The 56,718-nt window shown below is 70.2% G+C and carries 50 protein-coding genes (2 of these 50 cut by a window edge); 16 read left to right on the top strand and 34 right to left on the bottom strand.

The annotated features are described in order from the left end of the window. From ACIBK0_RS18985 to ACIBK0_RS19000, 4 genes are all read right to left on the bottom strand, one after another. Positions 1-762: the 5' end (the start) of a [protein-PII] uridylyltransferase gene (locus ACIBK0_RS18985; protein WP_399081067.1), read on the bottom strand. Its footprint begins 1,686 nt before the window's first position; only the first 762 of its 2,448 coding nucleotides appear in the window; it begins with the start codon at positions 760-762; its stop codon lies beyond the left edge, outside the window. Between the two features lie 40 nt (positions 763-802). Beyond that, on the bottom strand, positions 803-1,141 hold the full coding sequence (locus ACIBK0_RS18990) for a P-II family nitrogen regulator (RefSeq protein WP_054235369.1): 339 nt from the start codon (positions 1,139-1,141) through the stop codon (positions 803-805). Next, on the bottom strand, positions 1,138-2,475 hold the full coding sequence (locus ACIBK0_RS18995; protein WP_399081070.1) for an ammonium transporter: 1,338 nt from the start codon (positions 2,473-2,475) through the stop codon (positions 1,138-1,140). The genes ACIBK0_RS18990 and ACIBK0_RS18995 overlap by 4 nt, the downstream gene beginning before the upstream one ends. A gap of 334 nt (positions 2,476-2,809) precedes the next feature. Next, positions 2,810-4,285, bottom strand: a complete 1,476-nt coding sequence (locus ACIBK0_RS19000; protein WP_399081072.1) for a hypothetical protein — start codon at positions 4,283-4,285, stop codon at positions 2,810-2,812. A 448-nt stretch (positions 4,286-4,733) separates the two neighbouring features. On the opposite strand from ACIBK0_RS19000, the gene ACIBK0_RS19005 reads away from it, so the two are divergent. Beyond that, on the top strand, positions 4,734-5,396 hold the full coding sequence (locus tag ACIBK0_RS19005) for a bifunctional DNA primase/polymerase (RefSeq protein ID WP_399081074.1): 663 nt from the start codon (positions 4,734-4,736) through the stop codon (positions 5,394-5,396). 107 nt (positions 5,397-5,503) lie between these two features. Here the strand turns inward: ACIBK0_RS19005 and ftsY are convergent, their stop codons facing one another. Beyond that, on the bottom strand, positions 5,504-6,715 hold the full coding sequence (ftsY, locus tag ACIBK0_RS19010; RefSeq protein WP_399081076.1) for a signal recognition particle-docking protein FtsY: 1,212 nt from the start codon (positions 6,713-6,715) through the stop codon (positions 5,504-5,506). Between the two features lie 130 nt (positions 6,716-6,845). Here ftsY and ACIBK0_RS19015 point away from each other — a divergent pair, with 130 nt between their 5' ends. Both ACIBK0_RS19015 and ACIBK0_RS19020 read left to right on the top strand, forming a co-directional pair. Then, positions 6,846-8,315 (top strand): cytosine permease, encoded by a 1,470-nt coding sequence (locus ACIBK0_RS19015; RefSeq protein WP_399081078.1) that lies wholly within the window; start codon positions 6,846-6,848, stop codon positions 8,313-8,315. Between the two features lie 47 nt (positions 8,316-8,362). After that, positions 8,363-9,352, top strand: coding sequence for an LLM class flavin-dependent oxidoreductase (locus tag ACIBK0_RS19020; protein WP_399081080.1), 990 nt, complete (start codon positions 8,363-8,365; stop codon positions 9,350-9,352). A gap of 92 nt (positions 9,353-9,444) precedes the next feature. Here the strand turns inward: ACIBK0_RS19020 and ACIBK0_RS19025 are convergent, their stop codons facing one another. The 4 genes from ACIBK0_RS19025 to ACIBK0_RS19040 all read right to left on the bottom strand — a co-directional run bounded on the left by ACIBK0_RS19025 (position 9,445) and on the right by ACIBK0_RS19040 (position 16,171). Continuing rightward, complete coding sequence (locus ACIBK0_RS19025) at positions 9,445-10,863, bottom strand: sugar porter family MFS transporter (protein ID WP_399081082.1); 1,419 nt, start codon at positions 10,861-10,863, stop codon at positions 9,445-9,447. A gap of 250 nt (positions 10,864-11,113) precedes the next feature. After that, entirely contained in the window at positions 11,114-15,097 is a 3,984-nt protein-coding gene (locus ACIBK0_RS19030; protein WP_399081084.1) for an AAA family ATPase, read from the bottom strand. Positions 15,098-15,305: 208 nt separating this feature from the next. Continuing rightward, on the bottom strand, positions 15,306-15,509 hold the full coding sequence (locus ACIBK0_RS19035) for a hypothetical protein (RefSeq protein WP_028802434.1): 204 nt from the start codon (positions 15,507-15,509) through the stop codon (positions 15,306-15,308). A gap of 380 nt (positions 15,510-15,889) precedes the next feature. After that, complete coding sequence (locus ACIBK0_RS19040) at positions 15,890-16,171, bottom strand: acylphosphatase (protein WP_399081086.1); 282 nt, start codon at positions 16,169-16,171, stop codon at positions 15,890-15,892. A 154-nt stretch (positions 16,172-16,325) separates the two neighbouring features. Between ACIBK0_RS19040 and ACIBK0_RS19045 the strand changes: the two genes are divergently transcribed. After that, on the top strand, positions 16,326-17,291 hold the full coding sequence (locus ACIBK0_RS19045; RefSeq protein WP_399081088.1) for a CAP domain-containing protein: 966 nt from the start codon (positions 16,326-16,328) through the stop codon (positions 17,289-17,291). 103 nt (positions 17,292-17,394) lie between these two features. Here the strand turns inward: ACIBK0_RS19045 and ACIBK0_RS19050 are convergent, their stop codons facing one another. The 6 genes from ACIBK0_RS19050 to ACIBK0_RS19075 all read right to left on the bottom strand — a co-directional run bounded on the left by ACIBK0_RS19050 (position 17,395) and on the right by ACIBK0_RS19075 (position 23,622). Beyond that, on the bottom strand, positions 17,395-18,297 hold the full coding sequence (locus ACIBK0_RS19050; protein ID WP_399081091.1) for a YncE family protein: 903 nt from the start codon (positions 18,295-18,297) through the stop codon (positions 17,395-17,397). Beyond that, on the bottom strand, positions 18,294-19,280 hold the full coding sequence (locus tag ACIBK0_RS19055; RefSeq protein WP_399081093.1) for a 3-hydroxyacyl-CoA dehydrogenase NAD-binding domain-containing protein: 987 nt from the start codon (positions 19,278-19,280) through the stop codon (positions 18,294-18,296). The genes ACIBK0_RS19050 and ACIBK0_RS19055 overlap by 4 nt, the downstream gene beginning before the upstream one ends. Positions 19,281-19,348: 68 nt before the next feature. Then, on the bottom strand, positions 19,349-20,131 hold the full coding sequence (locus tag ACIBK0_RS19060) for a crotonase/enoyl-CoA hydratase family protein (protein ID WP_399081095.1): 783 nt from the start codon (positions 20,129-20,131) through the stop codon (positions 19,349-19,351). After that, positions 20,128-21,360: a CaiB/BaiF CoA transferase family protein gene (locus ACIBK0_RS19065; RefSeq protein ID WP_399081097.1), complete on the bottom strand. Its 1,233-nt coding sequence runs from the start codon at positions 21,358-21,360 to the stop codon at positions 20,128-20,130. Before ACIBK0_RS19065 ends, ACIBK0_RS19060 begins: the two co-directional genes overlap by 4 nt. A 5-nt stretch (positions 21,361-21,365) precedes the next feature. Then, positions 21,366-22,592 carry an acyl-CoA dehydrogenase family protein gene (locus ACIBK0_RS19070; protein ID WP_399081099.1) on the bottom strand — a complete coding sequence of 409 codons (1,227 nt, stop codon included), beginning with the start codon at positions 22,590-22,592 and terminating at the stop codon, positions 21,366-21,368. 430 nt (positions 22,593-23,022) lie between these two features. Continuing rightward, positions 23,023-23,622, bottom strand: coding sequence for a flavodoxin family protein (locus ACIBK0_RS19075; RefSeq protein ID WP_399081101.1), 600 nt, complete (start codon positions 23,620-23,622; stop codon positions 23,023-23,025). A 133-nt stretch (positions 23,623-23,755) separates the two neighbouring features. Between ACIBK0_RS19075 and ACIBK0_RS19080 the strand changes: the two genes are divergently transcribed. Beyond that, positions 23,756-24,157 carry a winged helix-turn-helix transcriptional regulator gene (locus ACIBK0_RS19080; RefSeq protein ID WP_399081103.1) on the top strand — a complete coding sequence of 134 codons (402 nt, stop codon included), beginning with the start codon at positions 23,756-23,758 and terminating at the stop codon, positions 24,155-24,157. On the opposite strand, the gene mutM is transcribed toward ACIBK0_RS19080, so the two are convergent. The 8 genes from mutM to recG all read right to left on the bottom strand — a co-directional run bounded on the left by mutM (position 24,130) and on the right by recG (position 31,695). Next, positions 24,130-24,990, bottom strand: coding sequence for a bifunctional DNA-formamidopyrimidine glycosylase/DNA-(apurinic or apyrimidinic site) lyase (gene mutM, locus ACIBK0_RS19085; protein WP_399081105.1), 861 nt, complete (start codon positions 24,988-24,990; stop codon positions 24,130-24,132). The two genes, ACIBK0_RS19080 and mutM, sit on opposite strands and share 28 nt — an antisense overlap. Positions 24,991-25,156: 166 nt before the next feature. Beyond that, a complete protein-coding gene (gene rnc / locus ACIBK0_RS19090; protein WP_399081107.1) occupies positions 25,157-26,014 on the bottom strand; it encodes a ribonuclease III in 858 nt (285 codons plus the stop codon). A gap of 19 nt (positions 26,015-26,033) precedes the next feature. Next, on the bottom strand, positions 26,034-26,207 hold the full coding sequence (rpmF, locus tag ACIBK0_RS19095) for a 50S ribosomal protein L32 (protein ID WP_028802425.1): 174 nt from the start codon (positions 26,205-26,207) through the stop codon (positions 26,034-26,036). Between the two features lie 2 nt (positions 26,208-26,209). After that, a complete protein-coding gene (locus ACIBK0_RS19100; protein ID WP_399081109.1) occupies positions 26,210-26,854 on the bottom strand; it encodes a YceD family protein in 645 nt (214 codons plus the stop codon). Between the two features lie 233 nt (positions 26,855-27,087). Then, positions 27,088-28,152, bottom strand: a complete 1,065-nt coding sequence (locus ACIBK0_RS19105; RefSeq protein WP_399081111.1) for a cell division initiation protein — start codon at positions 28,150-28,152, stop codon at positions 27,088-27,090. A gap of 99 nt (positions 28,153-28,251) precedes the next feature. Next, positions 28,252-28,731, bottom strand: coding sequence for a pantetheine-phosphate adenylyltransferase (coaD, locus tag ACIBK0_RS19110; protein WP_399081411.1), 480 nt, complete (start codon positions 28,729-28,731; stop codon positions 28,252-28,254). Between the two features lie 26 nt (positions 28,732-28,757). Next, entirely contained in the window at positions 28,758-29,378 is a 621-nt protein-coding gene (gene rsmD / locus ACIBK0_RS19115; RefSeq protein ID WP_399081413.1) for a 16S rRNA (guanine(966)-N(2))-methyltransferase RsmD, read from the bottom strand. Positions 29,379-29,481: 103 nt separating this feature from the next. Continuing rightward, positions 29,482-31,695 carry an ATP-dependent DNA helicase RecG gene (recG, locus tag ACIBK0_RS19120; protein ID WP_399081113.1) on the bottom strand — a complete coding sequence of 738 codons (2,214 nt, stop codon included), beginning with the start codon at positions 31,693-31,695 and terminating at the stop codon, positions 29,482-29,484. Between the two features lie 167 nt (positions 31,696-31,862). Here recG and ACIBK0_RS19125 point away from each other — a divergent pair, with 167 nt between their 5' ends. Both ACIBK0_RS19125 and ACIBK0_RS19130 read left to right on the top strand, forming a co-directional pair. Next, on the top strand, positions 31,863-33,701 hold the full coding sequence (locus tag ACIBK0_RS19125; protein WP_399081115.1) for an HSP90 family protein: 1,839 nt from the start codon (positions 31,863-31,865) through the stop codon (positions 33,699-33,701). Beyond that, positions 33,698-36,685 (top strand): tetratricopeptide repeat protein, encoded by a 2,988-nt coding sequence (locus ACIBK0_RS19130; protein WP_399081117.1) that lies wholly within the window; start codon positions 33,698-33,700, stop codon positions 36,683-36,685. The genes ACIBK0_RS19125 and ACIBK0_RS19130 overlap by 4 nt, the downstream gene beginning before the upstream one ends. A gap of 276 nt (positions 36,686-36,961) precedes the next feature. On the opposite strand, the gene ACIBK0_RS19135 is transcribed toward ACIBK0_RS19130, so the two are convergent. Then, positions 36,962-38,698, bottom strand: a complete 1,737-nt coding sequence (locus ACIBK0_RS19135) for a DAK2 domain-containing protein (protein ID WP_399081119.1) — start codon at positions 38,696-38,698, stop codon at positions 36,962-36,964. A gap of 258 nt (positions 38,699-38,956) precedes the next feature. Here ACIBK0_RS19135 and rpmB point away from each other — a divergent pair, with 258 nt between their 5' ends. The 3 genes from rpmB to ACIBK0_RS19150 all read left to right on the top strand — a co-directional run bounded on the left by rpmB (position 38,957) and on the right by ACIBK0_RS19150 (position 43,918). Then, positions 38,957-39,142 carry a 50S ribosomal protein L28 gene (rpmB, locus tag ACIBK0_RS19140; protein WP_003993230.1) on the top strand — a complete coding sequence of 62 codons (186 nt, stop codon included), beginning with the start codon at positions 38,957-38,959 and terminating at the stop codon, positions 39,140-39,142. A 307-nt stretch (positions 39,143-39,449) separates the two neighbouring features. Continuing rightward, entirely contained in the window at positions 39,450-42,650 is a 3,201-nt protein-coding gene (locus ACIBK0_RS19145) for a BTAD domain-containing putative transcriptional regulator (protein WP_399081121.1), read from the top strand. 35 nt (positions 42,651-42,685) lie between these two features. Continuing rightward, the gene (locus ACIBK0_RS19150) at positions 42,686-43,918 is read left to right on the top strand and encodes an FAD-dependent monooxygenase (protein WP_399081123.1); all 1,233 of its coding nucleotides are present in this window, start codon (positions 42,686-42,688) and stop codon (positions 43,916-43,918) included. A gap of 158 nt (positions 43,919-44,076) precedes the next feature. On the opposite strand, the gene thiD is transcribed toward ACIBK0_RS19150, so the two are convergent. Further along, on the bottom strand, positions 44,077-44,874 hold the full coding sequence (gene thiD, locus ACIBK0_RS19155; RefSeq protein WP_399081125.1) for a bifunctional hydroxymethylpyrimidine kinase/phosphomethylpyrimidine kinase: 798 nt from the start codon (positions 44,872-44,874) through the stop codon (positions 44,077-44,079). After that, the gene (locus ACIBK0_RS19160; RefSeq protein WP_189188951.1) at positions 44,871-45,836 is read right to left on the bottom strand and encodes a thiamine-phosphate kinase; all 966 of its coding nucleotides are present in this window, start codon (positions 45,834-45,836) and stop codon (positions 44,871-44,873) included. The genes thiD and ACIBK0_RS19160 overlap by 4 nt, the downstream gene beginning before the upstream one ends. A gap of 206 nt (positions 45,837-46,042) precedes the next feature. On the opposite strand from ACIBK0_RS19160, the gene ACIBK0_RS19165 reads away from it, so the two are divergent. Next, positions 46,043-46,276, top strand: a complete 234-nt coding sequence (locus ACIBK0_RS19165; protein ID WP_028802415.1) for an Lrp/AsnC family transcriptional regulator — start codon at positions 46,043-46,045, stop codon at positions 46,274-46,276. A gap of 20 nt (positions 46,277-46,296) precedes the next feature. Continuing rightward, positions 46,297-46,806 (top strand): DUF3515 domain-containing protein, encoded by a 510-nt coding sequence (locus ACIBK0_RS19170; RefSeq protein ID WP_399081129.1) that lies wholly within the window; start codon positions 46,297-46,299, stop codon positions 46,804-46,806. Positions 46,807-46,827: 21 nt separating this feature from the next. On the opposite strand, the gene ACIBK0_RS19175 is transcribed toward ACIBK0_RS19170, so the two are convergent. The 3 genes from ACIBK0_RS19175 to ACIBK0_RS19185 form a co-directional block, all read right to left on the bottom strand. Then, positions 46,828-47,985, bottom strand: coding sequence for a D-alanine--D-alanine ligase family protein (locus ACIBK0_RS19175; protein WP_399081131.1), 1,158 nt, complete (start codon positions 47,983-47,985; stop codon positions 46,828-46,830). 244 nt (positions 47,986-48,229) lie between these two features. Beyond that, a complete protein-coding gene (locus ACIBK0_RS19180) occupies positions 48,230-49,240 on the bottom strand; it encodes an NAD(P)H-dependent glycerol-3-phosphate dehydrogenase (RefSeq protein ID WP_399081133.1) in 1,011 nt (336 codons plus the stop codon). Beyond that, a complete protein-coding gene (locus tag ACIBK0_RS19185; RefSeq protein ID WP_399081135.1) occupies positions 49,237-50,013 on the bottom strand; it encodes a lysophospholipid acyltransferase family protein in 777 nt (258 codons plus the stop codon). The genes ACIBK0_RS19180 and ACIBK0_RS19185 overlap by 4 nt, the downstream gene beginning before the upstream one ends. Positions 50,014-50,157: 144 nt before the next feature. On the opposite strand from ACIBK0_RS19185, the gene cofC reads away from it, so the two are divergent. Beyond that, entirely contained in the window at positions 50,158-50,796 is a 639-nt protein-coding gene (cofC, locus tag ACIBK0_RS19190) for a 2-phospho-L-lactate guanylyltransferase (RefSeq protein ID WP_399081137.1), read from the top strand. Positions 50,797-50,895: 99 nt separating this feature from the next. Next, positions 50,896-51,099 carry a hypothetical protein gene (locus ACIBK0_RS19195; RefSeq protein ID WP_189188945.1) on the top strand — a complete coding sequence of 68 codons (204 nt, stop codon included), beginning with the start codon at positions 50,896-50,898 and terminating at the stop codon, positions 51,097-51,099. A 78-nt stretch (positions 51,100-51,177) separates the two neighbouring features. Here ACIBK0_RS19195 and ACIBK0_RS19200 read toward each other — a convergent pair whose 3' ends face one another. The 4 genes from ACIBK0_RS19200 to leuC all read right to left on the bottom strand — a co-directional run bounded on the left by ACIBK0_RS19200 (position 51,178) and on the right by leuC (position 54,513). Beyond that, positions 51,178-51,819: an HU family DNA-binding protein gene (locus tag ACIBK0_RS19200; RefSeq protein WP_399081140.1), complete on the bottom strand. Its 642-nt coding sequence runs from the start codon at positions 51,817-51,819 to the stop codon at positions 51,178-51,180. Between the two features lie 138 nt (positions 51,820-51,957). After that, the gene (locus ACIBK0_RS19205; protein ID WP_189188943.1) at positions 51,958-52,188 is read right to left on the bottom strand and encodes a hypothetical protein; all 231 of its coding nucleotides are present in this window, start codon (positions 52,186-52,188) and stop codon (positions 51,958-51,960) included. Positions 52,189-52,489: 301 nt separating this feature from the next. Further along, positions 52,490-53,083 carry a 3-isopropylmalate dehydratase small subunit gene (leuD, locus tag ACIBK0_RS19210; RefSeq protein WP_399081142.1) on the bottom strand — a complete coding sequence of 198 codons (594 nt, stop codon included), beginning with the start codon at positions 53,081-53,083 and terminating at the stop codon, positions 52,490-52,492. A gap of 5 nt (positions 53,084-53,088) precedes the next feature. Next, a complete protein-coding gene (leuC, locus tag ACIBK0_RS19215) occupies positions 53,089-54,513 on the bottom strand; it encodes a 3-isopropylmalate dehydratase large subunit (protein ID WP_399081144.1) in 1,425 nt (474 codons plus the stop codon). 191 nt (positions 54,514-54,704) lie between these two features. On the opposite strand from leuC, the gene ndgR reads away from it, so the two are divergent. Further along, positions 54,705-55,421, top strand: a complete 717-nt coding sequence (gene ndgR / locus ACIBK0_RS19220; RefSeq protein WP_007384919.1) for an IclR family transcriptional regulator NdgR — start codon at positions 54,705-54,707, stop codon at positions 55,419-55,421. A gap of 69 nt (positions 55,422-55,490) precedes the next feature. Here the strand turns inward: ndgR and ACIBK0_RS19225 are convergent, their stop codons facing one another. Then, positions 55,491-56,009, bottom strand: coding sequence for a DUF4188 domain-containing protein (locus ACIBK0_RS19225; RefSeq protein ID WP_399081147.1), 519 nt, complete (start codon positions 56,007-56,009; stop codon positions 55,491-55,493). A 109-nt stretch (positions 56,010-56,118) separates the two neighbouring features. Here ACIBK0_RS19225 and ACIBK0_RS19230 point away from each other — a divergent pair, with 109 nt between their 5' ends. Further along, a protein-coding gene (locus tag ACIBK0_RS19230; RefSeq protein WP_399081149.1) for a MerR family transcriptional regulator crosses the window boundary here: on the top strand, positions 56,119-56,718 show its 5' portion. Its footprint extends 45 nt past the window's final position; the window shows 600 of its 645 coding nt (coding positions 1-600); it begins with the start codon at positions 56,119-56,121; its stop codon lies beyond the right edge, outside the window.

Here is a 56,718-nt window from a genome sequence, read left to right on the forward strand (position 1 = left end):
GTCCTGCTCCTGGAGCGAGAGGCGGTCGGTGGCTCGTCCGGTGGTGAGGTGCAGCGCGTCGCGTACGTCGAGGAGCCTGCGCCGAGCGTCGGAGAGGCCCTCGCGGGGCGCGTCAGCGAGCCAGGAGGCGGCGACGGCGCGCAGGGCGGTGGCGTCGCGCAGCCCGCCGCGCGCTTCCTTCAGGTCCGGTTCGAGGAGGTACTGCAGCTCTCCTTGGCGCTCGGCCCGTTCGGCGCACAGCTCCTGGAGTTCGGGGAGACGTTTCGGCGCCTGATTGCGCCAGTCGGCGAGCACGGCCGTACGCAATCCGGCGGTGAGGGCGAGGTCGCCCGCGAGATGCCGGGCTTCCAGCAGCCCCAGCTGCACCTTGAGGTCGTCGCCCGCGGTCTTGCGGGCCTCGGCGGGCGTACGGACGGAGTGGTCCAGGGCGAGGCCCAGGTCCCAGACGGGGTACCAGATGCGGTCGGCGAGGGCGGCGACCGCGCCGGAGTCGCTGCCGTCGTGCAGGAGCAGCAGATCGAGGTCGCTGCGGGGAGAGAGTTCGCCGCGTCCGTAGCCGCCGACGGCGACCAGCGACGCCCCGCGCAGTCCTTCGGAGCCCGCGGTGAACAGGCCGGTCAGCCAGTCGTCGGTGAGTTCCGCGAGGGCGGCACGGCGCGGCGGCCCGGACCGCGCCCCCTCCTGGAGGAGGCGCAGCCGGGCCGCCGCGTAGCCGCTGGGTCCCGAGTCCTCTGCTTCCGTACGCATGTCCGTACTCGTCACCCAGCGACTCCTGTCTTTCTGCCTCTTCGAGCGGGTCCGGTTAGAGCGCGTCCGGGCCGCGCTCGCCGGTCCGGACCCGGACGGCTGTCTCGACCGGGATGGACCAGACCTTGCCGTCACCGATCTTGCCGGTGCGGGCCGCCTTCACGACGACGTCGATGAGCTGTTCGGCGTCGTCGTCCTCGGCCAGCACCTCGATGCGGATCTTGGGGACCAGGTCGACCGTGTACTCGGCGCCACGGTAGACCTCGGTGTGGCCCCTCTGCCGACCGTAGCCGCTGGCCTCGGTGACCGTCAGACCGTGCACCCCGAAGGCCTGCAGGGCCTCCTTGATCTCGTCGAGCCGGTGGGGCTTCACGACGGCGGTGATGAGCTTCATGCGTCCACCTTCTTGGTCGCCGCGTCCGCGAGGGCCGGGACGGCGGTGCGAGCAGCGCCGCCGCCGGCGCCGCTGAAGTCGTATGCGGTCTCGGCGTGCTCGGCCTGGTCGATGCCCGCGATCTCCTCATCCTCGGTGACCCGCATGCCCATCGTCTTGTCGATGAGGAAGGCGAGGATCGCGGAGGCGACGAGGGAGTAGCCGAGGACGGCGAAGACACCGGCGCACTGCTTCCAGAACTGAGTGAGACCGCCGCCGTAGAAGAGGCCTTCGACGGTGGACTGACCCTTGCCGCTGGCGAAGAAGCCGATCAGCAGGGAGCCGATGACACCGCCGACGAGGTGCACGCCGACCACGTCGAGTGAGTCGTCGTAGCCGAACTTGTACTTCAGGCCGACGGCCATGGCGCACACGACACCGGCGATGGCACCGACGGCGATGGCGCCGAGCGGGGAGACCGCACCACCGGACGGGGTGATGGCGACCAGACCGGCGACCGCGCCGGAGGCGGCACCCAGCGTGGTGAACGCGCCGTGGCGGATCTTCTCGTAGATGAGCCAGGCCAGCATGGCGGCCGCGGTGGCGACCTGCGTGTTGACGAACATCAGCGCGCCGACGCCGTCGTCGTTGCCGAGCCACGAACCGGCGTTGAATCCGAACCAGCCGAACCACAGCAGACCGGAGCCGAGCATGACCAGCGGGAGGCTGTGCGGACGCATCGGGTCCTTCTTGAAGCCGACGCGCTTACCGATGACGAGGATCACGCCGAGCGCCGCGGCACCCGCGTTGATGTGGACGGCCGTACCACCGGCGAAGTCGATCACGCCCAGGTCGAAGGCCCAGCCGCCGGTGCCCCAGACCCAGTGTGCGACCGGGAAGTAGACGACCGTGGCCCACAGTGCGATGAACAGCGACCACGCCGTGAACTTCACGCGGTCCGCGAGAGCGCCGCTTATCAGTGCGGGCGTGATGATCGCGAACATCAGCTGGAAGACCATGAAGACGAAGATCGGGATGGTGTAGCCGGGCCACAGCTCGGTCAGACCGACGTTGCTGAGGCCGACCCAGTCCGAGGTCCAGCCGATGAACGAGCCCTTGTCGGTGCCGAAGGCGAGGGAGAAGCCGTACAGGACCCACAGGATGGTGATGATCCCCATGCTGATGAAGCTCATCATCAGCATGTTGAGGGTGCTCTTGACGCGGACCATGCCTCCATAGAAGAAGGCCAGGCCGGGCGTCATGATCAGCACCAGGGCGGAACAGATGAGCATGAACCCTGTGTTGGCGGCAGACAGCTTGGGTGCCTCTGCGGCAAGGGTGATGGCTGGTGCCATCGGCGTCTCCTCGTCGTTGGTACGGCCCCGTGCGGGCGAAGCCTGAGTGGGCGTGAGGGGTGGGCCGGTTATGCGCCATGAGATTGGCGCAGCGCCGTTTCCGTCGAAGCCCCTCGATGTTTCGCGCCAGTGACGAAGAGGTCCTGTGTGTTACGTGTCCATGAACTGCCTGATACCGGCCCGAGCGATCGTTATCGTGGCGCAACCTTCTTGGAAGGCGGGAAACCGGCCACGGTCGGCCGTCCGATGACCTGGCATGGGGGAGCCGAGTCGGGCAGTTCGGGACAGCCGGCCGTGGCCGGAGTACTGGGCCGGGGCCGCTCAGGCGGCCCGGTCAGACCGCCTCGGCCGTCTCGGGCAGGTCGATGGCGAGCTGGTCGGTGAGATCGATGACCTCGCCGAGGTCCCCGAAGTCGCGGGCCGCCGTGTCGACCGTCTTTCGGATACGAGTGTTGACCCGCTCGGAGCGCACCTTCTTGGCGACCGTCATCGCCTCCTTGGCCAGCACCGCGCTCTGCGCGGGCTCGCGCTGCAGGAGGTGCACGGTGGCCATGCCGATGAGGTTGAGGGCGTACGAACGCTGGTGCTCCTGGTCCTTGCCGAAGCGGTCGACGGCCTGCTGCATCAGGGGCTCGGCCATGGACGCGTACGTGGGGCTGCGCCCGGCGACGTAGGCGAGATCACGGTAGGAGTGCGAGTTCTCGCCGTACAGCTCGGCCTTCGAGAAGAAACGGATCCAGTCGGGGTCCGGGTCGTCCCACTCATGGACGTCGGCGAAGGTGTCCTCGGCCATCCGGACGGCCCGCTTGCACTTTCCGGGCTGGCCCATGTTGGCGTAGGCGCGGGCCTCCATCGCATACAGCATCGACTGGGTGCGCGGGCTCGCGCAGTCACGGCTTCCGTACTGCGCGAGATGGATGAGTTCGAGGGCGTCGTCGGGCCGGCCGAGGTGGATCATCTGGCGGCTCATGCTGGAGAGGATGTACGAGCCGAGCGGCTTGTCGCCCGCTTCCTTGGCGGCGTGCAGGGCGAGCACGAAGTACTTCTGCGCGGTGGGCTGGAGCCCCACGTCGTAACTCATCCAGCCCGCCAGCTCGGCCAGCTCCGCGGCCACCTTGAACAGGCGTTTGTTGGTCGCGGCGGCCTGGGGCTCCTGCAGCAGGTCGGTCACCTCGTGCAGCTGGCCGACGACCGCCTTGCGGCGCAGGCCGCCACCGCACTGGGCGTCCCACTGCCGGAACATGACGGTGGTGGACTCCAGCAGGTCCAGCTCGGGCTTGGAGAGCCGGCCGCCTCGGCGGGTCGAGGCCGGGGGCTCGGGCTCCTGGTACAGCGGTGTGGGCGCGGGCACGAGCCAGCGCTGCATGGGCTCGATGAGCGCCGGGCCGGCGGAGAGGGCCAGCGAGCTGCCGAGGAAGCCGCGGCGCGCCAGCATCAGGTCGCTGCGCGAGTACTCGCTGATCAGCGCCACGGTCTGCGGACCCGTCCAGGGCAGGTCGACGCCGGACACGGACGGTGACTGGTGCGCGGCGCGCAGACCGAGGTCCTCGACGGCGACGACACAGCCGAACCGCTCGGAGAACAGCTCGGACAGGATCCGCGGGATCGGCTCCCGCGGGTTCTCCCCGTCGAGCCAGCGGCGTACCCGCGAGGTGTCCGTGGAGATGTGATTGGCCCCCAACTGGCGAGCCCTGCGGTTCACTTGACGTGCGAGCTCGCCCTTGGACCAGCCGCTGCGCACGAACCACGAGCCGAGCAGCTCATTGGGGCGCTTGTCAGCGTTCGTCCCGCTTCCGCCGTTGCCGCCCACTGGAACGCCCCCATCCCTGAGACCACTTGCACGCTGCGTGCGCCCAAGCCCTATCAGAATGCCGGTAAATACGGCCGCGCGTCCGGCAGTTCTCACCCTTCGAACGGGAAGCCGACTTGCCCTTGGCATACCCACGAGTGCATACGTCCCCAGGACTCGTGCACTCAAAGTAATCCTACGATCACCCGTCCAGCCATGGCGATCCCGCAAACGCCACCATTCGCCACCCCTTCGAATGAACTCCGCGTGGCCTGTGCGCGATTCACTTGACACATGACGGCCGGGAGTGGGCGGAGCGGTGTACGCCGGGGCGCACGCAGCCAAGCGCACCACCCGGGGCACCACTAAGCGCCGCCTGGACCGCGCGGCACGGGGAAGTCGGGATACAGAGGGTTACATTCCGCTTCCCTGACGTAACCACCGGTGCGTCGGACCCGTTGGAGGGGGCATGGGCTTCACGATCGGCAGTAGTCGGGGGATGCGCGAAATCCGGCCCGGCTCGCGGCGCCGCGGCCGCTCGTCGGAGTGCACCGCCGTGGCCGAGTTCACCGGGCTGTGGGGCTGGGACGTGGTCCCGGGCTCCCGGGCCGCCGCCGGGGCATGCTCGTGCGGCAAGACCGCCTGCCCCGCACCGGGTGCGCACCCGCTGGACTTCGCGCCGACCATCCCGGCCGGCGCCACACTCGACGAGGCGACCGAGGCCTGGGCCGAGTTCCCGGGGGCCGCGGTGATGCTGCCGGTCGGCGGCGCCTTCGACGTGATCGAGGTCGCCGAAGCCGCCGGGCGCCGCGCGCTCGTCCGCCTCGAACGCATGGGGCTCCCCCTTGGACCGGTCACGGCCACCCCGGACGGCCGCGCCCACTTCTTCGTCGCCCCCGGTGCGGCGGCCGAGCTCCCCGAGCTGCTCTACCGGATGGGCTGGGACGACGCGTCCCTCGACCTGCACGGTCTGGGCCCCGGTACGTATGTCACGGCCCCGCCCTCCGACCGAGGCGGCCTCGGCCCGGTCCAGTGGCTGCGCTCCCCCGCCCTGGACTCGGCGACGAAGCCACCGCAGGCACGGCTGCTGCTCGGCACGTTGGCGTACGTGGCGCATCGGTCGCGCGTGTAGCTCCCGGCCCACAGGTCGCGCGCCCGGCTCCTGCCGGGGGACAACAGCGAAGGGCCCCGCCTCATCTGCACCATGCGGCGGGGCCCTTCTTCTTCGCTAAGCCGGGACTACTCACCAATGAGCGCGTCCACGAACGCCTCCGGCTCGAACGGCGCCAAGTCGTCCGCGCCCTCGCCCAGACCCACCAGCTTGACCGGCACACCCAGCTCGCGCTGCACCGCGACGACGATGCCACCCTTGGCGGTGCCGTCCAGCTTGGTCAGCACGATGCCGGTGATGTCGACGACCTCGGCGAAGACGCGGGCCTGCACGAGCCCGTTCTGCCCGGTCGTGGCGTCGAGCACCAGCAGAATCTCGTCCAGCGGCGCGTGCTTCTCGACGACGCGCTTGACCTTGCCGAGCTCGTCCATGAGGCCGGTCTTGGTGTGGAGCCGGCCCGCGGTGTCGATGAGCACGACGTCGTAGCCCATCTCCTTGCCTTCCTTGACCGCGTCGAAGGCGACGGAAGCGGGATCGCCGCCCTCGGGCCCGCGCACGGTGTAGGCGCCGACCCGGTCACCCCAGGTCTGCAGCTGCTCGGTGGCGGCGGCACGGAAGGTGTCGGCGGCACCCAGGACGACGGTGCGGCCGTCGGCCACCAGGACGCGGGCGAGCTTGCCGGTGGTGGTGGTCTTGCCGGTGCCGTTGACGCCGACGACCATCACGATGCCGGGCTTACTGGCCTCGGGCTCGGTCCTGACGGTGCGGTCGAAGTCGGTGCCGATCAGGTTGAGGAGCTCCTCGCGCAGCAGGCTGCGCAGCTCCTGGGGGGTACGCGTGCCGAGCACCTTGACGCGCTCGCGCAGCCGCTCGACCAGCTCCTGGGTGGGCTGCACGCCGACATCGGCGGTGAGCAGCGTGTCCTCGATCTCTTCCCAGGTGTCCTCGTCGAGGTGCTCGCGGGAGAGCAGCGTGAGCAGCCCCTTGCCGAGCGCGTTCTGCGAGCGGGACAGGCGGGCGCGCAGGCGCACGAGACGCCCGGCGGTCGGCTCCGGGATCTCGATCTCGGGAACTTCGACAACGGGTGGGGGCTCCTCGACGGCGACGGACGTGGCCGCCGAGCCCTCGGGAAGATCCACCTCCTCGATCGTGCGGCGCGGTTCTTCGCGCGGCGTCTCGGCCTCGTCGCCGACGTGCGGCTCGGCCGGAGGGGCGGTGATGTCGGGGGCGGCGGGGGGCGGCGGGGGCAGCTGCTTCCGCTTGCGACTGCCGATGACGAGCCCGCCGAGCGCGCCGATCACGACCACGGCGATGACTACAGCAAGGATGACGATTTCCATAACGTCCCCCAGTATCGGCCATCCCTCCCGCAGGAGGCGGTTTCTCCTTCCCGGGCGAGATTCCGTGGCTTCCTCCAAAGGACATAGGTCACAAGAAGGCAGCACTCTCACCAAAGTATGATGATTCGCCATGAGCACCACCGAGCCCTCCGATGGCGCCCTCGAAAGTCATGCCCGCGAAGCCCTCGAAACCCGTGGCATAGAGCCGGTCCCCCACTCCGAACGCACCGCGAGAACCCGCGACCTGTTCCCCACCTGGGTCGCCGCCAACATCAGCGTCCTGCTGCTGACCATGGGCGCGACCCTGGCCGTCACCTACGGACTCAACTTCTGGCAGGCCCTGGTCGTCGGCATCGCGGCGCCGATCGTGTCGTACGGCCTGGTCGGACTGATCGGCATCGCGGGCAAGCGCGGCGGCGCTCCCGGCATGGCCCTGTCCCGCGCGGTTTTCGGCCAGCGCGGGAATCTCCTGCCCGGCTCCCTGATCTGGATCGCCCGCTGGGGCTGGGAGACGATCAACGCGGTGACCGGCGCCTACGCGCTGCTCACCGTCCTCGACATCCTCTTCGGCATCAAGAGCAACACGTTCCTGATCATCGTGACGCTGCTGCTCTTCGTCATCACGACGTTCGCGATCTCGGGACTCGGCATCAAGGCCGTCCAGAAGTGCAACAAGTGGGCGACCTACCTCTTCGGCGGCTTCTCGGTGCTCGTCCTCGGCTATCTGATCGTGGACACGGACTGGAGCAAGGTCTTCGGACAGGCGGCGGGCCAGACGTCTTCGATGATCACGGGCGTCGGCCTCATCGCCGCGGGCGGCATCAGCTGGGTGCCCTCCTCCCCCGACTTCACGCGCTATCTGCCGCGCACCGCGTCGTCCGCGGCGATCGTGCGCAACTCCATCGGCGGCGCCGGCATCGTCGTACTGCCCATGGTCCTGATGGGCGCCGTCATGGCGGTCTCCACGCCGGATCTGGCCTCGGCCGCCGACCCGGTCTCCTTCCTCGGCGCGATCCTGCCGCTGTGGATCGCGGTGCCGTATCTTCTGATCGCCCTGGTCGGCATGCTGCTGATCAACGCGATGTCCATGTACTCGGCGGGATTCACCGCGCAGACGCTCGGCTTCAAGGTGCCGCGGCACTGGGCCGTCTCGGTCAACGCCGTCATCTCGCTGGTCTTCGGCGGCGTCCTGATGCTGGTCGCGACGAGCTTCATGGGCTCGTTCATCGCGTTCCTGTCGCTGCTCGCCGTCGCCTTCTCCGCATGGGTGGGCGTGTTCGGAGCGGACATGCTGCGCCGCAAGGAGTACGACGCCGAGGCCCTGCTCGACACCACGCGGACCAGCGCCTACTGGTACCGGGGCGGCTTCAGTCCCGCCGCGGTCGCCGCGTGGGCGTTGGGTCTGGGCAGCGGACTGCTGTTCACGAGGTCCGACTGGTTCACGGGCCCGCTGGCCTCCGGCAACCCCATCGGCGAGTACGGCCTGGGCTGGGTGGCGACGATCATGGTCTCCTTCCTCCTGTACGCCGCCCTGCCGAAGCCCGCAGTGGTCGCACCCGGGACCGAACCTGCCGAAGAGCCCGCCGCTATGGCCGTCTGACGCACCGTCAGCTACCGTCCCCCTTCACACACGAAGGGGGACTCCCCATGCCCGTAACCGTCGTACGCTTCAACCTCGTTGACCCCGACGCCACGCCCGCGTCGCTGAGTGCCCGCTACAAGGCGGCGGTCGAGATGGCCGCGTACGCCGACGACCGCGGGATCACCACCGTGCAGACCGAGGAACACCACGGTGTCGCCAACAACTGGCTGCCCTCGCCGTTCGCGTTCGCCGGCGCGGTCTTCGGCGCGACCCGGCACATCGCGGTCACCGTCTCCGCGGTCATCGGTCCGCTGCACGACCCGCTGCGCCTCGCCGAGGACATCGCCGTACTCGATCTGCTCAGCGGCGGACGGCTCGTCACAGTGGCCGGGATCGGCTACCGGCCCGAGGAGTACGCCCTCTTCGACGTCGACTGGAAGCGGCGCGGCGCGCTCCAGGACGAGTTGCTGGAGACGGTGCTGAAGGCGTGGACCGGCGAGGAGTTCGCGTACCGGGGCCGTACGGTACGGGTCACCCCGCGCCCCTTCTCGGATCCGCACCCCCTGCTGCTGGTCGGCGGTTCGTCCAAGGCCGCGGCTCGGCGCGCCGCCCGGCTCGGGCTGCCGTTCTTCCCCAGCGCGCACCTTCCCGAGCTGGAGGCGTACTACAAGGAGCGGCTCATCGAGTACGGCACCGAGGGCTGGACCATGATGCCCGCCGCCGAGACCCCGCTGCTGCACATCGCCGAGGACCCGGACCGGGCGTGGGCCGAGTACGGCGGGCACTTCCTGCACGAGGCGCGGACGTACGCCTCCTGGCAGTCCGGCGACATCCGCTCGGCGGTGAAGTCGGCGGCCACCACGGTCGACGAGCTGCGCGCCGAGGGCGTCTACCGGATCCTCACGCCCGGTGCGTGCGTGGAGGAGGGCCTGGACAACTTCGTGCTGCATCCGCTGTCAGGCGGGATGCCGATCGACGAGGGCTGGCGCAGCCTGCACCTGTTCTGCGAAAACGTACTGCCCCGGCTCAAGGACCTCGAAGGAGTCGAGGGCTGAGCCGGGGCAGTACGTCTTTTACGAGTACGAGGAGAGGGGCAGCGGGGACTTGGCCCTTCTCCCCGAGTTTCGGGGAGCCTTTGTCAGGAGGCTCAGCCCATCTCCTCCAGGGCCTTGCCCTTCGTCTCCTTCACGTACTTGAGCACGAAGGGGATGGAGAGCGCGGCGAAGATCGTGTAGATCACGTAGGTCGCGGAGAGGTTCCAGTCGGCCAGCGACGGGAAGCTCGCGGTGATGGCCCAGTTGGCGATCCACTGCGCGGAGGCGGCGACGCCCAGCGCGGCGGCGCGGATCCGGTTCGGGAACATCTCGCCGAGGAAGACCCAGACCACGACACCCCAGGAGAGGGCGAAGAAGAGGACGAAGATGTGCGCGGCGATCAAGGCGGTCCAGCCCTGGGCGGCCGGCAGCTTGCCGTCGACGAGGTCGAAGGAGAAGGCCCAGGCCTCGAGGCCGAGACCGATGACCATGCCCACGGAACCGATGAGCGCGAGCGGCTTACGGCCGATCCGGTCGACGAAGATCATGGCGATCACGGTGCCGATGATGTTGATGATCGACGTCGTGAACGAGTAGAAGAACGAGTCCGTCGGGTCGACACCGACCGACTGCCACAGCGTCGAGGAGTAGTAGAACGCGACGTTGATGCCGACGAACTGCTGGAAGACCGAGAGGCCGATACCGACCCAGACGATCGGCTTGAAGAAGAAGCTGCCGCCGAGCAGGTCCTTGAAGGTCGACTTGTGCTCGCTCTTCATGGCGTGCTCGATCTCGGCGACGCGGGCGTTCAGGTCGACCTTGTCGCCCTCGACCTCCTTGAGCACCTCACGGGCGCGCTCGTCCTTGCCTGCGGAGATCAGGAAGCGCGGCGACTCGGGGATCGCGAAGGAGAGAAGACCGTAGAGGACAGCCGGGACGACCATGACGCCGAGCATGACCTGCCAGGCCTCGAGGCCGAGGAGCTTGCCGCGCTGGTCGCCGCCGGCGGCGTTGAGGATGCCCCAGTTCACCAGCTGCGAGATGGCGATGCCGATGACGATCGCGGCCTGCTGGAAGGATCCGAGGCGTCCGCGGTACGCGGCCGGGGCGACCTCGGCGATGTAGGCGGGGCCGATCACGGAGGCCATACCGATGGCGAAACCGCCGATGATGCGCCAGAAGGCGAGGTCCCACAGCGCGAAGGGCAGTGCCGAACCGACGGCGCTGACCGTGAAGAGGACGGCGGATATCTGCATGCAACGGATGCGGCCGATGCGGTCGGCTATGCGACCCGCGGTCGCCGCGCCGATGGCGCAGCCGATCAGCGCGATGGCGATGACCTGCGCCAGCGCCGCGGAGCCGATGTCGTAACGGCTTCGGATGGCTTCGACGGCGCCGTTGATCACGGCACTGTCGTAGCCGAAGAGGAAGCCGCCCATCGCGGCCGCCGCCGCGATGAAGATGACATGCCCGAGATGTTCGGGGTGAGCCGTCCTGGCTCTTGATTGCGGTGCCTGCGCAGTGCTGGTCACGTGAAACTCCTCGGGCCACCGGCCTCGCTGCCGGGGGGTGGGGGTAAGCCCTCCAGGGGTGGTTCCGGGGCGCACAAGTTCGCGCCACCCACCACCTGAAGGTAAAAGCAACGTTGCAGAGACTATGCCTTCAAGTTTCGAAGTCAACAGTTCCCTAGCTGTGAATTTTCGACACAGGAGTCGTGCACTTGTGTTCAACACTTGAACTCAGAAGGAAGGCCAGGTCATAACCGGTGTGGCCTACACGCATCTAGCGGAGCCGCTGGCTGATGACCTTCGACACACCGTCGCCCTGCATGGAGACGCCGTACAGCGCGTCAGCGACCTCCATCGTGCGCTTCTGATGTGTGATCACGATCAGCTGCGAGGCCTCCTGCAGCTCCTGCATGATGCGGATCAGTCGCTGCAGGTTGGTGTCGTCGAGCGCCGCCTCGACCTCGTCCATCACATAGAACGGGCTGGGCCGCGCCTTGAAGATCGACACGAGCATCGCGACGGCGGTCAGCGACCGCTCACCGCCGGAGAGCAGGGACAGCCGCTTGACCTTCTTGCCCGGGGGCCGCGCCTCGACGTCCACACCCGTGGTGAGCATGTTGTCGGGGTCGGTCAGGATCAGCCGCCCCTCCCCTCCCGGGAACAGCCGGCTGAAGACCCCTTCGAACTCCCGGGCCGTGTCCCGGTACGCCTCGGTGAAGACCTGTTCGACGCGCTCGTCGACCTCCTTCACCACCTGAAGCAGATCGGCACGCGTCTTCTTGAGGTCCTCGAGCTGCTCGCTGAGGAACTTGTGGCGTTCCTCCAGCGCGGCGAACTCCTCCAGGGCGAGCGGATTGACCTTGCCCAGCTGCTGGTAGGCCCGTTCGGCCGACTTGAGCCGTCGCTCCTGCTCGGCGCGGTGGAACTGCCGGGGCTGGTTGCGCGGATGCTCCGGGTCCTCGGGCAGTTCCTCGCCCTCGGCGGGGAGCGAGGGCGGCACGAGCTGGTCGGGACCGTAGTCCGCGACAAGCCCCGCCGGTTCGACACCGAGCTCCTCCAGCGCCTTCGACTCCAGCTGCTCTATGCGCAGCCGCTTCTCGGCGCCGAGTACCTCGCCGCGGTGAACCGAATCCGTGAGTTTGTCGAGCTCCGCCTTGAGGTCGCGGCCCGCGTTGCGGGCGACGCCGAGCGCCTGCTCCCTGTGCGTCTTGGCGCTCTCCGCGGCGGCCCGCTCCTCCTCGGCCCGGGTGAGCGAGACCTCTACGTGCGCGAGCAGCTGGCGCGCACCGAAGGCGACGGCCTCGGCGACCGCCGCCTCGTGCCGCAGCCGGGCCCGGCGCTGCTCGGCACGCGCGCGTGCCTCGCGTTCGGCACGCGCGGCCCGGTCGAGTCCGTCGGCCCGCCCTGCGAGCCCCTTGACCCGCTCCTCGTGCGTACGCACCTGGAGCCGGGCCTCCATCTCGGTCTGCCGCGCGTTGGCGCCGTCGGCGGCGAGCCGGTCGCGCACGGAGGTGTCCGGCTCCTCCTCGACGGGCATCTCCTCGGCGACGGCGAGCCGCTCGGCCAGCTCCTCGGCCTCCTCCACGGCCCGCTCCAGCGCCTCCTGCGCCCGCGCGGCGGCGGCCGTACTCCGCTCGGCCTCCCCGGCAGCTCCCCGCGCCTGTCCGGCCAGCCGCCCGAGCTGTTGCGCCACGGACGATTTCTCCCGCTCGGCGGCCCGTCGCCGCTCACCCAACTCCTCGACGAGCGCCGCCCGTTCTTTCCTCTGCTCGGTGGCGAGGTGCTGGGCCTCGGTCAACTCCTCGCAGCGGACGGCGAGTTCTTCGAGTTCGGCCGCCGCCTCGTCGACCGATGCCTGCACTTCGAGCAGGCTGGGCGCCCCGGCGGAGCCGCCGTGCGCGAAGTGCGCCCCGAGCAGGTCGCCCTCAGCGGTGACGGCGGTGAGTTCGGGCCGCGCGTAGATCAGGTCCTCGGCATCTTCGAGGGTGCCCACGACGACGATCCCCCGCAGCAGTCGCCGTACGGCGGGCATGAGTTCGGCGGGGCCCCGGACGAGATCGGCGGCGTACGGAGGCCCGTCGGCCCGGTGATCGGCGCGGGATACGCCCTCGGGTGTGCCGTACGCGTCGACGCGCCGCTCCGCACCGCCCGCGACATCCGGCGCCCGGTGCTCACCGGCCTCGGACCCGGTTCCCGTACCGCTCCCGGCGCCGTGGCGTACGCCATCGGTGGCGCCGTACACATCGTCGCGCCCGGCCGCGAGCATCCCGCCGGGAGCACCACCCGCGGTACCCGGCGCCCGGTGCTCCCCGATCCCCGCCCCACCGCGTACGTCATCGGTGGTGCCGTGGGCCATCGGCGGGACCGCGGGCTGCGCCGCTGCGGGAGCGTGCGAACCGTCTGCGGGCCGCCCCGCCTGGCCGGACACCGTCTGCCCTGCTGCAGGGGAGCCCGGTCCCGCCGGAACGTCCCTGCGTACGCCTCCGGTCGCCGGGCCGGAGCCGTCGCGCCGCGCCGCGCCCGCTGCGGGCTCCTCCGGTGCGCCCGCCAGCAGCAACGCCGCCCGCCCGGCGTCCTGCTTGCGCAGCAGGCGGATGGCCTCCGCGGCGGAGGCGGGGGTGGTGACCGCGATCGCGTCCGCTGCCGCGCCGAAGGCCGCGGCCAGGGGAACTTCGAAGCCGGGTGTCACCGACAGCAGCTCGGCCGCCGGCCCGAGCAGCCCCGTCAGCCGGTCCTTCGCCCCGAGCAGCGCTCCCGTGCCGTCCTTGCGGCGCAGCCCGAGGGCGAGGGTCTCGTGACGGGCCTGGGTGGCGGCACGCCTGCGTTCCGCCACCGTGGCCGCCTCGCGGGCCGCCGTCAGCGTGGCCTCCGCCTCGGCGAGTGCCCGCTTGGCCGCCTCGTGCCGCTCCGTCAGCTCCGCGTCGCCCGCGTCGAGGCCGTCGACCTCGGCCTTCAGCTGCTCGTACTCCTCCTGGGCCGCGACCGCGCGCTCCTGTGCCTCGTCGCGGGCGGAGGCGAGCCGGTCGATCTCTGCCTGCGCGGAGGCGGCGCGTGAACGGGCGGCGTTGACCTGGCCGTTGAGGCGGGCGAGGCCCTCGCGGCGGTCGGCGATGGCGCGGGCCACATCCTTCAGGCGACGCTCCTCGACGGCGAGCTCGCGCTCCAGTTCGGCGCGGTGCGCGACGGTGTCCTCCAGGGCGCGCTCGGCTGCCTCCAGAGCCGCTTCGAGCTCGGCCTCCTGCTCGCGGATCCGCGCGGCCTCGCGCTCCATGTCCTCGGGGTCGCGGCCGCGCCGCTCCTCGGCGGGCACGGACGTGGCGCTCTTCACGCGCGCGTCGGCCAGCGAGATCGTGCCACGTACCCGCTCGGCGAGCTGCGAGAGTTCGTACCAGGTCTGCTGGGCGCGCTGGAGACGCGGCGTCAGCTGCCGTACCTCGTCCTCCAGAAGAGCTTCCCGCTGGAGCGCCTTCTTCAGCTCCGCCTCGGCGGTTTCCTTGCGTTCCTTGAGCGCGGCCTCGTCGGCGATCTCGGTCTGCAGCGCCTGGCGGAGTCGTACGAGATCGTCGGCCAGCAGGCGCAGGCGCGCGTCCCGGAGGTCTGCCTGGATGACGGCGGCGCGGCGGGCGACGGCCGCCTGGCGGCCGAGCGGCTTCAACTGCCGCCGCAGCTCGTCCGTCAGGTCCTGCACTCGCGCGAGGTTCGCCTGCATCGCGTCCAGCTTCCGCAGCGCCTTCTCCTTGCGCTTGCGGTGCTTGAGGACGCCCGCCGCCTCCTCGATGAAGGCGCGGCGGCCCATCGGATCGGCGTGCAGAACGGAGTCGAGCTGGCCCTGGCCGACGATGACGTGCATCTCGCGGCCGATGCCGGAGTCGGACAACAGCTCCTGGATGTCGAGGAGACGGCAGGTATCACCGTTGATCTGGTACTCGCTGCCGCCGTTGCGGAACATGATCCGCGTGATGGTGACCTCGGCGTACTCGATGGGCAGCGCCCCGTCGGAGTTGTCGATGGTCAGCGACACCTCGGCGCGGCCGAGCGGTGGACGGCCGGTGGTGCCGGCGAAGATGACGTCCTCCATCTTGCCGCCGCGCAGCGACTTGGCCCCCTGCTCGCCCATGACCCAGCTCAGGGCGTCCACGACATTGGACTTGCCCGAACCGTTGGGCCCCACGACACAGGTGATACCCGGCTCGAACCGCAGCGTGGTCGCCGAGGCGAACGATTTGAACCCGCGCAGGGTCAGGGCCTTGAGGTGCACGCCGCCGGACTCTACCTTTCGTGCCGGTCTCACTCCATGAACGCGCGGTTTCACCCATGAACGTGCAGGGCACACCACACGTTAAAGACAGTGGAACTGTGCGCGGGGGAAAGAAAGAAGGGACGCCGAAGGGCGTCCCTTGCAAATCTGACAACTTAGCGGTTGATAGGGGCTGCCCAACCACTGCTGTCGTAGTGCGGTGCAGTGATCAGGTGAGCGCAGGCTCCGCCTGGGGTACGTCGATGCTCTCGAGAAGCGAATCGTGAGAAGCGGCAGCCGCGAGCGCGTCATTCTCGGCCTGGATCCGTACGAGCTCGGATTCGAGGTCCTGTACGCGCTGCTGGAGCCGTCGCATCTCGGCAATGAGTCGCGGGTCGGAACCGCCGACGTAACCGAGAAGCGCCTTTGCCATGATGGATGGTCCTCCACACTGAGTGACCGACCGAAGCGGTGTGGGTCGTGAGGGAATCGCACCCGCGATGCTTGACACTGCTGATGTCCTGCTGCCGTTCCACATGCCAAACAGCTAAGGTGCGCGGGGCTTTCAGCGTCTCACCAAAAAGTTTGACGGTCAACACGATCACGCCCCGTATCGGCGGGCAACCCGCTGTCGCGCGGCCCTTGAACGGCAGCGCTGCGACTCCTGCGGGGCCCTCAGGGCGTGGAGATCATCCTTAATTGGGGAGCCTGCCACGACAAGCCGTTCTTGGCAACCACCAGGTCATTTCTGCTTCCGGCAGGTGCCCGTGGCATGCCATACCGCTTCCGCCTGCGCCGTTGCACCGGTCACCGTCAGCGGATCGCGAAGTCTTCGTAGATCCCCCGCGGGGTGTCCCAGATCTCAGTGACTCCGTCGACCCGCCCGGGCGTGTCGTCGCCCTGGAGCCAGTCGAGCAGGCTCTGGCATCCGTCCCGCGAGCCCTCCGCGACCACCTGGACCCGTCCGTCGTCCAAATTGAGAGCAAAACCACTCAACCCGCCGATCTCCAGCGCCTTGGCCCGCGTGAACCAGCGGAAACCCACCCCCTGGACCCTTCCGCGCACCCAGACGACCAGCCGTGCAACCTCGTTCATGGGTGCACGCTAACCGGACAATGTCTCTCGGAGCACTTCCTCCCCACGCGGCATGGGGTACCGTCCCGACCCAATGAGTCTCATATGAAACTCACTCTTTCGAGTGAGGTTCGACTGAGGATCGCTGACCGCAAGATCGAGGAAGGCCCAGGAGATGGGACGCCACCGACGCTCCGCCGCCGGCCGCGCCGCCACTGGCCGCGCCACCGGGGTCACGGAAACCAACGGGACGCAGACGGACAGCTACGGTCCGGAGAATCTGTACGGCTACGCCGCAGTCGCCGACCTCCCGCGCACCGCCGCCGCCCGCTCGCACCGCAAGAGGAAGGCCGCGACCCCCGTCCGCTCGGGTCTGCTCGGCGTCTCGGCGGCCGTGGCGCTGGGCACCGTCGCGGTGGCGACCGGAGTCCTGCCCGGCAGCGACAACTACTCGCTCGGCGGCGGCAGCAACAACTCCGACAACGTGCAGGCCGCGAGCTCCCCGTCCAGCCTGGAGACCCAGCAGGGCGGCACGTCCGGCAGCGCGGACTCCCGCGACGACACATCGACGAGCCGTGACGCGGACCGCTCCGCGTCGCCCTCGGGCTCGGCCGCTCCCGCGACGTCGTCCGTCGCTCCGACGACCACGCCGTCGAAGGAGCCCACCACCAAGCCCACGAAGACGAAGGCTCCGAAGCCCGCGAAGCCCACCAAGCCCGCCAAGAAGGCGCCGAAGACCACCGCCCCGGTGACGGTCTCCGCCGAGGCCGCGGCCGAGGCCGAGGTGCTCAAGCTCGTCAACGAGGAGCGGGCCAAGGTGGGCTGCAGCGCGGTGTCGGCGAACAGCTCCCTCACCGACCTCGCCCAGGTCTTCAGCGAGGACATGGCGGCACGCGACTTCTTCGACCACACCGACCCGAGCGGGCTCAGCCCCTGGGACCGGGCGGCGAAGGCCGGGATAACCAGCCTGGGCGGCGAGAACATAGCCCGCGGCCAGGCCACCGCCGCGGCCGTGATGGAAGCCTGGATGAACAGCCCCGGCCACCGCGCCAACATCCTCAACTGCGACTTCAAGACCCTCGGCGTCGGAGCCCACTTCGGGTCGGGCGGCCCGTGGTGGACGCAGGACTTCGGCTACTGAGACAACCGCAGGTCGGAGGCCTTTTCGGCGCTGGACCGTCTGGTGGCCGTCGTCCGTGGGCTCATCGTCCCCGGCGACTCGACCAACGGCGGCCCGGCGGGGGTCAGCCCCTCGTTCCGGTCAGTACGGCACGGGCGATGCCGGTGAGGTTGCCCTGCAGGACGAGGATCTCCCTCTGGTTCGATCCGTCGAGATGGGCCGCATAGACGTTCCCGGCCAGGTCGGTCACGTACATGCGGCCGTCGTCCGGATCGAGGGCGAGGCCGATGCCTTCCATCAGGTGGGTCAGCAGGATCTCGGGCGTCCGCCGCCCGTCCGGCGGGTCCAGCGGCGAGCGGTTCACGCTGTTGCCCCGCGGCGGGTCCCCGCGATCCGTCCAGTACAGCATGCGTTCCTCGAGGTCGAGCTCCAGGTCGATCGGCTCCGGCAGGCCCTCGAACAGCACCTCGATGTCGCCGCGTTCGGCCGCTGTCTCTCGGGCGGGCAGATCGATTCCGGCCCGCAGGATCTTCCCGAGTCCCGCGTCGCTCGGGCCCTTCTGGGACCAGTAGAGGTGGCCGCCGACCGGGTCGACGGCGACTCCGACGCACCACCTTGTCTCGTCGCGGCGTTCGTCCTCTCCCTGTCCCGTCTGTACGAGGGTCTGGACGTTGGAGCCGTCGAGGTCGCAGCGCATCACGCGCATGCCCTCGCGATCACCCCAGTACAGCTTCCGGCCGGCGGCCTCGAGATGCAGCTGCTTGGGCGTGTGCGTGACGCCGCTCGGGACGATCGTCGTCCGGTTGCCTCCGTCCAGGTCCACGCGCTCGATCGAGCCGTCGTTCTCCGTCGGAACGCCCATGTTCGTCCAGTAGATGTGCCCGGCCGCCGCGTCGACGGCGACCCCGTCGGGGATCCTGCACCCGCCGACGAGAACCGTCTTGTCGGAACCGTCGGGGTTCACGGAGAACAGCCGACCGCCACTGCTGGCCTCGAGCACGAACAGTCTCTCCTGGCGCTGCGTCACGGTCCCTCCTCCGCCTCGGGACCGGCTGCGGCGCTCGGGCCGTACGGGTCGTGCTGGGCACGCACGGACAGCAGGGCCGAGAGCATCGCGTCGCGCCGGGCGGCCAGCTCGTCGACCGAGTGGCCGTCCGCCTCCTCCAGGACACCGCGCATGATCTGCTCCTTGAGTTCGGGCGTGAACTCGGGGGTGCCCAGTTCCTGCCAGGACGCCACCATCCGCGGCATGAGGGTGTCCATGAAGTGCTCGATGCCGCCCTCTCCTCCGCCGAGATGCCACAGCAGATGGGGGCCCATGACGCCCCATCTGAGCCCCGGCCCCCAGGACACCGCGTCGTCGGAGTCCGCCACGTCGAGCACGCCCTGCTGGACCAGGTACACGACCTCGCGGTACAGCGCGGCCTGGATACGGTTGGCGACGTGCCCGGGAAGTTCCTTCTTGAGGTGAATCGGTTTCTTGCCGATCGCGGCGTAGAACGACATGACGTCCCGGACGGTCTCCGGGGCGGTCTTCGTCCCGCCGACGACCTCGACCAGCGGGACGATGTGCGGGGGGTTGAAGGGATGACCGATGACGGTCCGCTCCGGTCGTCGGCACTCGGCCTGGATGAGGCTCATCGTGATGCCCGACGAACTCGACGCGATAATCGCGTCCGGCGGCGAGGCGTCGTCGATGTCGGCGAACAGTTTGACCTTGAGGTCCGGGCGCTCGGGTGCGTTCTCCTGCACGAGATCGGCGTCCGCGACGGCCTGCCGCAGGTCCGCGGTGAACCTCAGGCGATCGGGCGAGGCGTCGGGGGCGAGCCCGATCGAGGCCGCCGCGTCCCATGCCGCCGACACGTACGACCTCAGGGCCGTCTCGGCGCTGGGGGAGGGGTCGGTCGCCGTGACGTCGAAGCCGCGGACGAGATAGTGCGTCGCCCAGCTCGCACCGATCGTGCCAGTGCCGACGATCGCCACGCGGTGGACGGGTGTGTGCGCATTCATGGCTGGTCACGGCTCCTGGAAGTCGGACGCGGGTGGTGGGGCAAGGGAAGCGGCCGGCGTGGCGGGCGTCAGCGGCCGCGCCAGACGGGGGCGCGCTTCTCGGCGAACGCCCCCGCGCCTTCTCGCGCGTCCTCGCTGGAGAACACCCCGCTCGTGATCTCGTCCTGGCGGGTGAAGGCGTCACTCTCGTTCAGGCCCTGCGTTTCGCGCAGGACCTCCTTGACGGCCGCCAGCGCCAGCGGTGCGTTCCGCGCGACGCGCTCCGCCAGCTCGCGGGCCCCGTCCAGCGCGGCGCCCGGTGGTGTCAGCTCGTTGACGAGCCCGTACTCCTTGCCTTCGGCGGCGGTCAGCGGCTCGCCCGTCAGCAGTACGCGCGCGGCGACGTGGTACGGAAGGCGGCGCGGCAGCCTGACCAGTCCGCCCGCCGCCGCCACGAGACCACGCGTGACCTCGGGAAGGCCGAACCGGGCGTCTTCCGCGGCGACGATCAGGTCGCAGGCGAGCACCATCTCGAAGCCGCCGCCGAGTGCCCAGCCCTCGACCGCGGCGATCAACGGCTTGCGCACCGCCGTGCCGGTGAGCCCGCCGAATCCGCGGCCGGGGATCACCGGCATCTCGCCCTTGGCGAATGCCTTCAGGTCCATGCCGGCGCTGAACACCCCGCCCGCGCCCGTGAGGACGCCGACCGCCAGCTCCGGGTCCGCGTCGAGCAGATCCACGGCCGCCGCGAGCTGCACCGCGGCCTCGTGGTCGACGGCGTTCTTCTGCGCCGGGCGGTTGATCGTGATCGTCAGTACGCCGCCGCGGCGCTCGTGGAGCACCATGTCGGACGCTTCGGGCGTCGTGCTCATCGCGGCGCCTCCGCTTCCGTCGCGCCGGGGATCGCTCCCTTGGAGCGCAGCTCGGCGATCTCGGTGAGGCCGAATCCCAGCTCGGCGAGGATCTCGTCGTTGTGCTCGCCCAGATCGGGCGCTCGCTTCGCCGGCACCTTCGGCACCCCTCGGAGGTTGACCGGGCTGCTGATGGTTTCCTCCAGCCCGCTGACTCCTTCCAGCGGCACGACGATGTCGTTCGCGCGCAGCTGCGGGTCCTGCGCGGCCTCCTCCGGCGTCTGAATGAGGCTGAAAGTGACGCGTTCCCGGCCCAGGGCGTCCTTCCAGTCGGCGAAGGGCCGCGAGCGGAACTCGGCGTCGAGCAGCTCGCTCAGCGCGGCGGAGTTCTTGACGAAGCCCTCGACGTCCGCGAAACGGGGATCCTCGAGCAGCTCGGGGTGCCCGATGGCCCGCGTCAGTCCCGGCCAGTGCGGGGGTGAGGCGACCAGCATGAACCACTCGTCGTCCGCGGTCCGGTACGGGTTGATCAGCGGGTTCGCCGGCGCCTTCCGGTCGTGCAGCTCGAACGGCGTGCCGCCGGCGAGCGCGCCAGCCACGAGCGTTCCCGTGGCCCAGACGCCCGCGGCGAGCAGCGACGTCCCGACACTGGCCCCTTCTCCCGTCCGCTCACGGCGGTACAGAGCGGTCACGATCGCCGCGTAGATGGCGACCGCCGACATGTAGTCGCCGCTGCCCCACACCGGCACCGTCGGCGGGGCTCCCGCGTCCCGGGTGGAGGCCAGCAGCCCGCTGCGCGACCAGGCGGCGGTCAGGTCGAAGCCCGGCTGCCCGGCGTCGGGGCCGGCATCCCCGAAGCCGGTGATGTCGGCGTAGACGACCCGCGGGTTCCAGCCCGCGACCTCGTCGTAGCCGAGGTGCAGCTTCTCGCGCGTGCCGTGCGGGAAGTTGGTGATCACCACGTCGGCCCACTCGACGAGGCGCTTGAGGACCTCGGTGGCCGCCGGTGACTTCAGGTCGATCACCATGCCGCGCTTGTTGCGGTTGGCCAGGTGCCAGCTGTAGTTGGCCTGCGCCCGGGGACTGGGCGGCACGGAGCTCAGCCGTCGCTGGGGGTCGCCCGCCCCCGGCGGCTCGATCTTGATGACGTCCGCTCCGAAGTCGGAGAGCACGGTGGCCGCGGCCGGTCCCGCGATGAAGCTCGACGCGTCGAGGACCTTCAGGCCGGTGAAGACGGATTCGGTGGTCATCGTCATCACCTCACGAAGGCGCTCAGGCCGTCGGTGACGGCGCGTCCGACGATGAGGGTCTGGATCTCGCGCGTGCCCTCGTACGAGTAGATGGCCTCGGCGTCGGCGACGAAGCGGCCGACCTTGTAGTCGAGGAGGATGCCGTTGCCGGCCAGCAGTTCCCGCGCCCACCCCACGCTCTCGCGCATCCGCACGGTGCAGTAGGCCTTCGCCAGGGCGGACTGTTCATCCCGGAATACCCCGGCGTCCTGCAACTGGCCCAGGCGCGTCATCATCCCGCACGAGGCCGTGGCGTTGCCGAGCATCTTCACGAGCAGGTCCTGCACGAGCTGGAAGCCCCCGATCGGGCGCCCGAACTGCTCGCGCTCCTTCGCGTACTGCAGGGCGATCTCGTAGGCGGCGAACATCACGCCCACCGCCTGCCATGCCACGCCGCTGCGTGTCTGGCGCAGGATCTTGGTGGTGTCCTTGAACGAGTTCGCGTTCTGCAGCCGGTTGACATCCGGAACGCGGCAGCCGTCGAGCACGATGTCGGCGTTCTGCACGATCCGCAGCGCCATCTTGTTCTCGATCTTCGTCGCCGTGAACCCGGGGGTGTCCTTCTCCACGACGAAGCCCAGCACATGACGGGTCTCGACATCGCGGGCCCAGATGACGACCAGGTCGGCGAACGTCGCGTTTCCGATCCACCGCTTCGCGCCGTCGAGGATCCATACGTCGCCGTCGCGGCGCGCGGTCGTCTGCAGGCCGCCGGCCACGTCGGAGCCGCCGTGCGGCTCGGTCAACCCGAAGGCGCCGATCTTCTCGAAGCGGCTCATCGCCGGCAGCCACCGCCGCTTCTGTTCGTCGGAGCCGCAGTTGAGGATGGTGCCCATGGCCAGACCTGTGTGCACGCCGGAGAACGTGGCCACGGACGCGTCGACATGCGCCAACTCCAGCGCGAGGAAGCCCGAGAGGAGGTTGCTCGGCTTGGATTCCGGGGAGTCCGGGTCGGCCCAGTCCATCAGACCGAGCCTCCCGAAGCCCTCGACCAGCTGAAAGGGGAACTCGGCCCGGGCCCAGTAGTCGTCGACGATCGGTGCGACCTGCGTGCGGAGGAACTCGCGGACGGACTCGAGCTTCTCCCGCTCCCCGTCCGACAGCAGATCCTCGTAGGCGTAGAAGTCGGCGGGCAGCAGCCCTTTGTCCAAGTAAGGACCGGACGGTGTCGGCAAGGTCGTTGTGCCACTCATGGCAATCTCCCTCAAGCGCTGTGGGGCGTGGCTCGGAGATCCGCGCCCGTCAGCGGCTCTCCGCGCCCGGCGTATGGGTTCCCCGGCGTGATTGAACGCGGATCCGGGGCCGGTCCCACGGACCCGCGCCGCACAGAGGGTGCTGTGTCGCCGCAGACCACCCCAGTGGCCGTCGCCGCCGGTGCGGGAGAGGTGAGGCGGGACTGTGAGGGCTGACAGAACGTCATGTCAGGAGCGGTGATGGAGCAGCCGCTGCCGGTGGGCAAGAAATGGGTACGCGAAGGCCGCGCCCACCTGGACATGGTGGGGGCGCGGCCTCTTCGTAGGTGCGTAAACGCTTGCGTAAACGTTTGCGCAAGGGTTTGCGTAAGCGTTTACGCGCCGTGGACATTCGCCATGGACATTTATGAGACGTACGCGCCGTAAACGCTTACGCGGCCACCTCGGTCGCGGCCGCACGCCCCAGCGCGAACACCCGGGCCGTCTCCGCGATCCGGCGGCCGAGGTGCTCGGCGGTGGCGATGTCGGCCTTGTGCACGGTCTCCGGGCCCTCGTCGACGTTTGTCTGTGCGGCGGCGCCGGCGAAGACGCCGAGGCGGTTGAGGTCGTGCTCGGAGGCGGTGCTGCTGTTCCAGCCGGGGTGCAGGCCGAGGTTGATCCAGTTCATGCCGTGCTGCGCGGCGAGGATCTGGAAGAACTGCAGGGTGTGCAGCTTGTCGCCGCTCTTGGAACCGGAGTTGGTGAACCCGGCGGCGAGCTTGTCCTTCCAGTCCTGCCCGAACCAGCGCTTCGAGGACGCCTCGGCGAAGACATGGAAGGCGCCCGACGCGGTGCCCATGTAGGTCGGCGAGCCGAAGACGATCGCGTCCGAGGCGTCGAGCAGCTCCCACTGCGCGTCGGTGATCTCGTCGACCTTCACCAGGTGGACCTGGGCTCCGGCCTCGACGGCACCGGAGCGGACGGCCTCGGCGAGGACGGCGGTGTGCCCGTAGCCGGAGTGGTAGGCGATGGAGACAACGGGGGTCGTCACGGTAGGTACTCCTCAGAGAGCGAAAACGGGAGCCGTGCGGAAGCAGCAGCTCACCGGTGATGACCAAAGGAAAGCACTAACTTCTGGTTAGTGCAACCTTCGGGTTAGCGCTGCATTCGAGTACGCTTGAGGCATGACCATCACGCAGGAGTGCACGGAGGAGCAGAACCTCCCGTACGACGTGTTCTCCAAGGCCTGCCCCTCGCGCGGCACGCTGGAGCACGTCACCGGACGCTGGGGCGCCCTCACCCTCGGCGCGCTGCACGAAGGCTCTCTCCGCTTCAATGAGCTGCGCCGCCGTGTCGACGGCGTGAGCGAGAAGATGCTGTCGCAGACCCTGCACGCGCTGGAGCGCGACGGACTGGTGCACCGCGAGGCACAGCCGACGAACCCGCCCCGCGTGGACTACGAACTGACCCCGCTCGGGCGCCACGTCGCCGAGCGTCTGATGACGCTCATCCAGTTCGTGGAGGGCCGCATGGACGACGTACTCGAAGCGCGGCAGCGCTACGACGACACGCGCGGCGCCCTCTGACACTTCGGGCAGAAGTAGCTGGACCGGTTCATCCAGGCGCGCCGCCGCATCGGCGTCCCGCACCGTCGGCAGGGCTCGCCCTCGCGCCCGTACGCGTCGAGCGAGCGGTCGAAGTAGCCGGACTCCCCGTTGACGTTGACGTACAGGCTGTCGAAGCTGGTGCCGCCGGCGGCGAGGGCGTCGTTCATGACGTCGCGGACGTGGCCGAGTAGCTCGGCGGTGCGCGGCCGGGTGAAGGTGCCCGTGGGGCGTTCGTAGTGCAGCTTGGAGCGCCAGAGCGCCTCGTCCGCGTAGATGTTGCCGACTCCGCTGATCAGCGACTGGTCGAGCAGGGCGCGCTTGATCGTGGTACGGCGTGCGCGCAGGGCGGTGTGGAACGCGGCGTCGTCGAAGAGGGGGTCGAGCGGGTCGCGGGCGATGTGCGCGATGACGTCCGGCAGGCCGTCCGGGGTCTTCTCATGCAGGGACAGCCCGCCGAAGGTGCGCTGGTCGACGAAGCGCAGCTCGGTGCCCTGGCCGTCCTGGAAGCGGATCCGGATGCGCAGGTGCTTCTCGTCCGGGACGTCCTCCGGCTGCACCAGGAGCTGGCCGCTCATGCCGAGGTGCGCGAGCACGGAGTAGGGGGAGTCGTCGAGGGGCAGCCACAGATACTTGCCGCGCCGCATGGCCTCGCCGACGCGCTGCCCGGCGAGCGCCTTCGCGAAGCCCTCGGGCCCCGCCAGATGCCGCCGCACCGCCCGCGGATGCCGCACCTCGACCGTCTTCACGACCCGCCCGCTGACCCAGCGCTCCAGGCCGCGCCGCACGACTTCGACCTCGGGCAACTCGGGCACGGAACTCCTCCGGAGGGGGCGGGACACAGGGCGATGCCCGCAGGGTACCGCGCGGTCAACGGGGGGCGGCCGGGCGGCCTTCGGGCACCTGTCCCTACACGAGCCCCGCCGCAGCGCGTTGCGCTGCGGCGGGGCTCGGTACTGCGCTACTTCAGTTGTGAAGGAATCAGGCCGTGGCCGGGTCGCTCGTCGGAGCCGAGGAGGTGTCGGCGGACCCCTCGGTGTCCTGGGCCGTCTGCTCGGCGGCCTGAGCCGCCTGCTCGGCGGCCTTGGCCGTCTTCGCGCGTTCGTCCGCGGCGGAACGGATCGCACGCCACGCGGACTCCGCGGCCTGCTGCTCCGCCTCCTTCTTGCTGCGGCCGGTGCCGGTGCCGTACGAGACGCCTCCGACGCGGGCGGCAGCAGTAAAGGTCTTCTCGTGGTCCGGGCCGGTCTCCGAGACCAGGTACTCGGGCACGCCGAGCCCCTCGGTCGCGGTGAGTTCCTGGAGACTGGTCTTCCAGTCCAGGCCTGCGCCCAGATTCGAGGACTTCTCGATCAACGGGTCGAAGAGCCGGTGGACGAGCTCGCCCGCCGCGTCCAGACCCTGGTCGAGATAGACCGCGCCGATCACCGCTTCAAGGGTGTCGGCGAGGATGGATGCCTTGTCCCGGCCTCCCGTGCCTTCCTCGCCCCGGCCGAGCCGGATGAAGGAGCCGAGTTCGAGGCCGCGTCCCACTTCCGCCAGCGCACGCGAGTTGACCACCGCGGCCCGCAGCTTGGCCAGTTGGCCTTCGGGCAGGTCGGGGTGGGTGCGGTACAGCGTGTCCGTGACCACCAGGCCGAGCACGGAGTCCCCGAGGAACTCCAGGCGCTCATTGGTGGGCAGACCGCCGTTCTCGTACGCGTAGGAACGGTGGGTCAGCGCACGCACCAGAAGGGCGGACTCGAGCCTGTAGCCGAGCCGCCCTTCCAGAAGCGTGTGGGACGAGGCTGTGTTGTCCGCCTTTTTCTTGGCGTTTGAGTCCGCCTTGGCGTCAGACATCAGACCTCTCACCAGCCGCTCAGACCTCGAGGACCTGGCGCTTGTTGTAGGTGCCGCAAGCGGGGCAGGCGATGTGCTGCTGCTTGGGCTCGTGGCAGCGCTCGCACGCAACCAGGGTGGGGACCGCAGCCTTCCACTGCGACCGGCGGTGGCGCGTGTTGCTGCGCGACATCTTCCGCTTCGGAACAGCCACGGCTACTTCTCCTGCTTCTCGTCGACGCCCGCTTCGGCGCCGCTCATCTCGTCCTTCTCGCCATCTTCGAGTGAACCGGCGAGTCCCTGCAGTGCCGCCCAACGGATGTCGACGGCGTCATGGTGGTGGTCCGGGTCGTCCGCGAGCCGGGCTCCGCACTCGGAGCACAGGCCGGGGCAGTCGTCCTGGCACACCGGCTGCATCGGCAGTGCGAGCACCACCGCATCACGCAGCACGGATTCGAGGTCGAACAGGCCGTCCTCGAGAAAGAGCCTGTCCTCGTCTTCCTCGGCGTCGTCGGCCGGTTCCGCTTTGGGGCGGCCCCGGTCATCGGCGTCAGGGTACGAGAACATCTCCTGGAAGTCCGCTTCGAGCTCCTGCTCGAGCGGCTCCAGACACCTTACGCACTCCCCCGCGGCCCGTGCACGGGCGGTGCCTGTGACAAGCACACCTTCCATGACCGACTCGAGGCGGAGTTCAAGCTCCACCGGGGCGCCTTCCGGTACTCCGATGACTCCCTGGATCCCGAGATCCTTGGGAGCGTTGATCGTGCGGGTCAAGCGCTGAAGCGCGCCAGGACGCCGCCCCAGCTCGTGTGTGTCGAACACGAGAGGGTTGCGGTGGTCGAGGCGGGTGTTCAGAGCCATTCCTGCTTTCGATCTTCGAAGCCCAAGGGACGCGGCCCCTGGTGTTCCGTGGGCAGCGTTGATCGCGGACGTACGCGCGACCGAAGAGCCAGGATACTGGACCTTTCGCTCTCGGCCCAATCCGGTGCGCGCTCCGGGTCCCGCGCACCGGCGTGCGCCCTGCCCAGAGCCCGGCCGCGCCCCGTACTCGGTGCCTGACGAGCCCCGCTTCCAGTGCCTGACGAGCCTCGCGCTCAGTGGCCGCCGCGCCCCTGCTCGTACGCCCGCAGCTCCTCGGCGCTGATCATGCCGGTGTCGAAGAGGCTGGTCTCGTCCAGCGCCTGCGGGTCCATCGCGTGCGCCTGCGGCTGGGCGTAGGTCTGCTGCTGGCTCTGGTCGTACGCCTGCTGCTGGTCGTAGCCCTGCTGCTGCGGGTAGGCGGCGTACGGATCGGCCTGCTGGTAGCCGTACGCGTCCTGCTGGGCGTACTGCTGCTGATAGCCGTACGGATCGGCCTGCTGCTGGTACGCGTAGGCGTCCTGCTGCCCATAGGACGGCTGAGCCGGCACCTCGGGCGTCTGGACGGGCTGCTCGGGGGCGTCGGAGAGCTCCGCGAGGCCGGCCAGATAGTCGGCGTCGCTGGTGTGCTGGACAGCAGTCCCGTCGTCCGTGAGGAGCCCCAGGTCGTCGCTGGCGATCCGGCCGTGCAGCTTCTGCCGGCCGCGGCCGACGGCCTCCAGGGTCTTGGCCAGGACGGCCTCGAAGGCGCCCAGCTTCACGTCGACGTACTCGTCGGCGTTGCGGCGCAGGGTCTCCGGGTCGTGGCTGCGCTCCGGGGCGTCCTCGTCCTCGTACCCCTGCTCGTCGACGCCGGGACCGGTGCCGAGGAGCTTCTCGCGGCCGCGGCCCACGGAGCCGAGGGTCTTGGTGAGGACGACCTCGAAGTTGGCGAGCTTGGAGTCGACATAGTCGTCGGCCTCCGCCCGGATCTCCTCGGCTTCCTTACGGGCATCCTCGAGGATGCGGTCGGCCTCGTTCTGGGAACGGCGGGCGACCTCGGTGTCGGAGATCAGGGAGCCGCGCTCGGTGTGCGCGGACTGGATGATCCGCTCGGCCTCCTGACGGGCCTGCTCCACCATTTCCTCGCGGCCGCCGATCAGTTCCTCGGCCTGGGCGAGGGAGCCGGGCAGGGCCTGGCGCACCTCTTCGAGCATCGAGAGCAGCTCGGCGCGGTTGACCACGCACGATGCCGACATGGGCATGGAACGGGCGCTGCCGACCGTCGACACGATCTCATCGAGCTTCTTCTGCACGTCCACCGTGTGCTCGCCACTCTCTACAGCTGTGATGGAGACGGACAGGTCGACTGTACGACCACTCCTGCCCCGCCCGACACCGGGTGACGGACTGTCACGGGCTCAGCCGTTGCCGAGTCGGTCCTTGAGCGCCTCGAGGACCACCGGCGGCACCAGGTGGGAGATGTCGCCGCCCCAGGTCGCGACCTCCTTGACCAGCGAGGACGAGAGGAAGCTGTAGGTGGGGCTGGTCGGGATGAACAGCGTTTCGACGCCCGACAGGCCGTTGTTCATCTGGGCCATCTGGAGTTCGTAGTCGAAGTCGCTGACCGCGCGCAGGCCCTTGACGATCGCGGGGATGTCGCGCTGCTTGCAGTAGTCGACGAGCAGGCCGTGGTAGGCCTCGACCTCGACGTTGCCGTACTCGGCGGTGACCTCGCGGATCAGCTCGATCCGCTCGTCGACGGTGAACAGGCCCTTCTTCGCCTGATTGATCATCACCACGACGTGCACGACGTCGTAGAGCCTGGAGGCGCGGGCGATGATGTCGAGGTGTCCATTGGTGATGGGGTCGAATGACCCCGGACAGACGGCGCGGCGCAACTGTGGTCCCTCGCTCTCCGGTCCGGTCATCGTGCGTCTTCGCACGTAGAGGCGGCGCGACCGTACCAAAACGTCCCCTCGCCGTAACGACGGGCCCGGAGCGCTGCAAAGCCGTCCGGCCACCTGAATTCGCCGCCTCTGGTGCTGCGCTCCACGGTGACGAGGGCTGCGGCCGCTAGCCAGCCCTGCGCCCGGAGTGTGAGCAGAATCTCGCGAAGATCGTCGTCCGAGACGACGTAGGGCGGGTCCAGGAAGACCAGGTCGTACGGGTCTGCCGGCGCCGGCCCCTGGATGATCTGCTCCGCTTTGCCCGACCTGACCTCGGCGCCCGGAAGGCCCAGTGATTTCACGTTCTCGCGGATGACCTTGGCCGCGCGGGCGTCCGCCTCGACGAGCAGGGCGTGTCCGGCGCCGCGGCTGAGCGCCTCCAGGCCGACGGCGCCCGAACCGGCGTACAGATCGAGCACGCGCTCCTCTTCCAGTGGGCCGCCGAGCAGGGACTGCCAGGTGGAGAAGAGGCCCTCGCGCGCCCGGTCGGAGGTGGGCCGGGTGCCGGTGCCCGGCGGGACGGCTAGGCGGCGTCCGCCGGCTGCGCCGGCGATCACGCGGGTCATCTCGGGTCCTTGTTCGAGCGGATGCTTACGGATCCAGTCTGGCAGGCGGGGGTGGGAGGTGCTTCGCGCCGGGGGCGGTCGCGAGTTCGTTCCGGTGGCTCGCGCAGTTCCCCGCGCGCCATCCGGGGCGCTGTCATCACCCCTTGTCCAGGTACTGCTCCCGCTCCTCGTCAAGCAGGGCCTGGAGAGCCGTGCGCAGTCCCGGGAGCCGCTCGAGCTCCGGGTCGGCGGCCACCACCGTCGCGGCCTCCTCGCGGGCCTCGGCGATGATCTCCTCGTCGTCGATGACGGCGAGCATGCGCAGCGAGGAGCGGACGCCGGACTGGGCCTGGCCGAGGACGTCGCCCTCGCGACGCTGTTCCAGGTCGATGCGGGAGAGCTCGAAGCCGTCGAGCGTGGACGCCACCGCGTTCAGCCGCTGGCGGGCCGCGCTGGCCTCGGGCATCTCGCTGACCAGGAGGCAGAGTCCGGCGGCCGAGCCCCGGCCGACCCGGCCGCGCAGCTGGTGGAGCTGGGAGACGCCGAACCGGTCGGCGTCCATGATCACCATCGCTGTGGCATTCGGCACATTCACCCCGACCTCGATGACGGTGGTCGCCACCAGGACGTCGGTCTCGCCCGCGGCGAAGCGGCGCATGACGGCGTCCTTGTCGTCGGGCTGCATGCGGCCGTGCAGGACCTCGACCTTGAGGCCCTGGAGGGAGCCCTTGGTGAGCTGGTCGGCGACATCGAGGACGGCGAGCGGCGGGCGCTTCTCCGCCTCGTCCTCGGGGGACTTCTTCTTGGTCTTCTTGGGGTCGTCCTCCTCGTCCCCGATACGGGGGCAGACCACGTACGCCTGATGGCCGTTGTCCACTTCCTCACGCACGCGCTCCCACGCGCGCGTGAGGAAGTGGGGCTTGTCCGCGGCCGGGACGACATGGCTGGCGATCGGCGAACGGCCCGCGGGGAGCTGGTCGAGGACGGAGGTATCCAGGTCGCCGAAGACGGTCATCGCCACGGTGCGCGGGATGGGCGTAGCGGTCATGACCAGCAGGTGCGGGGGCTGCTTGCCCTTGCCGCGCAGGGCGTCGCGCTGCTCGACACCGAAGCGGTGCTGCTCGTCGACCACGACCAGGCCCAGGTCGTGGAACTGCACCTTGTCCTCGATCAGCGCATGCGTGCCGATGACGATCCCGGCCTCGCCGGTGACCAGATCGAGCAGCGCCTGCCGTCGGCCGGCCGCGCCCATGGAGCCGGTGAGCAGCACGACCTTGGTGGAGTGCTCGGCCCCTCCGAGCATGCCGCCCTCGGCCAACTCCCCCATCATTTCCGTGATCGACCGGTGATGCTGCTGAGCGAGCACCTCGGTGGGGGCGAGCATGGCGGCCTGGCCGCCGGCGTCGACGACGGCGAGCATGGCGCGCAGGGCCACCATCGTCTTGCCGCTACCGACCTCTCCCTGAAGCAGCCGGTGCATCGGATGCTCGGTGGCGAGGTCGTCGAAGATCTCCTTGGAGACCTTCTGCTGGCCCTCGGTGAGGGTGAAGGGCAGTTTGGCGTCGAAGGCGCTGAGCAGGCCGTCCGGCTTGGGGGTGCGGGCCACGGCCGGGAGCTGCGCGTCGGCATGGCGGCGGCGGGCCAGGGCCACCTGGAGGACGAAGGCCTCGTCCCACTTCAGGCGGGCACGGGCGTCGTGCACGTCCGCCTTGGTGTGCGGGCGGTGGATCTTGAGGAGGGCTTCGGGGAGGGCGACCAGGCCGCGGCCGTCCCGGAGGGAGTCCGGGAGGGGGTCGACGGCCTCCTGGGCGCTCGGCAGCACCGTCTGCACCGACTTGGCGATCTTCCAGGACTCCAGTTTGGCGGTGGCCGGGTAGATCGGGATGAGCGCGCCCGCCCAGGAGTCGACGGTCTCGGCTGCGTCGTCGCCGTCGCCGCGCAGCAGCTCGTACGCCGGATGAGCCAGCTGGAGGCGGTGGTTGAAGACGGAGACCTTGCCGGAGAACATCGCGCGCGTGCCGGGCAGGAGGTCCTTGTGGGGCTTGTGCACGCCGTTGCCGAAGAAGACCAGTTGGAGGCGGCCGCTGCCGTCCGTGATGGTCACTTCGAGGCGCTGGCCCTTGCCGCGGGGAGCCCTGGACGAGGCGAAGGTGTGCAGGCGCGCGTCGGCGACCTGGGCGACCACCGTCACATGCTCGTCCATGGGCAGGTCGGCGAGGTGGGTGAGCTGCCCGCGCTCCTCGTATCTGCGCGGATAGTGGTGCAGCAGATCGCCGACGGTGTGCAGGCCGAGGTGCTCGGCCATCACCTTCGCGGTGGCGGGACCGAGCACCTTCTTCAGTGGTTCTTCGAGCACGGGCACGAGATCCATTGCACACCACTGCACTGACAATGCCGTATACGTCCCGGAAATCCGCTGGTCAGGCGGGTCGTTCCGGGCCTAGGATGGCGCGCTCCGGCCCTCTTCGCGGTCACCGTCCGCCGGGACCGCCCGACCCCGCGCCGTCGCCCGTCCCTCCAGCCACCGGCGCAGCGACGATGGACTCCCAGACTTCACAGCCATCACAGGCACCCCAGTCACCTCATACGTTCCAGGTCGACCTGCGCGGTTTGGTGGACCTGCTCTCCCATCATCTCTACTCCAGTCCCAAGGTCTATCTGCGCGAGCTGCTGCAGAACGCGGTGGACGCGATCACCGCGCGGCGCGCCGAACAGCCCGACGCCCCGGCCACTGTGCGCCTGTACGCCGAGGGCGGCGCCCTGCGAGTGGAGGACTCCGGTGTCGGTCTCACCGAGTCCGACGTGCACAACCTCCTCGCGACCATCGGCCGCAGCTCCAAGCGGAACGACGCTCTGGAGTCGGCCCGTTCCGACTTCCTCGGGCAGTTCGGCATCGGCCTGCTGGCGTGTTTCGTCGTCGCCGAGCGCATCCGGGTCGTCAGCCGCAGCGCGCGGACGCCCGACGCGGCGCCCGTGGAGTGGACGGCGGCCGACGACGGCTCGTACACCGTGCGCACGCTGCCGCACGAGGCGCGCACCGAACCGGGCACCACCGTGCACCTGGTGGCGCGCGCCGGGGCCGGCGAGTGGCTGAGCGAGGAGCGGGTGCTCTCGCTGGCGCGGGACTTCGGCTCGCTGCTGCCGTACGACGTGCGGGTCGGCGACGAGGTGATCGCGGACCTTCCGGCGCCCTGGGACCGTCCCTGGCCGAGCCCCGCCACCCGCAGGGTGGCCCTGGCCCGGCACTGCCACGACCTGTTCGGTTTCACGCCGCTGGACTCGATCGACCTGGACGTGCCGCTCGCAGGGATCCGGGGCGTGGCGTATGTCCTGCCGTCCGCGGTCAGCCCGGCCCAGCGTGCCGGCCACCGCGTGCACCTGAAGGGCATGCTGCTCACCGAGCGGGCCGAACAGCTGCTGCCCGACTGGGCGTTCTTCGTGCGCTGCGTCCTGGACACGGACAGCCTGCGGCCCACCGCGTCACGGGAGTCGCTGTACGAGGACGAGACGCTCGCGGCCGTACGTGAGGCACTGGGCGAACGGATCCGCACCTGGCTGACCGGGCTCGCGGCGGGCGATCCGGAGCGACTGGCCGCCTTCCTGTCGGTCCACCACCTGGGCGTGAAGTCCCTTGCGCGGCACGACAAGGAAATGCTGCGCACGATGCTGCCGTGGCTGCCCTTCGAGACGACCGACGGGCGGCTGTCCCTGGAGGAGTTCGCGCAGCGGCACCCCGTAGTGCACTTCACGCGGACCGTGGAGGAGTACCGGCAGGTCGCGCCGATCGCCTCCGCACAGGGCATCGGGGTGATCAACGGCGGCTACACGTACGACAGCGAGCTGATCGAGGCACTGCCGTCCGTGCGCCCCGGGACGGCAGTGTCGGAGCTCGACGCCGACACCGTGACGGCCCACCTGGACGCGGTCGACCCGGCCGAGGAGCTGGCCCTGTCGGCCTTCCTGGCGGCCGCGCGGGCCAGACTCGACCCCCTGGGCTGCGATGTGGCCCTGCGCGCCTTCCACCCGCTGTCGGTCCCGGCGCTGCACCTGGACGACCGGGCGGCCCGGCACGAGCAGGCCCGTGCGGAGGCCGAGGAACAGGCCGACGACCTCTGGGCAGGCATCCTCGGCTCGCTGCGCGGCAGCGCCCCACGCGCGCGCCTGGTGCTCAACCACCTCAACCCGCTGATCCGGAGGATCGGTTCACTCGGCGACCCGGAGCTGATAGGCACCGCCACGGAGTCCCTCTACGGGCAGGCCCTGCTGATGGCCCAGCGCCCGCTGCGGCCCGCGGACTCCGCGCTCCTCAACCGCGCGTTCATCGGCCTCCTGGAGTGGGCCACGCACACCGACCCCGGGAAGGAGGACCGCCGATGAGCAGCCAGGCCATGGACTTCGACACCCTGCGCCAGGCGATGGGGGACAACTACGAGAAGCCGGAGGGCCCCGCCCGCAACGCGCGCGCGGAGCAGCTGCTCGTCGAGGCCGAGAAACTGAACATCCCGCTCGCCGTGATCCAAGCGCTCGGACACCAGCTGAAGGTCTACAACTACAGCTCCGAGAAGGACAAGATGTTCGTCCCCTTCGCGCGCCTGCTGCGCATGTGGGACGAGCACCCCGAGGACTTCGACGAGTACGAGATCCACTCCCTGCACTGGGTCTTCAAGTGGATGTCCGCCGGAATGCTCGACCAGCCGCACGTTCCGCTCGCCTCCATAGAGAAGTGGCTCGGCGAGATGGAGCACCGCTACCGGCTGGCCGGTCACTCCGAACGGGCCGTACGCGGCGCCGAGTTCAGCGTCGCGGCCCACCTGGGCGACCTGGACCGCGCCGAGCGGGCCTATGCCGCCTGGCTGGCCGCCGACCGGGACAACATGGCCGACTGCCACGCGTGCGAGCTGCACAGCCAGGGCTGGTGGCGCGCGGAGCGCGACGCGGACGCGGAGGCGCTGGAGCTGTGGCGCCCGGTCCTGGAGGGCGAGTACACCTGCGCCCACGAGCCGCACACGGTCCTCGCCTCCTCCCTGCTCCCCCTGCTGCGGCTGGGACGCGTCGACGAGGCGCGCGCCCATCACCTGCGGGGCTTCCGGCTGGTGCGCGCCATGGAGAGCATGCGCGGCGCGTACGCGGACCATGTGGAGTTCTGCGCGCTGTCCGGCAACGAGGCGCGCGCCCTGGAACTGCTCACGGAGCGGCCGGCGTATTTCACGGACTCCGGGGACCCACGCAGCAAGCTGGACTTCATGGCGGTGGTGGCCCTCCTGATGGACCGGCTGACGTCCCTCGGGCTCGGCGAGCAGACGGTGCCCGGACCTGCCGGACGGGCGTGGACCGCGGGGGAACTCGCCGTCCACGCGCGCGGGGAGGCACTTTCGCTGGCGGCGCGCTTCGACGCGCGCAACGACACCCCGTACGTCAGTGAGCGTGCCCGTGCGCGGATGGATCAGCCGCCGCTCGTGGACCGGCTGCCACTGGGCGTGCGCTCCACACGTCCCGCGCGTACGCCCGTGCCGGCGCCGCCCACGAGCGCCGTCACGCGACCGGCCGCCGAGCCGGACCTGTCCGCGCTGCTCGCCGAGGCCCGGCGGCTCTCGGCCCTGCGGAGCCCCGACGCCGTCGAGGCCTGGGCCACGGTCTCGCGGGCCGCCGAGGGCCACGAGCTGGATGTCCGCGACCGCGCGGAGATGGCCGATCACGCGGCGATGGGCCGCGGTCCCGAGGGGGGCGAACTCTTCCACCGCGCGGCCGAGTTGTACGCCGTGGCGGGCGACCCCGGCGAGGCGCTCGCCGCCCGCGCCCGCGCCGCGTACGTCCACGCCCTGTCCGGCGCCACCCAAGAGGCGCTGACGGCCGTCTCAGAGCCGTACGAGAAGGTGCTCGCCCTCTTCGCGGAGGGCGGGACGGGGGTGTCCCAGACAGCGTCCGTGCTGGTGGGACGGGCGCGGATATTGATGCACCGCCTGGATGAAGCCGGGGATGAAGCCGAGGCCAGGGGCGTTGTGGTGACCGACGCCGAGGAGGCCGCGCGGGAGTTGCTGGCCCTTTCCGAGCCGCATGTCGCGGACGACGTGGCGGTGGCCTCGCGAGCGGCGGAGGCGCAGGCGATGCTCGGGGAGCTCGCGGCGCGGTCCGGGGACGCCGGGGCGGCCACGGAGTTGCTCTCGCGGGCCGTGCAGACGTTCGTGGCGGCCGGGCTGCCGTGGTTCGCCGTCGAGTACGACTCCCGGCTCGCCGGGATCGCCCTGCACCTCGGCGACACGGAGGGCGCGGAGCGGGCGGCACGCGCGGCGCTGGACCACGGAGGGACGTACCTGGAGCCCATGGGCCAGGCCCAGCTGCACCTGCAGCTCGCCGAGATCCTCGGTACCACGGGGCAGGTCCGGCCCGCCGCGGAGCACGCCCTGGAGTCCGCCCACTGGGCCGACGAGGCGGGGCAGGCCGGCACGCTCGGCGCCTGGGCCCGGCACCAGCTCGGTGGTTTTCTGCTCCGTCAAGGGTGCTGGGCGGAGGCCGCCGAGGTGCTGGAGTCGGCGCTGCCCGATCTGACCGCCGAGATGCACGGCGACGGAGCGATCGTGCAGACGCGGTGGTGGCTCGGCGACTGTCTCACCGAGCTCGGCGAACACCGCGAGGCCGCCGAACACTGGCTGCGGGCCGCCGACATCGCCCGGCACTGGTCCGAACAGCGCGACCACGCGATGCTCGCGCATCTCGCCGCCGAGGCGCTCGGGCACGCCGGGCTGACCGCCGAGGCGGACCAGGCGTACACCCGAGCGGGTGACCTCTGGCGCGCCCTCGGCAACGTCCACGGGCTCGTCCGGTCGCTGCGGGCGCGTGCGTGGGCCGCGGCTCGTACGGATGCGGGGCTCGACGGCGCGCGGGAGTTGATGTCTCTGGCTGTGAGGGAGTGCGAGTCGGCGGTCGAGGGGGCGTCCGTCGCCCCTGATTCGCCGTCCGGCTCGCCGTCCGGCTCGTGGGAGGACGATGACGGGGATGTGAGTCGACGTCTCGTCGCCGAACTCGGTCACACTCACCGTCAGTTCGGGGACCTTGTGGCCCGGTCCGTGCCCGAGGACGCGGAAGAGGCCGTCGGCCAGGATGCGTTCGAGGAGGCCTTGGCCCACATCACTCAGGCGATCTCGGTGTTCGGCTCCCTCGGGGATGATGCGCTTGATGCCCGGACCGGTGCCGAACTGGCCGCCGGGTGGCTGGAGTCCGACCTTCGGCGTCCCGCCGCGGCCGGGGCACGCGCGCGTGCGGTGCTTTCCGCTTACGCGGGAGTGGAGGGGGACACCGCGGAGGCGCGGCGCGCCGAGGCGGAGAGCTTGCTGGGGCTGGCGGGAGCACAGGAGGAGCAGTGAGGTGACGGGACCGGTATGGCGATTGGGGCCGGTGTGGTGGATTGGGGCCGGTGTGGTGAATTGAGGTCGGCGTGGCGGGTATAGCGGGTTTTCGCCCTACCGCCGCTACCCCTTCCCACAGCTTGGGGATTCCGCCCCCATGCCTCGGATCGGCCTCAACGGCCTCGTCCTCACACGCCGGACGGGCTGATCCTGCCGACCGGGGCCGGAAAACCTCGGCCCGTCCGGAGTACGAGGAGCGGGGGTCCGGGGGCCGAACCCCCAGGTACCGGGCCGCTACTCAACCCCGATCAACAACAACGCCCCCTGCCGCCCACCCCGGTACACCACCGTGTCCACCGCCAAGTACGACTCCCGCACCCGGGATTCGAGATGCGCGGCGATGGCGTCGGGCGCCTCGTCGCCGAGGACGAGGGTGACCATTTCGCCGCCGGCGGCAAGCATGCGGTCGAGGACGGTTTCGGCGGTGCCGGTGATGTCGGAGCCGATCACGGCGACATCGCCGTCGATGAGGCCGAGGACGTCGCCGGCCTGGCAGATACCGGCCATGGTCCAGGACTGCCGCTCGGCCACGGCGACCTCGGCGTAGCGCGTGGCCCCGGCCGCCGAGGTCATGGCGACGACGTCCTCGTCGAAGCGACGCTCCGGCTCGTGCACGGCGAGCGCTGCGATGCCCTGCACGGCGGACCGGGTCGGGATCAGCGCGACCCTGACGCCCTCCGCGCGGGCCTGTTCGGCAGCCGCGGCCGCCGTGTGGCGCAGGTCCGCGTCATTCGGCAGGAGCACCACCTCGCGCGCGTGGGCCCGCCGTACGGCCTCGACGAGCTCCCCGCTGGCGGGCGGCTCCCCGGGCCGCGCGAGCACGGTGGTGGCCCCGGCCTCCGTGTACAGCCCGGCCAGACCCTCACCGGGCACGACGGCCACGACGGCGCGTTGTGCCCGCTCCCGGGGTGGCCGCCCGGCCGCGCCGGCGGTGTGGACGTCCCCGAGCCCGAAGTGCGTGATCCTGATCCGGTACGGCCGCCCGGCCTCGACGCCCGCCTCTACGGCGGCGCCCGCGTCGTCCACGTGCACATGGACGTTCCACAGCCCGTCACCGCCGACCACGACGAGGGAGTCCCCCAGGCCGTCGAGCCGGTCCCGCAACCGGGCCACGGCCGCGTCCTCCGCCTCCAGCAGGTAGATCACCTCGAAGGCGGGCCCCTCTTCCTCCGGGGGACCGTCCGCACACGCCTCGGGATGCGCGTCGGCGACGTCGGTCACGGACTCGTCCACGCGCGCGTGGACCTCCACAGGGACCATGAGCGCCCCCGGCGCCTCCCCCGTGAACGTCTCCACCAGCGCCGCCAGCACGGCCACCAGCCCCCGGCCGCCCGCGTCGACCACACCGGCGCGTTCCAGTACGGCCAGCTGCCCGGGGGTCGCCGCGAGTGCCGCCCGCGCCCCCTCGTACGCCGCGCGCGCGACCGTTCCGCAGTCGCCCTCGGCGCCGGTGACCGCGTCGGCGGCGGCCGAGGCGACGGTGAGGACCGTTCCCTCGACGGGGTGCGCGACGGCCTGGCGCGCGGAGTCCGCGGCTTGCCGCAGGGCGAGCCGCAGACCCTGGCCGTCGGCGTGAGCGGTCTCACTGTCGGCGGCGAGTACCTGTGCCATGCCGCGCAGCAGCTGCGCGAGGATGGTCCCGGAGTTGCCGCGGGCCCCCAGCAGCGCCCCGTGTGCCATCGCCCGTACGGCGTCGGCGAGGGTGGGCAGCCCTGCCCCCGCGGATGCGGCGTGATGACCCGCAACGGCCTCGCTCGGTCCGGCGACGGCCTCGTAGCCCGCGAAGACCGCCTCGACCGCCGCGGCAGCCGACTCCACTGTCAGATACAGATTCGTCCCCGTGTCTCCGTCGGCCACCGGATAGACATTGATCGCGTCGATCTCCTCGCGCGCCCGTCCCAGCGCCTCCAGCGCGAGACCGCACCAGGTGCGCACCGCGAGAGCATCCAATGTCTGCGGCACCTGCGGCACCTGCGCCTCCTTGAGCTGCTGGACGTGGGACGCAGCGTAGACCCAGGACGGGTTACTGCCGGTAGGGGGCCTGGAGGAGGGCCGGAGCGGGGCCCGGGGCAGCCATGGTAGTTTCGTTCTCCGGACGCAGTCGTTGTATGCTGCTCCAGTTGCCCGATCCGATCGGGCCTTCCCCTGGCACCGCCACTCAGATCCTAGATCTTGATCCCGGCATGCCGGGATCAACCGTAAGTGCATCTGAAGTCTTTGGAGTGACCCGTGGCTGCCAACTGCGACGTCTGCGGCAAGGGGCCGGGCTTCGGCAACAACATCTCGCACTCGCACCGCCGTACGTCCCGTCGCTGGAACCCCAACATCCAGCGCGTCCGTACCGTGGTCGGCGGGACGCCGAAGCGCGTGAACGCTTGCACCTCGTGCATCAAGGCCGGCAAGGTCTCGCGCTGACAACCGCTAGCGCGCGGCCACTGCTGGTTCGCTTGCACTGAACCGGTCCACCTAACGGTGGACCGGTTTTTTGCTGCCCGGATTCTTGCCGGTTCCCTTCTGCCCGGTTCGCTTCTGCCCCAGATTCTCCGCTGCCCCGGGTTCACTTCTGCCCCGAGTCGCTGTCCTGGGTTCGCTTTTGCCCCGGGTTCTCCGCTGCCCCGGGTTCTTCCTCGCCCCAGTTCTTCGCCGACCCACGCGGTCCTCACGCGCGCGTAGACCCCGTTCTCCCTCCCCCGTCCCCAGGGGACCTGCCAGAATCTGCCCAATGCGCTTCGGCATCCTGGGCCCTCTCGACATCCGCACCGAAGACGGCAGCCCTCTGGACCCCGGCGGCCCCCGCCCGCGCGCCCTGCTCGCCCTGCTCCTCCTGGACGCGGGGCGCACGGTCTCCACGGAACGGCTGACGGACGGCCTGTACGGGGCCACGCCGCCGGCCGGGGCCCTCAACGCCCTCCAGTCCCAGGTCTCCCGGCTGCGCAGGCGGCTCGGCCCGCACGCCGAGATCGAGGCGACGTCCACCGGCTACCGCATCGCCGTCTCCCCCGAAGCCGTCGACGCCCACCGCTTCGAGCGCCTGGCCGGTGAGGGTCGCACGGCCCTCACCCGAGGCGACCACACAGGCGCGGCGGCCACGCTCCGGGAGGCGCTCGCCCTGTGGCGCGGCCCCGCTCTGTCCGCTCTCCCCGACGCGCACGCCCAGGTCACCCGGCTCCACGAGCTGAGGCTCGCCGCCGTCCAGGACCGCGTCGATGCCGAACTGGCACTCGGCGGCGGGCCCGAACTCGTACCGGAGCTGCGCGAACTGATCACCGCGCACCCTCTGAGCGAGCGGCTGTACGGGCAGCTGATGCGGGCCCTGCACGCGGGCGGGCGGCCCGCCGAGGCGCTCACGGCGTACGAGGAACTGCGAAGCACGCTCGCGAACGAACTGGGCGCCGATCCGTCGCCCGAACTGTCCGCGCTCCACCTGGAGCTGCTCAAGGGCGCGGCTCCCGCCCGGCGGCGCGTCCCCGCCCAGCTGACGCGCTTCATCGGCCGCGGCGCGGAGCTCCGGCGGATCGGGAGGTTGCTCGCGGAGGCTCGCCTGGTGACCCTCACGGGGCCGGGCGGGGCGGGCAAGACCCGACTGGCGACAGAGGTCGCGAGCGCCCACGCAAACGCTGCCACGAACACCCGCGTGAACGTTCACGACAGCCGACACGTAAACGCTCGCGCAAGCGTCTGCGCGAACGCTTGCGTAAGCGCTTGCGCAGACGGTTGCGTAAGCGTTTACGCGGACGCTTGCGTAAACGCTTACGGAGACGCGCGCGCATCAGCAGACGCTCACGCAACCATGTGCGCAGACGTCTGCTTCGTCGAACTGACCGGCCTCACCGACGGCTCCCAGATCCCGTACGCCATCCTCACCGCACTCGGCGTGCGCGAGGGATTACGCACGCCCGCGACCGACACCACGCAGCGGCTCCTCGCCGCCCTGGAGGACCGCGACCTGCTGCTGGTGCTGGACAACTGCGAGCACCTCGTCGAGGACGCGGCCCAGGTCGCCGCACTGCTTCTGGGGACCTGCCGCGGTGTACGGATCCTCGCCACCAGCCGCGAGTCACTGGGGATCACGGGTGAGGTGCTGTGCCCGGTACCGCCGCTGCCGCCGGAGCCCGCCGCCCGGCTGTTCGTGGACCGGGCAGCCGCCGTGAGGCCGGGTTTCGAGGGACACACGCGCGTGGCCGACATCTGTGCCGCAGTCGACGGACTGCCGCTGGCCATCGAACTGGCCGCGGCCCGGCTGCGCACCCTCACCCCCGACGAACTCGCCGACCGCCTCACCGACCGCTTTCGGCTGCTCTCCCGGGGCGACCGCACCAAGGCCGCACGTCACCGCACCCTGCGCGCCGTCGTGGAGTGGAGCTGGGACCTCCTGGACGACGAGGAGCGGGAGTTGGCGCGGCGGCTGACGGTGTTTTCCGGGGGCGCGACACTTGATGCGGTCAAGGCTGTGTGCGGGGTGCCGTATCCGGAGGATCTGCTGGCCTCGCTGGCGGAGAAGTCGCTCCTCGAGGTCTCCGACGGGCGCTATCGCATGCTGGAGACCATCCGCGCGTACGCCGCCGAACATCTCGCCGAGCGGGGCGAGGAGGAGCGCCTGCGAGCTGCCCACGCCGCGTACTTCATGCGCCTGGCCGAGGAGGCGGAACCGCATCTCCGAAGCGGTGGCCAACTCCCGTGGCTGGCCCGGCTGGGCGCCGAGCACGTCAATCTGGACGCGGCCCTGCGCCACCTCGCGCGCACGGACGTCGGACGCGCGCTGCTCCTCATGGCCGCGCTCTCCTGGTTCTGGCGGCTGCGCGGCCTGCACGGCGAGCAGGTGCCGCTCGCCCGCGAACTGCTGACGGCCGTGGGCACCGCTCCCCCGGAGGGCCTGACGGAGGAGTACGTCCTCTGCCTGATCAACACGATCTCGGGCGGTGCCGATGAGGACGACTCCGCCGCCCGGGAACGCCTGGACCGCGCGGCCGTCCTGCTCGGCTCCCTGCACCACGAGCTGCGCCTGCCGTTCATGTTCGTGATGTGGTCGGTCGCGGACGGCCCGCGCCGAGTCACCGACGAGCAGGTGCGCACACAGGTCGGCGACGCTCCCTGGGGACGGGCCCTGATGGAGCTCGGCGACGGCTTCCAGCAGCTGTTCGCCGGACGGCCCGACGCGGCCGAGGCGGCGCTCACCCGTGGTCTGGCCGGCTTCCGGGCCACCGGAGACCGCTGGGGGCTTGCCAACTGCCTCGACCCGCTGGCCATGCTCGCCGACCTGCGCGGAGACCACGAGCGGGCCCTGGAGCTGATCGACGAAGCCCTGAGGTACGTACGGGAGCTGGCGGCGCCGGAGGAGACCGGTGACCTGGTACAGCGGCGCGCCACCGTCCTGCTGCACCTGGGGGACTTCGAAGGGGCGGCCGAGCACTACACCCGCGCAGCCTCCCTGGCCCGTACCGCGGGCGCCCCGGACAAGGTGGCGGCGGCCCGGCGCGGTCTGGGCGACACCGCCCGACTGTCGGGGGACCCGGCACGCGCACGCGTGCACTACGAAAACGCCCTGGAGGTCTGTGCCGGGAACTGGTTCAGCGTCGGCGAGTCCGTACGAATCTTCATCGGCCTGGGTCGCACCGCCCTCGCCGAGCAATGCGCCGACGAGGCCCGTGACTGGTTCGTCCAGGCCCATGCCCTCGCCCTTGAGGTGCACGGCGGGCTCGAACTCGCCGACGCCACCGAGGCGCTGGCGTCCGTCGCCGAGAGCCCCGAGCGCGCCGCCGTCCTGCTCGGCGCGGCCGTCGTCCTGCGGGGCGCCGCGCCCGAGGGCGATCCCGAGATCGTCGGCATCAGGGAACGGATACGGAAAGAGCTCTCTCCGGAGGTGTACGAGAAGGCCCTCCAGCAGGGACGGAGCCTCGGGTCAGCGGCGGTCAGCGAACGGTAAGGGCACGGTCAGCACCTCCGGAGAAGCTCCTGACCATGACGAACAACGACACCGCTCGGCCTGCCAACCACACCGCCGGGCTCGCCCACCTCGACATCCTGATCTCCGGCGCCAGCATCGCCGGCCCCGCCCTCGCCCTGAACCTCGCCCGGTACGGCGCCCGCGTCACCGTCGTCGAGAAGGCCCCCGATCTGCGCGAAGGCGGGTTCGCCGTCGACTTCCGGGGACACGTCCACCGGACCGTCCTGACCGCCATGGGCATCTGGGACGAGATCCACGCCCGCCAGACCCGCATGGGCCGCCAGATCGTCGTCGACGCCGACGGCAGCCCGCGCGTCGATCTGCCGGCCGAGATGATGAGCGGAGACGTGGAGATCTTCCGCGGCGAGCTGGCACAGATCATGTACGAGCGCACCAGGGACAGCGTGGAGTACGTCTTCGGCGACTCGATCGCCACGCTCACCGAGTCCCCCGAAGGCGTCGACGTCACCTTCGAACGCGGTGCGCCCCGCCGCTTCGACCTCGTCGTGGGCGCCGACGGACTGCACTCCCTCACCCGCCGGCTGGCCTTCGGGGACGAGTCCCGCTATCTGCGCTTCCTCGACCACTACGTGGCGGGCTTCGGCGTCCCCAACGAACTCGGCCTGGACCGCACGGCACGCCTCTACAGCGAGCCGGGACGGGCGATCGCCGTCGGCAACTACGACGGCGACCCGGACCGGGCGGGCGCACTGCTCGTCTTCCGGTCCGAGAAGCTGGAGTTCGACCGGCGTGACGTCGCCGCTCAGAAGCGGATCCTGGCCGAGCGGTTCGCCGGGATGGGCTGGGAGACGCCGATGGTCCTCAAGGCCCTGGAGCGGGCCGACGACCTGTACTTCGACGCGATCGCCCAGATCCATGTCGACCGGCTCACCAAGGGCCGTGTGGCGCTGCTCGGCGACGCCGGGTACGGCGCCACCATGGGCGGCATGGGCACCGGTGTCGCGATCGTCGGGGCGTACGTCCTGGCCGGGGAGCTGGCCCTCGCGGGCGGCGACCACCGGACCGCGTTCGCCGAGTACGAGACGCGAATCCGGGACTTCGCCAAGGGCTGCCAGAAGATCTCCGGCAACGCGGGCCCGTTCTTCGCCCCGCCGACCGAGCGGCGGATCCGCAGCCGCGACCGGATGTACCGGATCCTCAGCTCCCGCCCCCTGGCCCGCTTCTTCAAGAAGCTCACGGAGAAGGCGGCCACCGACATCAAGCTGCGGGAGTACCCGCGCCCGTAAACGCTCGCGCAAGCGTTTACGCACACGTTTACGCGCGCCCCCACACAAAGCGCTCCGTGACACGCCCGTACACAAAGCGCTCCCTGACGCACACCGTACGCAAAGCGCTCCCTGACGCACCTGATGCGCAAGCACATACGCGCCCGCACAAAAAACGGCTACGCGCCGGCCCTGAACCGCCACCCATGATCGACCGGCCCGATCCCGCCACCCAGCGCGAACCCGGCCGCGATCGCACCGGTGACGTACACCTTGGCCGCCGCCACCGCCTCCGGCACGGTCTGCCCCTTCGCCAGCCCAGAAGCAATCGCCGACGCCAGGGTGCAGCCCGTGCCGTGCGTATGCCGGTTGTCGTGGCGCGGGGCCCGCAGCCAGTGCTCCTCGGAGCCGTCGGTCAGCAAGTCCACGGCGTCACCGGGCAGATGGCCGCCCTTGATCAGGACCCACTTCGGCCCGTACGACAGCACGGCCGCCGCGGCCCGCCCCAGATCCTCCTCCGACACGACCCGTACGCCTGTGAGTTGGGCCACCTCGTCGAGGTTCGGCGTCGCGACGGTCGCGACCGGCAGCAGCTTGGTGCGGACGGAGTCGAGGGCCGACTCGGCGAGTAGCGAGTCCCCGTGCTTGGAGATGCCGACCGGGTCGACGACGACCGGCGCGTCCGTGGTCGCGATCAACTCGGCGACGGTCTCGACGAGTTCGGACGAGGCGAGCATGCCGGTCTTGACCGCCTGGACGCCGATGTCGTCGACGACGCTGCGGTACTGGGCGCGCACGGCGTCCACCGGCAGCTCCCAAGCGCCCTGTACGCCCAGGGAGTTCTGCGCGGTGACGGCGGTGATCACGCTCATGCCATGCACCCCGAGGGCGAGCATCGTCTTCAGGTCGGCCTGGATCCCGGCCCCGCCACCGGAGTCGGAACCCGCGACCGCCAGAACCCTGGGCGGCGCGCTCACGACTCGATGTCCCCGAAGTGGTCCCAGCCGCCCTTGCTCGTCCAGGGCGCCCCGTCCACCGTGACCTGCGGCAGCGCCGACGGGTTGAGCACCTCGCCGATCACCTTCCAGCGGGCGGGCAGTTTCACGTCGGGCGGGAAAGTCGCGACGATCGCGTGGTCCTCGCCGCCGGTGAGCACCCACTGGAGAGGGTCGACGCCGACAGCCTGCCCGATGTCGTTCATCTGCGAGGGGACGTCGATGTCGCCGGAGCGGACGTCGATCCGCACCTTGCTGGCCTCGGCGATGTGCCCGAGGTCGGCGATCAGCCCGTCGCTGACGTCCGTCATCGAGGTCGCGCCGAGCCCTGCCGCCGCGGGACCCGCGTGATACGGCGGTTCGGGACGCCGGTGGGCCTCGACGAAGGCGCGCGGCGAGCGGAAGCCCCGCGAGAGCACCGCGTACCCGGCCGCCGACCAGCCCAGCCAGCCCGTCACCGCGACGACGTCACCGGGCTGGGCCCCGGCCCGGGTGACCGGCTCGTGGTTGCGCAGATCGCCGAGTGCGGTGATCGCGATGGTGATCGTGTCACCGCGTACGACATCGCCGCCGACCACGGCCGCGCCCGCGACCTGGCATTCGTCGCGCAGCCCGTCCATCAGCTCGGAGGGCCATGTGGCCGGGAGTTCGGCCGGGACGACCAGGCCGAGCAGCAGCGCGGTCGGTACGGCGCCCATCGCGGCGATGTCCGCGAGGTTCTGCGCGGCCGCCTTGCGCCCCACGTCGTACGCCGTGGACCAGTCGCGGCGGAAGTGCCGTCCCTCCAGGAGGATGTCGGTGCTCGCCACGACCCTGCGGTCCGGCGCGGCCACCACCGCGGCGTCGTCGCCGGGGCCGACCCGGACCGCCGGGGTGGTGGTGAGACGCGAGGTGAGCTCTCGGATGAGCCCGAACTCCCCCAACTCGCCCACGGTGCCCTTCATGATCGTAGTGCTCCCTCTGTCGCTACCCGTGCCCGGTCGCGAGCCGTCTCCGTACTCGGTACGGTCGAGTTGACCGTCAACTTGTGCAGTTCGTGCACCCCGGCGCGCAAGCCCCAGCCACCCCGGGTCTCCCCGCGGCGAGCGGCAACGCGATACCGTGGCGTTCCTTTTCCCCACATGATCCTCGTGGCCGCCCTGGAGGTTCCGTGGTACAGGCGTACATCCTGATCCAGACGGAGGTCGGCAAAGCGTCGACCGTCGCCGAGACGATCAGCAAGATCCCGGGGGTGATCCAGGCCGAGGACGTGACAGGACCGTACGACGTCATCGTGCGAGCCCAGGCCGACACCGTCGATGAACTCGGCCGCATGGTGGTCGCGAAGGTCCAGCAAGTGGACGGCATCACCCGCACCCTGACCTGCCCGGTCGTGCACCTGTAGCCCCCGTCTACCCTTGGCCGGTGAACTTCTTCCGTCACCGGCACACTGCTTTCCTCGGGCTGCCCGCGGTCGCGCTGCTGATCACGATTGCGGGCTGCTCCTCAGCAGACGACAACGCGTCGGTCTCGGTTCCGAGCCCGAACGCGAAGGTCACCAAGCTGTGCCAGAACCTGGACAAGGTGCTGCCGCGGAAGGTGGACGGCCTCGGCCGCAAGGATCCCGAGCCCCGGTCCGCGCTGAGCGCGGGCTGGGGAAGCCCGGCGATCATACTGCGCTGCGGTGTCGAACGGCCTCCGAAGATGATTGATCCGAAGGTGGCGCTCGGCGACGACCCGAAGGCGGTCGGCGGCACGGTGAACGGCGTCGACTGGCTGATGGAGAAGCGGGACGACGGGTCGAACCGCTTCACCACAGCGAACCGCAGCGTGTACGTCGAGGTGACCGTGCCCAAGGGGCGGGACGCCTCCGGCATGCTCGTCGACATTGCCGCATCCATCAAGAAGGCGATCCCCAAGGGGATCGCCAACTGACACCAGGGCGGTGCAAGCCGCTCAGCGCAGCCCGGTCGACCGTCGCAGCGCCGCCTGTACCAGGCGGTCCACCAGCTCCGGGTAGCTGACGCCCGTCTCCTGCCACATCCGCGGGTACATCGAGATCGGCGTGAAGCCCGGCATCGTGTTGATCTCGTTGATCACGAAGTCGCCGTCCTCGGTGAGGAAGAAGTCCGCGCGGACGAGACCCTCGCAGGACGCCGCCTCGAAGGCCTCGACGGCCAGTCGCCGCACCTCGGCCGTCTGCTCCGCCGTGAGGGGCGCGGGCACGATCCCGTCGGCCGAGTCGATGTACTTGGCCTCGAAGTCGTAGAAGGCGTGAGACTGCACGGGCGGGATCTCCGCGGGGACGGAGGCGCGCGGGCCGTCCTCGAACTCCAGCACCCCGCACTCGATCTCGCGGCCGCGCAGCAGCGCCTCCACGATGATCTTCGGGTCGTGGCGCTGTGCCTCCGCGATCGCCTCGTCGAGGCCCGAGAGGTCGTCGACCTTGGTGATGCCGAACGAGGAGCCCGCGCGTGCCGGCTTCACGAACAGCGGCCAGCCGTGCTCGCCCGCGAAGTCGATGATCTTCTTACGGGCGGCGGACTCGTCCTGCTGCCACTCGCGCGGCCGGATCACCACGTAGGGGCCCACCTTCAGGCCGAACGAGGTGAACACCCGCTTCATGTAGTCCTTGTCCTGGCCGACGGCCGAGGCGAGCACGCCCGAGCCGACGTACGGGACCCCGGAGAGCTCCAGGAGGCCCTGGAGGGTGCCGTCCTCGCCGTACGGGCCGTGCAGCATGGGGAAGACGACGTCGACCTCGCCCAGGGCCTTGGGGACCGATCCGGGCTCGCTGTAGACCACTTCACGGTCGGCCGGGTCGAGGGGGAGCACCACGCCGCCCTCGCTCGACTCGGCGAGCTGCTCGACGTTCGGCTGCTGCCGGTCGATGATGGCCATCCGTTCCGGCTCGTCGGCGGTGAGTGCCCAACGGCCGTCCCGGGTGATGCCGATCGGCAGGACGTCGTACTTCGTACGGTCGATGGCGCGCAGCACCGCGCCGGCCGTGACCACGGAGATCCCGTGTTCGGAGCTGCGCCCGCCGAAGACGACGGCCACGCGCGGCTTGCGAGGCGGCTGCTCAGGGCTCTGGGGGAGGTTCTCGGTGCTCATATCGCGTTGAGAGTACCCGTTGGTACGGCGGTGAGTCAGCGCCCCACCGGGGCCGTTGCTCAGCGTCGTACGACTGGTCGCACAGCGTTGATTCCCGGCGCCGTACGAGCCGTCGCGGAGCACTGATTCCCGGCGTCGTACGCACCCTCGCGGAGCATTGATCCCCGCCGTCGTACGAGCCGTTGCGGGCGTTGACGCCCGACGTCGTACGAGAGCCGTCGCAGGACGTCGCGCACCTGGTGGTTCAGCGGCGCTCGGGCTTCGCGCTGCGCGACATCAGTTCCTTGAGAGCGACCACCGGCGGCTTGCCCTCGTGGACGATGCCGACGACGGTCTCCGTGATGGGCATGTCGACGCCGTGCCTACGGGCCAGATCCAGCACGGACTCACAGGACTTGACGCCCTCGGCGGTCTGCTTGGTGACCGCGATGGTCTCCTGGAGGGTCATGCCCTTGCCGAGGTTCAGGCCGAAGGTGTGGTTGCGTGAGAGCGGCGAGGAACAGGTGGCCACCAGGTCGCCGAGGCCCGCGAGTCCGGAGAACGTCATCGGGTCGGCGCCCATGGCGAGTCCGAGCCGGGTGGTCTCCGCCAGACCGCGCGTGATGAGCGAGCCCTTGGCATTGTCGCCGAGACCCATGCCGTCCGCGATGCCGACGGCGAGACCGATCACGTTCTTGACCGCGCCGCCGAGTTCGGCGCCCACCACGTCGGTGACGGTGTACGGGCGGAAGTACGGCGTGTGGCAGGCGGACTGGAGGCGCTGGGCGACCGCTTCGGAGCGGCAGGCGACCACGGCGGCGGCCGGCATCCGTGCGGCGATCTCACGGGCCAGATTGGGTCCGGTGACCGCGGCGATACGGTCCGCGCCGACCTTGGCGACGTCCTCGATCACCTCGCTCATCCGCATGGTGGAGCCGAGTTCGACGCCCTTCATGAGGGAGACGAGCACGGTCTCGGGCGCGAGCAGCGGCACCCACTCGGCGAGGTTTTCGCGCAGCGTCTGTGACGGCACCGCGAGGACCGTGAAGTCGGCGTCCGCGGCGGCCTCGGCGGGATCGGAGGTGGCCCGCAGGTTCTCGGGGAGTTCGACACCGGGCAGGTAGTCGGGGTTCGTCCGGGTGGAGTTGACTGCCGCGGCGAGTTCACCACGGCGCCCCCACAGGGTGACGTCGCATCCCGCGTCGGCGAGCACCATGCCGAACGCGGTGCCCCACGATCCGGTCCCGAAGACGGCCGCCTTGACCGGCTTGCTCACGCGCCCTGCCCCTCTTCCTGCTGTGCCTGTGCTTTTTCCTTCGCCGCCGCCCTGCGGCGCTGTGCGATGCGCACCTCGCGGGGGTCGTACGCCTTCGCGGGCGCCTTCTCGCCGCGGATCTGCTCCAGCTGCGCGGTGATGGCGGCCATGATGACCTCGGTGGCCTCCTTCAGGAGGTCCGGGCTCATCTCCTTGTCGTAGAAGCGCGAGAGGTCCACCGGCGGCCCTGCCAGCACGTGGTGGGTCTTGCGCGGAAGGAGGTTGGGCTTCTTGGCGTACGGGGGCAGCAGTTCGTTGGCGCCCCACTGGGCGACCGGAATCACCGGGCACTTGGTCTGCAGCGCGACGCGCGCGGCACCCGTCTTGCCGGTCATCGGCCAGCCGTCGGGGTCGCGGGTGAGCGTGCCCTCGGGGTAGAACGCGACGCACTCGCCGCGCTTCACGGCGTCGATCGCGGCCCGGAAGGCGCTCAACGCGTCGGTGCTCTCGCGGTAGACGGGGATCTGTCCGGTGCCACGCATCGCGGCCCCCACGAATCCCTTCTTGAAAAGGCCCGCCTTCGCCAGGAATCGCGGAACACGCCCGGTGTTGTACTGATAGTGGGCATACGCGAAGGGGTCCACATGCGAATTGTGGTTCACCGCGGTGATAAATCCGCCCTCGGCCGGAATGTTCTCCATTCCACGCCAGTCCCGCTTGATCAGAACCACCAGCGGCGGTTTGCAGAGGACCGCTGCGAAGCGGTACCAGAAGCCGATTCTGCGGCGGGGCACGCGGACACCTTCCTCTAGGGCCTGGGGGGCCGCACAAGTGTCGCCCCAGGCCGCCTGTCTGTCGAGAACACGGTACGCCCCGGCGTCCGGAGCGCCAGGGCCGCCGGGTCACAATGGGGCGCTACAAGGGAGGGCGGAACGCTGGTGCGGTGGACTGTGGTCGTACCCCTCAAACCCCTGGCGCGGGCCAAGAGCAGGCTGGCGGACACGGCCGCCGACGGACTGCGCCCCGGGCTCGCCCTCGCCTTCGCGCAGGACACCGTGGCGGCCGCGCTGGCCTGCGCGGTGGTCCGCGATGTGGCGGTAGTCACGGACGACGCCCTGGCCGGGCGGGAACTGGCCGCGCTCGGCGCCCGGATCGTTCCGGACGAGCCGGGCGGCGGTCTGAACGCCGCGTTGGCGCACGGCGCGGGGGTCGTACGGTCCTGGCGCCCCGACGGTGCCGTCGCCGCCCTCAATGCCGATCTTCCCGCCCTACGGTCCACGGAATTGCGGCGAGTACTCGATGCGGCCGCGGAATTCCCTCGCGCATTTCTGCCGGATGCCGCCGCAATCGGTACAACTCTGCTCACCGCCGGGCCGGGGCGGGAATTGCTTCCGGCTTTCGGTACGGATTCCCGGGCCCGTCATCGCGCCTCGGGTGCCAGGGAACTCCGACTGGACGCCGTGGATTCCGTACGGCAGGACGTGGACACCGGGGACGATCTGCGGGCGGCGCTGGCGCTGGGGGTGGGTCCGCGTACGGCGGAAGCGGCGGCACGGTTGCTGATTCCCGGGCAGTAGGCGGTTCGCACGCCGCGGGCCGTCCGAGGCCCGTCGCCCCGCGGCGGAGCCGTATGGGGCACAGCCTCGCGCCCCTTGGGGGCCCCGTAGGCTGCCCCCATGCAGGCGACCGCGTACACGTACGACCCCGAGACCCGCAGCGGCCAGGTGCTGCTCGACGACGGTACCCCCGTGCCCTTCGACGGCCCGGCGTTCGACGCCGGCGGGCTGCGGCTGCTGCGCCCGGGCCAGCGGGTACGTATCGAGACCGAGGGCGAGGGCGAGGCCCTCCGGATCACCCTGGTCACCCTGCAGACGCTGTAGGCGTCGCGCACACGCCGCGGGCCGGGCTCCCGAGGGAAGCCCGGCCCGGCGCGTGAGTTGCCCCTGCGCCCCTGCCGACTAGCGGGCGGTGGCCTTCTTGGCGGTGGTCTTGCGAGCGGTCGACTTCTTGGCGGGGGCCTTCTTGGCCGTCGCCTTCTTCGCCGGGGCCTTCTTGGCCGTCGCCTTCTTGGCGGTGGTCTTCTTGGCCGTGGTCTTCTTGGCGGCCGCCGTGGTCTTCTTGGCGGCCGTCTTCTTGGCCGTGGTCTTCTTGGCGGCCGCCGTGGTCTTCTTGGCGGTGACCTTCTTCGCCGTGACCTTCTTCGCGGTGACCTTCTTCGCGGTGGCCTTCTTCGCCGCGGCCTTCTTGACCGTGGCGGCGGCACCGCCGGTCAGGCTGCCCTTGGGCGCCTTCTTGACGGCGACCTCGCCACCGCGCGGGAGCTTCTTCGAGCCGCTCACCAGGTCCTTGAAGCCCTGACCCGCGCGGAAGCGCGGCACGGAGGTCTTCTTGACCCGAACGCGCTCCCCGGTCTGCGGGTTGCGGGCGTAACGAGCCGGACGGTCGACCTTCTCGAAGGAACCGAAGCCGGTGACCGAGACCCGGTCCCCGCCGACAACTGCACGGACGATGGCGTCCAGAACGGCGTCGACCGCGTCGGCGGCCTGCTGACGCCCGCCGACCTTGTCGGCAATCGCTTCTACGAGCTGCGCCTTGTTCACGTCTTCCCCTTCGGAGACATTGCCCGAACGAATGCGTTCAAGCTTTTTCGCACGTTAGGCAGATATATACCGCAAATCAAACACGAAACGGGCTAATCACCCTTGTGCCGCAACGAACTCGGGCTGTAGCGGAGTTCCTCAGCGTTCCTCTTCGAGGAATCGACCCTCGTCGAGGTCGTTGATGAACCGCTCCAGCCGCCTTGTCGCATCGGCGAGATCGTGCTTGGCCACGGCCGTAATGACCAGCAGCTTCCGGGTCAGCGCCATCCGTACGCCCTCCGGGACTTGCAGTGCGCGCACTCTTGTGTGCGCTTCCTTGAGTTGGGCCGCGACTGCCACGTAGAGCTCGAGTTGGCCGTCGTGTTCCATGCACAGATTGTGCCATCTGGGGCGAGTTGTCGCCTGCGCAGGGGGTAACTGCCGTCCCCGGAGGGGGTTCCGGGGACCTCGGCACGTCACGGGACCAAGGGGCGCGTACCCAGGCAACCACCTTTGTAACTAGGGGAGTTGGAGCCCTCAAAGGCGGCGCGCCGGAGCCGTCCGAGGGCAGACACAGCTGTACCCCCAACCGTCCACGATTGGGGGTACAGAGGGGTGTTGCGGTGGCCGAAATCAGCCTTGCGTGAGCCGCGAATCAGGCGATCGACCGGATGTGCGTCCGGCCCGCGCCTCAGACGTGCAGCGTCTTCGGCTTGTACGACGGCCGCTTGGCCTCGTACGCCGCGATGTCGGCCGCGTTCTGGAGGGTGATGGAGATGTCGTCCAAGCCGTTCAGCAGCCGCCAGCGGGCGTTCTCGTCGAGTTCGAAGGCGGCGGTGATGCCCTCGGCGCGCACCTCACGGGCCTCCAGGTCGACCGTGATCTCGGCCTCGGGGTCCTGCTCGGTGAGCTCCCACAGCGCGTCCACGATCTTCTGCTCCAGAACCACCGTGAGCAGGCCGTTCTTGAGTGAGTTGCCGCGGAAGATGTCAGCGAAGCGGGAGGAGATGACGGCCTTGAAACCGTAGTTCTGGAGCGCCCAGACGGCGTGCTCGCGCGAGGAGCCCGTACCGAAGTCGGGACCGGCGACCAGAACCGTGGCGCCCTTGCGCTCGGGCTGGTTGAGGATGAAGGACGAGTCCTTGCGCCAGGCCTCGAACAGCCCGTCCTCGAAACCGTCCCTGGTCACCTTCTTGAGCCAGTGGGCGGGGATGATCTGGTCGGTGTCGACGTTGCTGCGGCGCAGCGGGACGGCCCGGCCGGTGTGCGTGGTGAATGCTTCCATGACTCTCAGACTCCAGCGGGCACAGGGGCGTCGGACAGGTCGGCGGGCGAGGCCAGATGGCCCAGCACGGCGGTCGCGGCGGCGACCTGCGGCGAGACCAGGTGCGTACGGCCGCCCTTGCCCTGCCTGCCCTCGAAGTTGCGGTTGGAGGTGGACGCGGAGCGCTCACCGGGGGCCAGCTGGTCGGGGTTCATGCCCAGACACATCGAGCAGCCCGCGTGCCGCCATTCGGCGCCGGCTTCCTTGAAGACGACGTCCAGACCCTCGGAGACGGCCTGCAGACCGACCCGCGCGGAGCCGGGGACCACCAGCATCCGTACGCCGTCGGCGACTTTGCGGCCCTCGACGAGCGCGGCGGCCGCACGCAGGTCCTCGATACGGCCGTTGGTGCACGAACCTACGAAGACGGTGTCGACCTTGATGTCGCGCAGCGGCTGTCCGGCGGTCAACCCCATGTATTCCAGGGCCTTTTCGGCGGCCAGGCGCTCCGAAGCGTCTTCGTACGAAGCCGGGTCGGGGACGGACGCCGAAAGCGGCGCGCCCTGGCCCGGGTTGGTGCCCCAGGTGACGAACGGCGACAGGGAGGCGGCGTCGATGACGACCTCCTCGTCGAATTCCGCGTCGTCGTCCGACTTCAGCGTCTTCCAGTACGCGACGGCGGCGTCCCAGTCCTCGCCCTCGGGGGCGTGCGCACGGCCCTTGAGGTACGCGAAGGTGGTCTCGTCGGGGGCGATCATGCCCGCGCGGGCGCCGGCCTCGATCGACATGTTGCAGATGGTCATCCGGGCCTCCATCGAGAGCTTCTCGATGGCGGAACCGCGGTACTCCAGGATGTAGCCCTGGCCGCCGCCCGTGCCGATCTTCGCGATGATCGCCAGGATCAGGTCCTTGGCCGTGACGCCCTCGGGCAGTTCGCCGTCGACCGTGATGGCCATGGTCTTGGGGCGGGCCAGCGGCAGCGTCTGGGTGGCCAGCACGTGCTCGACCTGCGAGGTGCCGATGCCGAAGGCCAGCGCGCCGAAGGCGCCGTGCGTGGAGGTGTGGGAGTCACCGCAGACCACGGTGGTGCCCGGCTGGGTCAGGCCCAGCTGCGGCCCCACCACGTGGACGACGCCCTGCTCGACGTCGCCCAGCGAGTGCAGCCGTACACCGAACTCGGCGCAGTTCTTGCGCAGCGTCTCCAGCTGGGCCCGGGAGACCGGGTCCGCGATGGGCTTGTCGATGTCGAGGGTCGGGGTGTTGTGATCCTCGGTGGCGATGGTGAGGTCGAGACGGCGCACGGGACGCCCCGCCTGACGGAGACCGTCGAAGGCCTGCGGGCTGGTCACCTCGTGCAGCAGGTGCAGATCGATGAAGAGGAGGTCAGGCTCGCCCTCGGCGCGCCGGACGACGTGGTCGTCCCAGACCTTCTCCGCGAGTGTCCTACCCATCGCTTTCCCTCCGGCCGGCCTGTGTGGCGCCGGCCCAACTAGAGATTTCCGGGGCGGCAAACGTTCGTACCCCTCGTACCGGACGTCGTCCGCCGGGCCCGTTGGTCCGCGGGCCGCTGTGTCTACAAGGGTGGCGCGTTCCACGGAAAATTGAACTTGCGTTTCACAGAGTGAGACGCGAGTATCGTTGCATGGACAACAGTAGCGGCGTCGGCGTTCTGGACAAGGCAGCCCTTGTCCTGAGCGCTCTGGAGTCCGGTCCGGCCACCCTCGCGGGCCTGGTCGCGGCGACCGGACTGGCACGACCCACGGCACATCGCCTCGCCGTGGCACTTGAACACCACCGCATGGTGGCGCGTGACATGCAGGGCCGTTTCATTCTCGGCCCCCGCCTCGCCGAGCTGGCCGCGGCCGCCGGCGAGGACCGCCTCCTCGCGACGGCGGGCCCGGTGCTGACGCACCTGCGTGACATCACGGGCGAGAGCGCACAGCTCTACCGCCGCCAGGGCGACATGCGCATCTGCGTCGCGGCGGCCGAGCGCCTGTCGGGCCTTCGGGACACCGTCCCGGTCGGCTCCACGCTCACCATGAAGGCCGGCTCCTCGGCGCAGATCCTGATGGCCTGGGAGGAGCCGGAGCGCCTGCACCGCGGCCTCCAGGGAGCCCGCTTCACCGCCACCGCGCTCTCCGGCGTACGACGCCGGGGCTGGGCCCAGTCCATCGGTGAGCGCGAGCCGGGCGTCGCGTCCGTCTCCGCACCGGTCCGCGGTCCCTCGAACCGCGTCGTGGCGGCCGTCTCGGTCTCCGGACCGATCGAGCGTCTGACGCGCCACCCCGGCCGTATGCACGCCCAGGCGGTCATCGACGCCGCCGCCCGTCTCTCCGAGGCCCTGCGCCGCACCGGCTGACTGTTCCCGTCGACGAAGGGGCCTGCCTCAACGCCGCGGCAGGCCCCTTCGCTCCCCCGATCCCCCCAGTCACCCGGCTTTTTCGGCACCCTCCGCCGACCGGTATGCGAACCGGTCCTTGGCCCGCCGGCCCCGCTTCTCCAGCGGCACCTGACCGTGCGCCGCGGCGAGCCCGAAGGCCGGCATGTGGGCGTAGATCGACTCGTACGCGCCCTCCGGCACGGCATAGCTCTCGTGCCACCGCCCGACGTGTGCGCGCATCTTTCCGGCCCGCTCCTGGCGGTTGATGTTCGCCCACGCCTTGTGGTGGAGCATGTCGGGCGAGCTCGCGTACGCGTAGAGCTTCTCCTTGGACTCCCAGTACTGGACGACGTAGTACGTCCGCGGGGACGCCGTCAGCAGCACGTGGCCGAGCAGTCCGCGGCTCTTGTCCTTCTCCAGTTCGCGCAGCATGCGCGGCATCGCGAGGAGCACCGGCAGCCAGTGGTGCACGGCCCAGAAGTGGTTGATGCGCATGCCGATCAGCAGCACGACCGCGTCACCCTCGACTGCGGCGGTGGTGTGGCCCGGTATCGGTTTCGCGAACATGGCGATCTCCCGGATCTCCGATCGGATACCAGCACTATCCTTCTGAACAATGATTGGATAGTGACACTTCCCAAGGAGCGGCGCAAGCCCCCGAAGAGAGGCGCGAGAGATGCGGCTGGCCGAGTTGAGCGAGCGCAGCGGTGTGTCCGTCGCGACGATCAAGTACTACCTGCGCGAAGGGCTGTTGACGCCCGGCCGCCAGGTCAACTCGACCACGGCCGAGTACGACGAGGAGCATCTGCGCCGGCTGCGGCTGGTGCGCGCGATGATCCAGGTCGGCCGGGTGCCGGTGGCGACGGTCCGCGAAGTGCTCGGGCATGTGGACGACGACTCCCTGGGCCGCGCGATCCGCCTGGGCACGGCGGTGTGGGCGCTGCCGCAGGTACCGGAGCCGGACGAGGAGGACGAATACGTCCAGGCCGCACACCAGGAGGCCACCACGCTCCTGGACCGGCTCGGCTGGGAGAACGCCAAGCGGCTCACGGCCGTCTCCCCCGCGTACCGCTCGCTGGTGGTGACCGTGGCCGCGTTCCGCCGGCTCGGCTACGACTGGGGTGCCGAACGGCTGGCGCCGTACGCCGAGTTGATGCACCGGACGGCGGTCCTCGACCTGGACAACATGGAGACGCATCCGTCGCAGGCGGAGCAGATCGAGTTCGCGGTCCTGGGGGCGATCCTCAACGAGCCGGTACTGCAGGCGCTGCACCGG

This window comes from Streptomyces sp. NPDC050564 (assembly GCF_044457265.1).
GTDB lineage: Bacteria > Actinomycetota > Actinomycetes > Streptomycetales > Streptomycetaceae > Streptomyces.

Excerpts from the sequence above, each read along its gene's own strand:
- ACIBK0_RS19150 (WP_399081123.1), top strand. The coding sequence starts at position 42,686 with ATGACGAACAACGACACCGCTCGGCCTGCCAACCACACCGCCGGGCTC.
- ACIBK0_RS18995 (WP_399081070.1), bottom strand. The coding sequence starts at position 2,475 with ATGGCACCAGCCATCACCCTTGCCGCAGAGGCACCCAAGCTGTCTGCC.
- ACIBK0_RS19020 (WP_399081080.1), top strand. The coding sequence starts at position 8,363 with ATGCCCGTAACCGTCGTACGCTTCAACCTCGTTGACCCCGACGCCACG.
- ACIBK0_RS19195 (WP_189188945.1), top strand. The coding sequence starts at position 50,896 with ATGCAGGCGACCGCGTACACGTACGACCCCGAGACCCGCAGCGGCCAG.
- ACIBK0_RS19055 (WP_399081093.1), bottom strand. The coding sequence starts at position 19,280 with ATGAATGCGCACACACCCGTCCACCGCGTGGCGATCGTCGGCACTGGC.
- ACIBK0_RS19225 (WP_399081147.1), bottom strand. The coding sequence starts at position 56,009 with ATGTTCGCGAAACCGATACCGGGCCACACCACCGCCGCAGTCGAGGGT.
- ACIBK0_RS19125 (WP_399081115.1), top strand. The coding sequence starts at position 31,863 with ATGGACTCCCAGACTTCACAGCCATCACAGGCACCCCAGTCACCTCAT.
- ACIBK0_RS19080 (WP_399081103.1), top strand. The coding sequence starts at position 23,756 with ATGACCATCACGCAGGAGTGCACGGAGGAGCAGAACCTCCCGTACGAC.
- ftsY (WP_399081076.1), bottom strand. The coding sequence starts at position 6,715 with ATGGAAATCGTCATCCTTGCTGTAGTCATCGCCGTGGTCGTGATCGGC.
- ACIBK0_RS19040 (WP_399081086.1), bottom strand. The coding sequence starts at position 16,171 with ATGAACGAGGTTGCACGGCTGGTCGTCTGGGTGCGCGGAAGGGTCCAG.
- ACIBK0_RS19045 (WP_399081088.1), top strand. The coding sequence starts at position 16,326 with ATGGGACGCCACCGACGCTCCGCCGCCGGCCGCGCCGCCACTGGCCGC.
- ACIBK0_RS19060 (WP_399081095.1), bottom strand. The coding sequence starts at position 20,131 with ATGAGCACGACGCCCGAAGCGTCCGACATGGTGCTCCACGAGCGCCGC.
- recG (WP_399081113.1), bottom strand. The coding sequence starts at position 31,695 with ATGGATCTCGTGCCCGTGCTCGAAGAACCACTGAAGAAGGTGCTCGGT.
- ACIBK0_RS18990 (WP_054235369.1), bottom strand. The coding sequence starts at position 1,141 with ATGAAGCTCATCACCGCCGTCGTGAAGCCCCACCGGCTCGACGAGATC.
- ACIBK0_RS19145 (WP_399081121.1), top strand. The coding sequence starts at position 39,450 with ATGCGCTTCGGCATCCTGGGCCCTCTCGACATCCGCACCGAAGACGGC.
- ACIBK0_RS19065 (WP_399081097.1), bottom strand. The coding sequence starts at position 21,360 with ATGACCACCGAATCCGTCTTCACCGGCCTGAAGGTCCTCGACGCGTCG.
- ACIBK0_RS19100 (WP_399081109.1), bottom strand. The coding sequence starts at position 26,854 with ATGGCTCTGAACACCCGCCTCGACCACCGCAACCCTCTCGTGTTCGAC.
- ACIBK0_RS19130 (WP_399081117.1), top strand. The coding sequence starts at position 33,698 with ATGAGCAGCCAGGCCATGGACTTCGACACCCTGCGCCAGGCGATGGGG.
- leuC (WP_399081144.1), bottom strand. The coding sequence starts at position 54,513 with ATGGGTAGGACACTCGCGGAGAAGGTCTGGGACGACCACGTCGTCCGG.
- ndgR (WP_007384919.1), top strand. The coding sequence starts at position 54,705 with ATGGACAACAGTAGCGGCGTCGGCGTTCTGGACAAGGCAGCCCTTGTC.
- ACIBK0_RS19015 (WP_399081078.1), top strand. The coding sequence starts at position 6,846 with ATGAGCACCACCGAGCCCTCCGATGGCGCCCTCGAAAGTCATGCCCGC.
- ACIBK0_RS19205 (WP_189188943.1), bottom strand. The coding sequence starts at position 52,188 with ATGGAACACGACGGCCAACTCGAGCTCTACGTGGCAGTCGCGGCCCAA.
- ACIBK0_RS19035 (WP_028802434.1), bottom strand. The coding sequence starts at position 15,509 with ATGGCAAAGGCGCTTCTCGGTTACGTCGGCGGTTCCGACCCGCGACTC.
- leuD (WP_399081142.1), bottom strand. The coding sequence starts at position 53,083 with ATGGAAGCATTCACCACGCACACCGGCCGGGCCGTCCCGCTGCGCCGC.
- ACIBK0_RS19005 (WP_399081074.1), top strand. The coding sequence starts at position 4,734 with ATGGGCTTCACGATCGGCAGTAGTCGGGGGATGCGCGAAATCCGGCCC.
- rnc (WP_399081107.1), bottom strand. The coding sequence starts at position 26,014 with ATGTCTGACGCCAAGGCGGACTCAAACGCCAAGAAAAAGGCGGACAAC.
- ACIBK0_RS19070 (WP_399081099.1), bottom strand. The coding sequence starts at position 22,592 with ATGAGTGGCACAACGACCTTGCCGACACCGTCCGGTCCTTACTTGGAC.
- ACIBK0_RS19160 (WP_189188951.1), bottom strand. The coding sequence starts at position 45,836 with ATGAAGGGCACCGTGGGCGAGTTGGGGGAGTTCGGGCTCATCCGAGAG.
- ACIBK0_RS19175 (WP_399081131.1), bottom strand. The coding sequence starts at position 47,985 with ATGAGCACCGAGAACCTCCCCCAGAGCCCTGAGCAGCCGCCTCGCAAG.